Source organism: Escherichia sp. Lx600-2 (assembly GCF_036662595.1).
Classification (GTDB): domain Bacteria; phylum Pseudomonadota; class Gammaproteobacteria; order Enterobacterales; family Enterobacteriaceae; genus Escherichia; species Escherichia coli.
In genome coordinates this window covers 1-42,843 of the sequence record NZ_JAYQWM010000038.1, presented here as the reverse complement: position 1 = coordinate 42,843, position 42,843 = coordinate 1, and the positions used below count along the sequence as shown (strand labels likewise).

The following is a 42,843-nucleotide window of genomic DNA, read 5'->3' as shown; positions in this document are numbered from 1 at the left end:
GACAACGACCGCGAAGACTGGAAGCGTATCTCGGCATCAATGCGCAAACAGCCTGATGCCCTTCGCTACGACCGCCAAACTATTTTTGGCCTTGTCCGTGAGCGTCCGATCGACATTCACAAAGATCCCGTAGCACTGAACAAATATATCTGCGAATACCTGACGACAAAGGGCGTGTTTGAGAATGAAGAAACAGACCTGGGCACTGTTGATGTTCTCCAGTCATCAGAAACACAAACTGATGCAGTGGAAACTGAGGTATCTGATATCCCAAAAAATGAAACCGCGCCGGAAGCTGAACCATCTGTAGAGCGTGAGGGGCCGTTCTATTTCCTCTTCGCAGATAAGGACGGAGAAAAATACGGTCGCGCAAACAAACTTTCTGGTCTGGATAAGGCACTGGCTGCTGGCGCCACTGAAATCACAAAAGAAGAATATTTTGCCCGAAAAAATGGCACATACACGGGCTTACCGCAAAATGTAGATACCGCTGAAGATTCAGAACAACCAGAGCCGATAAAAGTTACCGCTGACGAAGTAAACAAAATTATGCAGGCAGCCAATATCAGCCAGCCTGACGCCGATAAGTTGCTTGCTGCATCACGTGGTGAATTTGTTGAAGGGATTAGTGACCCGAATGATCCGAAATGGGTTAAGGGGATCCAGACCCGCGATTCTGTGAACCAGAACCAGCATGAATCGGAACGGAACTACCAAAAAGCGGAACAAAACAGCCCAAATGCGTTACAAAACGAGCCAGAAACGAAACAGCCTGAACCAGTGGCGCAACAGGAAGTGGAAAAAGTCTGCACCGCCTGCGGTCAGACCGGCGGCGGCAACTGCCCTGATTGTGGCGCGGTGATGGGCGACGCAACATACCAGGAAACATTCGATGAGGAGTATCAGGTTGAAGTTCAGGAAGATGATCCGGAGGAAATGGAAGGCGCTGAACATCCACACAAGGAGAACACTGGCGGCAATCAGCATCACAATAGCGATAATGAAACTGGCGAGACGGCAGATCACTCAATTAAGGTGAACGGTCATCACGAAATCACATCCACCAGCAGGACGTGTGACCATCTAATGATCGACCTTGAAACCATGGGAAAAAATCCTGATGCCCCGATCATCTCAATAAGTGCAATATTTTTCGATCCGCAAACCGGAGATATGGGACCGGAATTTAGTAAGACTATCGATCTGGAAACTGCTGGCGGAGTCATTGATCGGGACACCATTAAATGGTGGCTTAAGCAATCACGCGAAGCGCAATCTGCCATTATGACCGATGAAATCCCGTTAGATGATGCACTGTTACAATTGCGGGAATTTATCGACGAAAACTCCGGTGAATTTTTTGTTCAGGTCTGGGGAAATGGAGCCAACTTCGACAACACGATTTTGCGCCGTTCATACGAACGGCAGGGGATCCCCTGCCCGTGGCGTTACTACAACGATCGCGATGTACGCACAATTGTTGAGCTGGGGAAAGCCATAGACTTCGATGCCAGAACGGCTATTCCATTCGAAGGTGAGCGCCATAATGCACTTGATGACGCCCGTTACCAGGCAAAATACGTTTCAGTTATCTGGCAAAAACTGATCCCGAGTCAGGCTGATTCTTAATGTTCAACTGTCGCCGGTTGTGACTGGTATTCTGCAACCGGCGCTCGTCTGATGTAAGAGATAAAGAAATCGATGAGCGAAGTAATCATGATTGTCTCTCCCGGCAAATGGGTATCCGAAGAGCAGTTAATTGCGCTGAAAGGAATAAAAAAAGGTACGTTAAAAAAGGCCCGGGAAAAATCGTTTATGGAAGGAAGGGAATATAAGCATGTCGCTCATGACGGTATGCCATGGGATAACAGTCCATGCTTTTACAACCTGGAAGAAATTGATCGCTGGATTGAGCGCCAGGCATCAGCAAGACCAAGACGTCATCTTACTTGACTAAAAGCCACACTAACTAATGAGAGAAGTTGAAATGAAATATCCGACAGGCGTGGAAAACCATGGAGGGAAATTACGTATCTGGTTTGTTTATAAAGGCGTAAGAGTCAGGGAAAACCTGGGGGTTCCTGACACAGCAAAAAACAGGCGCGTTGCAGGTGAGCTACGCGCCTCTGTTTGTTACGCAATAAAAACTGGTGTTTTCGACTATGCAAAACAGTTTCCCTCCTCACGCAATCTGGAAAAATTTGGTGAGACCCGACAAGATTTAACCATAAAAGAACTGGCTGAAAAATTTCTGGCACTGAAAGAAACTGAAGTCGCAAAAACATCACTCAACACATACCGTGCCGTCATCAAAAATATCCTGAGCATAATCGGTGAAAAAAATCTTGCCTCATCGATTAATAAAGAAAAATTACTGGAGGTTCGTAAAGAGCTACTGACTGGATACCAGATCCCCAAAAGTAACTATATTGTTACACAACCAGGGAGATCGGCTGTAACTGTAAATAATTACATGACAAATCTTAACGCCGTGTTCCATTTTGGTGTTGATAACGGTTACCTGGCAGATAACCCGTTTAAGGGGATCTCGCCATTAAAGGAATCAAGAACCATTCCGGATCCTCTTTCGCGGGAGGAATTCATCCGTCTTATCGATGCGTGCAGAAATCAGCAAGCCAAAAATTTATGGTGTGTTTCTGTTTATACTGGCGTTCGCCCTGGTGAGCTGTGTGCACTTGGATGGGAGGACATAGATCTGAAAAATGGAACAATGATGATCAGGAGAAATTTAGCAAAAGACCGTTTCACGGTACCAAAAACACAGGCGGGAACCAATCGGGTCATTCATCTTATTAAGCCAGCAATCGACGCTCTCCGGAGTCAGATGACATTAACGAGACTGAGCAAAGAGCATATCATTGATGTTCACCTCAGAGAGTATGGCAGAACAGAAAAACATAAATGCACCTTTGTTTTTCAACCTGAAGTGTCAGCGAGAGTAAAAAATTATGGTGACCATTTTACCGTTGACTCAATAAGGCAGATGTGGGACGCAGCGATAAAACGTGCCGGACTCCGCCATTGAAAATCATATCAGTCGAGACATACTTATGCCTGCTGGTCGCTGACAGTTGGTGCTAACCCGGCATTTATAGCAAACCAGATGGGCCATGCAGATGCGCAAATGGTATTTCAGGTATACGGAAAATGGATGTCTGAAAACAATAATGCACAGGTAGCTTTGTTAAATACACAGTTAAGCGAGTTTGCCCCAACCATGCCCCATAACGAAGCAATGAAAAATTAATTTAATATTTATCAAATAGTTGACACGTATGACTCTTGAAATCCATAAATTCAAGCGCAGTGCCCAGCCATCCCGATACTGCTGCTTTCACCAAATCCTTAGTGCTTCTTTCGTGTTTTTCTATTGTCATAATGGTTATCTCTAAAAAAGAGGTAAGATGCGTACTACTTACTCGCCGTTATTGGTATTATTCAGAAAAAGTGAGTAAGACTTTGCAGCAATGTTTTTGATCCTGTTCAAATAAACTAATGGCATCAGCAACATGCTGGAAATCAAACGTATGGGTAATTAATTTTTCTGGTTTAATTAACCCTTTACTTAACCAGTCGATAACGACCGGAAATTTATTTGCATTTAAGCGTGAAGAGAAAATAGATAGTTCTTTTCCGGTAATTCCTTGCTGAATCACTTCAGAAGGTTCACTGGAGAAGCCCATCAATACAATACGTGCCGCTGGAGAAGCCAGCGTTACGGCCTCTTTCAGGATAGAAGGATGACAAGCCGCATCAATAATTAATGTCGGCTTTATGCCTTTTTCAGCGAAAATCTCGCCAAGCGGTGTCTGGCTGTTATTAATCACCCAGTCAGCCCCGCTCTCTTTCGCTTTTTCCAGTCGTTCATCAATGCGATCGGCAACAATCACATTTTTAACGTTATAGACGCCTTTTAATACCTGAACGATCGTCAGGCCGATTGGACCGGCACCGTAAACCAGAACGGTATCATTTTCAGTCGGTTGACCATGACCGGTTACGTTAGCCGCAATGGTAAAAGGTTCGATCATCACCGCATATTGATCGGCCACTGCTTCAGGAATTTTCCACGCATTTTTTGCCGGAACCACAGCATATTCACTGAAACCACCGTCAGCGTGCACACCTAATACAGCGAGTGTCGTACAAACGTTCGGCTTACCTATAGAGCACGGATAGCAATGACCACAGCTGACCACCGGATCGACAGCAACACGTTCACCGACTCTGGCGCTTTCCACACCTTCACCCACCACATCAATGACGCCAAAGAATTCATGTCCAATGACGCGCGGATATTTCGCAAAAGGATTATGCCCACGATAAATATGGCTATCTGAACCACAAATTCCGGCAAGTTTCACTTTTACTCGTACTTCACCCGCTGACGGGGTGGGTATTTCACGTTCGACAATCGCCAGTTGATTCGGTTTTTCAATTAATATGCTTTTCATTATCTTACTCCTTACCAGTTCCACAGCGTGCCATCTTCCAGACGTGCGACTGGTAGATAAGCAGGTTCATAGGGATATTTCGCCGCCAGCTTTTCATCGAATTCGATGCCAAGACCCGGTTTGTCTCCCGGATGCATATAGCCGTTATCGAAAGTCCAGTTGTGCGGGAAGACTTCGAGCATTTGTTCGGAATAACCCATGTATTCCTGGACACCGAAATTGGGGACCCACAGATCAAAGTGCAGCGCTGCAGCCATGCAGACTGGTGACAAATCGGAAGGACCGTGTGAGCCAGTACGTACCTGATACAGCGAAGCAAAATCGGCAATCCGGCGCATACCGGTAATTCCGCCTGCATGGGTCAGCGTGGTGCGGATATAATCGATGAGTTGCTCTTCAATCAGTTGTTTGCAGTCCCAGATGCTGTTGAAGACTTCACCCACTGCGATGGGTGTGACGGTATGTTGGCGAATGAGACGGAAGCATTCCTGGTTTTCCGCAGGCGTCGGGTCTTCCATCCAGAACATGCGATAATCTTCAATGCTTTTACCAAAGCGCGCCGCTTCAATAGGCGTTAAGCGATGGTGCATGTCATGCAGCAAATGTTCATTAAAACCAAACTTGTTACGTACCGCGTCAAACAATTTCGGCATGAAATCGAGGTATTTCTCCGTCGACCACAGCTGCTCTTCCGGCCACTGTCCTTTGGTTGCGGGTTCATAAGCCAGACCTTTACCTTTCGACATGCCGTAGGTGGTTTTCATACCAGGGATTCCGCACTGCACGCGGATGGCTTTGAATCCCAGCTCCTGATGACGGGCATAATCATCCAGAGCTTCATCAATACTGTGACCGGTGGTATGGCAATAAACCATCACCCCTTCACGAGACGCGCCGCCGAGTAACTGGTAAAGCGGCATGTTGGCAGCTTTGGCTTTAATATCCCACAGCGCCATATCAACCGCTGAAATAGCCGACATCGTAACCGGACCGCGACGCCAGTAAGCACCTTTATAGAAAAACTGCCAGATATCTTCGATACGGTGCGCATCGCGACCAATAAGCTGCGGACAAAGGTGATCCTGCAAATAAGAGGCCACGGAAAGCTCACGTCCATTGAGGGTGGCATCCCCAAGGCCCGTAATACCGTCCTCAGTGGTGATTTTTAATGTGACGAAATTACGCCCCGGACAGGTAACAAAAACTTCAGCCTTTACGATCTTCATGTTCGATTCCTTGCATCGCTTGTCGTGATGCATGAAATCTACGCAACTGAGCTACTACCATACAAGTATGAGGATCAAAAAAAGCCGGAGTGATCACAAAAAAAGGCGTATATTTTCGCCATGAATGGTTGACAAAAGATGAAATAGAGTACCTTTTATCAGCTGACGCTTCCTCGTATCTTATTGATAAAATAGATTTATGTCCTTACGTGCGCCCCCAGCCGGCAACAATGATCAACATGCCGCAAAGCGCAATCAACGCCCCCGTCCAGTCATAAAGACTCAGTTTCACGCCATCCACAACGCGCAGCCACATCAACGCCGTGCAGACATAAACGCCACCATAAGCCGCGTAAACACGCCCACTCGCCGCAGGATGCAACGTTAACAACCAGACAAACAGCGCCAGTGAAATCCCCGCCGGAAGCAACAGCCAGATACTGGCGTTTCGTTTTAACCACAACCAGGGCAGAAAGCATCCAATAATTTCACACAGCGCAGTAGCAAAAAATAGTAACGTTGTTTTAATCATCTTTGTCTCTTATTGACATCATGTATAGTTATAGGGCGACATAATATCATCAATATAAACACCCTCCTGGTACGTTTTGCGTCCGCAGTGGATGGTGTAGAATCACCTTTAATCATTCATACAGGGAATGAATTATGAAAATCACTCTCAGCAAACGAATCGGCCTGCTCGCTTTTCTGCTGCCTTGCGCACTGGCATTGAGCACAACTGTTCATGCCGAAACTAACAAACTGGTGATTGAGTCTGGCGACAGTGCACAAAGCCGCCAGCACGCCGCTATGGAAAAAGAGCAATGGAATGACACGCGCAATCTGCGCCAGAAAGTGAATAAACGCACTGAAAAAGAGTGGGATAAAGCCGACGCCGCTTTTGATAACCGCGATAAATGTGAGCAAAGCGCCAACATCAATGCCTACTGGGAGCCAAATACTTTGCGCTGCCTGGACCGTCGAACTGGCCGCGTTATTACCCCCTAACCTGTTATTGATTTAAGGAATGTAAGGACACGTTATGCCAAGCGCCCACAGTGTTAAGCTACGCCCGCTGGAGCGTGAAGATTTACGCTATGTACATCAACTCGACAATAACGCCAGTGTGATGCGTTACTGGTTTGAGGAACCCTACGAAGCCTTTGTTGAACTCTCTGATCTGTATGATAAGCATATTCACGATCAGAGCGAACGACGCTTTGTGGTGGAATGTGACGGCGAAAAAGCCGGTCTGGTGGAGTTGGTGGAAATTAACCATGTACATCGCCGCGCAGAATTTCAGATAATTATCTCCCCGGAGTATCAGGGGAAAGGTCTGGCAACCCGTGCCGCCAAATTAGCAATGGACTATGGCTTCACCGTTCTCAATCTCTATAAGCTGTATCTGATCGTCGATAAAGAGAATGAAAAAGCGATTCACATTTACCGCAAGCTTGGCTTTACGGTTGAAGGTGAATTGATGCATGAGTTCTTTATTAATGGTCAATATCGTAATGCTATTCGCATGTGTATATTCCAGCATCAGTATCTGGCAGAGCACAAAACACCGGGTCAGACTCTCCTGAAGCCGACCGCACAATAGCATTAATAATAATCGATCGTATTTTTGATGGTGTAAACCCGTTCGACGGCGGGTTTTACTCCTTCATCAACAATGATCAGCTGACAGTCCACTGGATTGGCGTGACTGTCATATTCACAGCTCTGTTTTACATTACCAACCCGTTGATTGTTCAGTAAAGTAACCGCTGTGTAATCTAATTTTTTGATCGGATCCGTTGATGGCGTGGCGCTGACAGATAATGTTTTGTCGTTACTTTTCGTGGTTTTACCCAGCGGATACCCCTGATCATCATAGCGATATTCCATCTGCATCTGTTTGCTGCTGGCTTTAATCACGAAGCCATTATCATCGGTTTCCCAACTCACCCCGGCAGAAGGTAATTCTGCTAGCTGGCATTTTCCCTGTAAACGTACTCTCTTCTCCAGCGTCTCGGCATCACGGTAATAATTGGCGTCCAGTACCAGAGCGACCACGGTATTATTTTCCAGATCCAGTAATTCGAGTGAATCAAAACAGCCTTCTTCCGACAAAGTCCCCGAAACACGTTTCGTCACTTCACCTTGCTCATCCATTAATGTCTGAGTGAAATCTTTTACCGGACCACGCAGCGGATCAAAATCGAATTCATTAGAGAAACTGGCCATCTCAGGAGTAAATGAAAGTGTTACCTCTGTGCGGTCACATCCTGTGAGTAATATCGCGAGTAAGCATGGCAGTAATTTGTATTTCACATCAGTCACCAGAGAGTAGAGATGATTCTCAATCATAGTAGCAAATACAGTACTTTACACGTTAAATGCTATGCTTAAAGAAGTTATCTTCGCGTAAGGAGCTTATGATGAAACTCTCAACCTGCTGTGCCGCGCTTCTGCTCGCCCTCGCCTCACCCGCGGTACTCGCCGCGCCGGGATCCTGTGAGCGCATACAGAGCGATATATCACAGCGCATTATCAATAATGGCGTACCCGAAAGCAGCTTCACGTTAAGTATTGCACCCAATGACCAGGTTGATCAGCCTGATTCCCAGGTCGTCGGGCATTGTGCTAATGATACGCATAAAATTCTCTACACCCGCACCACCAGCGGTAACGTCTCTGCTCCCGCGCAGTCTACCCAGGATGGCGCGCCTGCCGAACTGCAGTAATACATTATCGACTGAACGCCGGATACGACGCATCCGGCGATTTGAACATATAACATAACCCACCTTATTACTCATACCCTTCTATTGATATGGATTAATAATTCTTAACCCAAAATGGGTAGACCCCTCTATTGTTAGCGCGCTAAATATTCAATATATAAACTTTTATATAACGATAAAGAACAGGGAGTGAGTTATGTCCAAAAATGAACAAATGGTGGGCATCAGCCGCAGAACACTCGTTAAATCTACCGCGATAGGTTCTCTGGCGCTGGCTGCAGGCGGTTTTTCTTTACCGTTTACCCTGCACAGTGCAGCAGCAGCGGTACAACAGGCCCGCGAAAAAGTGGTCTGGGGTGCCTGTTCTGTCAACTGTGGTAGCCGCTGTGCACTTCGTCTACATGTTAAAGATAATGAAGTGACCTGGGTGGAAACTGACAATACCGGCAGCGATGAGTACGGCAACCATCAGGTACGCGCCTGTTTGCGCGGTCGCTCCATCCGCCGGCGTATTAATCATCCCGATCGCTTGAATTACCCAATGAAACGCGTGGGCAAACGCGGCGAAGGCAAATTCGAACGGATTAGCTGGGATGAAGCCCTGGATACTATCGCCAGTAGCCTGAAGAAAACCGTCGAACAATATGGCAATGAGGCTGTATATATTCAGTACTCTTCGGGGATCGTTGGCGGCAATATGACCCGCTCTTCGCCATCAGCCTCGGCGGTCAAACGCCTGATGAACTGCTACGGCGGTTCACTCAACCAGTATGGCTCCTACAGCACTGCGCAAATTTCCTGTGCCATGCCCTACACCTACGGCAGTAATGATGGCAACAGCACCACGGATATTGAAAACAGCAAGCTGGTCGTGATGTTTGGTAACAACCCGGCAGAAACCCGCATGAGCGGCGGTGGCATCACTTATCTTCTTGAAAAAGCCCGCGAAAAATCGAACGCAAAAATGATTGTTATCGATCCGCGATATACCGATACGGCTGCCGGTCGTGAAGACGAATGGCTTCCTATTCGCCCGGGCACCGATGCCGCGCTGGTTGCGGGTATTGCCTGGGTATTGATTAACGAAAATCTCGTTGATCAACCTTTTCTCGATAAATACTGCGTCGGCTATGACGAAAAAACCTTACCCGCAGATGCACCCAAAAATGGTCACTATAAAGCCTATATTCTTGGTGAAGGTGACGATAAAACAGCGAAAACGCCGCAGTGGGCTTCGCAAATTACCGGTATCCCGGTGGACCGTATCATCAAACTGGCGCGTGAAATTGGCACAGCAAAACCCGCTTATATCTGCCAGGGCTGGGGGCCGCAACGCCAGGCAAACGGCGAGCTGACCGCACGCGCTATTGCTATGTTGCCTATTCTGACGGGCAATGTCGGCATCAGCGGCGGAAATAGTGGCGCGCGTGAATCGACCTATACCATTACCATAGAGCGCCTGCCGGTGCTGGATAATCCGGTCAAAACGTCAATTTCCTGCTTCAGCTGGACAGATGCTATCGATCATGGCCCACAAATGACGGCAATCCGCGACGGTGTCCGGGGCAAAGATAAACTGGATGTGCCCATTAAGTTCATCTGGAACTACGCGGGAAATACCCTGGTTAATCAGCATTCTGACATCAACAAAACGCATGAAATTCTGCAGGACGAATCGAAATGCGAAATGATTGTGGTCATCGAAAACTTTATGACCTCATCGGCAAAATATGCCGACATTCTGCTGCCAGACCTGATGACCGTTGAGCAGGAAGATATTATTCCTAACGACTACGCCGGTAACATGGGATATCTCATTTTCCTCCAGCCAGTCACCAGCGAAAAATTCGAACGTAAACCGATTTACTGGATCCTGAGTGAGGTCGCGAAACGTCTTGGACCTGACGTCTATCAAAAGTTCACTGAAGGTCGCACGCAGGAACAATGGTTACAACATCTGTACGCCAAAATGCTTGCCAAAGATCCGGCGTTACCGTCTTACGACGAACTGAAAAAATGGGTATCTATAAGCGTAAAGATCCCAATGGTCATTTTGTCGCCTACAAAGCATTTCGTGACGACCCCGAGGCAAATCCACTTAAAACACCTTCCGGTAAGATTGAAATTTATTCCAGCAAGCTGGCGGAAATTGCCCGTACCTGGGAACTGGAAAAAGATGAAGTGATAAGCCCACTGCCAGTTTATGCCTCAACCTTTGAAGGCTGGGACTCCCCTGAACGTAGTACCTTTCCACTGCAACTGTTTGGTTTCCATTACAAATCCCGTACTCACTCGACCTACGGCAATATTGATCTCCTGAAGGCTGCCTGCCGTCAGGAGGTGTGGATCAACCCTATAGATGCGCAGAAACGTGGGATTGCCAACGGCGATATGGTGCGGGTGTTTAACCATCGTGGCGAAGTTCGGCTACCAGCCAAAGTGACACCACGTATTCTCCCTGGAGTTAGCGCTATGGGCCAGGGAGCCTGGCACGAGGCCAATATGTCTGGCGATAAAATCGACCATGGAGGCTGTGTGAATACGCTAACCACTCTGCGCCCTTCACCACTGGCGAAGGGAAACCCGCAGCATACGAATCTGGTCGAGATCGAAAAAATATAACCCACTACAACCATAAATTCTGGCATGACATTTTGTTTGAAAAGCAATAAGTGAGTAATGATGAAAATCCATACCACAGAGGCGCTCATGAAGGCTGAAATCAGCCGTAGAAGTCTGATGAAAACCTCCGCACTTGGCAGTCTTGCGCTGGCAAGCAGTGCTTTCACTCTGCCATTTTCCCAAATGGTCCGGGCGGCAGAGGCTCCGGTAGAAGAGAAAGCGGTCTGGAGTTCCTGTACCGTTAACTGCGGGAGCCGCTGTCTGTTACGTTTGCATGTGAAAGATGACACCGTGTACTGGGTGGAGTCTGATACGACAGGTGACGACGTCTACGGTAATCATCAGGTTCGAGCGTGTTTACGCGGGCGCTCTATCCGCCGACGGATGAATCATCCTGATAGGTTGAAATATCCCATGAAGCGCGTCGGCAAGCGCGGTGAAGGTAAATTTGAACGGATAAGTTGGGACGAAGCCCTGGATACCATCAGTGATAATCTTCGGCGGATCCTAAAAGATTACGGCAATGAGGCTGTACATGTCCTGTACGGAACAGGTGTAGATGGCGGAAACATCACCAACTCAAACGTCCCGTACCGTCTGATGAACTCTTGCGGTGGTTTTCTCAGTCGCTATGGCAGCTACAGTACCGCACAGATCAGTGCCGCAATGAGTTATATGTTCGGTGCCAATGATGGCAACAGCCCGGATGATATCGCCAATACGAAACTGGTCGTTATGTTCGGAAATAACCCGGCAGAAACGCGGATGAGCGGTGGTGGTGTCACTTACTACGTCGAGCAAGCCCGCGAACGTTCAAACGCACGCATAATCGTCATCGATCCACGTTATAACGACACAGCTGCCGGGCGTGAAGATGAATGGCTGCCCATTCGCCCTGGCACCGATGGCGCACTGGCCTGTGCGATTGCCTGGGTACTGATTACTGAAAACATGGTCGATCAGCCATTTCTCGACAAATATTGTGTTGGTTACGATGAAAAAACGCTGCCCGCCAACGCACCACGTAACGCGCATTATAAAGCCTATATTCTGGGCGAAGGGCCTGACGGCATAGCTAAAACGCCGGAATGGGCAGCAAAAATCACCTGCATCCCGGCAGAAAAAATTATCCAGTTGGCACGAGAGATCGGTTCAGCAAAACCTGCTTATATTTGTCAGGGTTGGGGGCCACAACGACATTCCAACGGCGAGCAAACATCCCGCGCTATTGCCATGCTTTCCGTTCTCACCGGTAACGTCGGCATAAACGGCGGCAACTCAGGCGTACGCGAAGGTAGCTGGGATCTGGGGGTAGAATGGTTCCCGATGCTCGAGAATCCTGTTAAAACGCAGATTTCCGTCTTTACATGGACAGATGCCATCGATCATGGTACGGAAATGACCGCGACCCGTGATGGTGTTCGTGGAAAAGAAAAACTGGATGTCCCCATCAAGTTTTTATGGTGCTACGCCAGTAACACATTGATCAATCAACATGGCGACATCAATCACACCCATGAGGTGCTTCAGGATGACAGCAAGTGCGAGATGATTGTTGGCATTGACCACTTCATGACGGCCTCGGCTAAGTATTGCGATATCCTGTTGCCCGACCTGATGCCAACAGAGCAAGAAGACCTTATCTCTCATGAATCTGCAGGGAATATGGGCTATGTGATCCTCGCCCAACCCGCAACCTCAGCAAAATTTGAACGCAAACCCATCTACTGGATGCTGAGTGAAGTCGCCAAACGCTTAGGACCGGACGTTTATCAAACCTTTACTGAAGGTCGCAGTCAGCATGAATGGATCAAATATCTCCATGCGAAAACGAAGGAACGTAACCCTGAGATGCCCGACTACGAGGAGATGAAAACGACCGGGATCTTTAAGAAAAAATGCCCGGAAGAACACTACGTCGCTTTCCGCGCATTCCGTGAAGATCCACAGGCAAACCCGTTGAAAACACCTTCGGGGAAAATCGAAATTTATTCTGAACGACTGGCGAAGATTGCAGATACCTGGGAATTGAAAAAAGATGAAGTTATTCATCCCCTTCCAGCTTATACGCCAGGTTTTGATGGCTGGGACGATCCCCTGCGGAAAACCTATCCACTGCAGTTAACGGGCTTCCACTACAAAGCGCGTACCCACTCCAGCTACGGCAATATTGATGTGTTACAGCAGGCCTGCCCACAAGAGGTGTGGATCAACCCCATTGATGCTCAGGCACGCGGTATCCGTCATGGCGATACCGTGCGGGTATTTAACAATAATGGAGAAATGCTGATTGCCGCAAAAGTGACTCCGCGTATTCTGCCTGGCGTTACCGCCATCGGGCAAGGTGCGTGGCTTAAAGCGGATATGTTTGGTGACCGGGTCGATCACGGCGGCAGTATTAATATTCTGACCTCTCACCGCCCTTCACCGCTGGCAAAGGGAAACCCGTCGCACAGCAATCTTGTCCAGATCGAAAAGGTTTAAGGAGTAGCCCATGACCACACAATATGGATTTTTTATCGATTCCAGCCGCTGTACTGGCTGTAAAACCTGCGAACTGGCGTGCAAAGATTTTAAAGATCTTGGCCCGGAAGTCAGTTTCCGCCGTATTTATGAATATGCTGGCGGCGACTGGCAGGAAGATAATGGCGTCTGGCACCAGAACGTGTTCGCTTATTATCTCTCCATCTCCTGTAACCATTGCGATGACCCCGCATGTACAAAAGTCTGCCCCAGCGGCGCAATGCATAAGCGTGAAGATGGCTTTGTGGTGGTTGATGAAGATGTTTGTATCGGCTGCCGCTACTGCCACATGGCTTGTCCGTACGGCGCGCCACAGTACAATGCTGAAAAAGGGCACATGACGAAGTGCGATGGTTGTTATTCGCGCGTCGCCGAGGGGAAACAACCCATATGTGTCGAATCCTGCCCGCTGCGTGCACTTGAGTTCGGTCCAATTGAAGAGCTGCGCCAGAAGCACGGCACTCTGGCTGCCGTCGCGCCACTGCCGCGCGCGCATTTCACAAAACCCAATATCGTTATCAAACCTAACGCCAACAGCCGCCCGACCGGCGATACCACTGGTTATCTGGCTAATCCGGAGGAAGTTTAAAATGGGAAATGGATGGCATGAATGGCCACTGGTTATCTTTACCGTATTGGGTCAATGCATAGTAGGCGCGCTGATTGTTAGCGGAATTGGCTGGTTCGCCGCCAAAAATGACGCAGACCGTCAGCACATTGTTCGTGGCATGTTTTTCCTCTGGCTGTTGATGGGCATCGGGTTTATTGCCTCTGTCATGCACCTGGGATCGCCACTGCGGGCGTTTAACTCGCTGAATCGAATCGGAGCTTCTGGTCTGAGTAACGAGATTGCTGCCGGTTCCATATTTTTTGCCGTTGGCGGACTATGGTGGCTGGTGGCGGTCATCGGTAAAATGCCGCAAGCGTTGGGGAAACTCTGGTTACTTGTCAGCATGGCGCTCGGCGTCATTTTCGTCTGGATGATGACCTGCGTGTATCAAATCGACACTGTGCCCACCTGGCATAACGGTTACACTACGCTGGCTTTCTTCCTGACGGTATTGTTGAGTGGTCCAATACTTGCTGCCGCAATTCTGCGGGCAGCCCGCGTTACATTTAATACCACACCATTTGCCATCATTAGCGTTCTAGCGCTGATCGCTTGTGCCGGGGTGATTGTGCTGCAAGGTTTGTCTCTGTCGTCTATTCACTCATCCGTGCAACAAGCCAGCGCACTGGTACCAGATTACGCCTCCTTACAGGTCTGGCGTGTGGTATTGTTATGCGCAGGTCTAGGATGCTGGCTTTGTCCGCTCATACGTCGCCGTGAACCTCACGTTGCCGGACTTATTCTGGGGTTAATCCTCATTCTTGGCGGTGAGATGATCGGGCGTGTGCTCTTTTATGGCCTGCACATGACGGTAGGAATGGCTATTGCAGGTTAACAAATTGGTGCGGGGCAACCCGCACATTTCAGGATGTTAGGAATGACCCATTTTTCACAGCAAGATAATTTTTCTGTCGCGGCGCGCGTGTTGGGCGCGCTGTTTTATTACGCTCCAGAGAGTGCTGAAGCCGCACCTCTGGTTGCGGTACTCACCAGTGACGGCTGGGAAACTCAGTGGCCTCTACCAGAAGCGTCATTAGCGCCGCTGGTGACGGCTTTTCAGACACAGTGTGAAGAGACTCACGCCCAGGCCTGGCAGCGTTTGTTTGTCGGCCCGTGGGCACTGCCGTCTCCGCCGTGGGGGTCGGTCTGGCTGGATCGCGAATCTGTGCTGTTTGGCGATTCAACATTGGCACTTCGTCAGTGGATGCGCGAGAAAGGCATTCAGTTTGAAATGAAGCAAAACGAACCGGAAGATCATTTTGGTTCACTGCTGTTGATGGCTGCGTGGTTGGCGGAGAATGGTCGCCAGACAGAATGCGAAGAATTGCTGGCATGGCACCTTTTTCCGTGGTCAACACGTTTTCTTGACGTTTTTATCGAAAAAGCAGAACACCCTTTCTACCGCGCACTGGGTGAACTGGCTCGCTTAACGCTGGCGCAATGGCAATCACAACTGTTAATTCCTGTCGCGGTTAAACCGCTGTTTCGATAGGATCACCGTAATATTGCCGGATGGTGACGATTACGCGCAATCCGGCAATAATAGGTTACAGTGTCACGTTTTTTATCTCTTAAAGCATGCACTGCTTTTGCGGCTGGCCTCTTTTGCCGCAAAATAGTCGCCCGTGTTTCATTGCCCATTTCTGCTCATGCATCATCTACACATCTATCCGGATCTGCGCACTATGTTCCGCCGTCTGCTTATCGCAACAGTCGTCGGTATTCTCGCGGCCTTTGCCGTTGCCGGGTTTCGTCATGCGATGCTGCTACTGGAGTGGTTGTTCCTCAATAATGACTCGGGCAGTCTGGTCAATGCAGCGACAAATCTTTCCCCCTGGCGACGGCTGCTAACTCCGGCGCTCGGCGGACTGGCGGCGGGTTTGTTGTTGATGGGCTGGCAGAAATTTACCCAGCAACGCCCTCATGCGCCGACCGATTACATGGAAGCGTTGCAAACCGATGGTCAGTTTGATTACGCAGCAAGCCTGGTTAAATCGCTTGCCTCTCTGCTGGTAGTAACCAGCGGCAGCGCAATTGGTCGCGAAGGTGCGATGATTCTTTTAGCTGCCCTTGCCGCCTCCTGTTTTGCCCAACGTTTTACGCCACGCCAGGAGTGGAAATTATGGATCGCCTGTGGGGCCGCGGCGGGAATGGCTGCGGCCTATCGTGCCCCGCTTGCTGGCAGTTTATTTATAGCCGAAGTGCTGTTTGGCACTATGATGTTGGCCTCTCTCGGCCCGGTGATTATTTCCGCCGTCGTGGCATTGCTGGTTAGCAATCTGATTAATCATAGCGACGCGTTACTCTACAGCGTACAACTCTCAGTGACGGTTCAGGCTCGTGACTATGCGCTGATTATCAGTACAGGTGTGCTGGCAGGTCGGTGCGGACCACTGTTGTTAACGTTAATGAACGCCTGTCATCGTGGATTTGTGAGTCTCAAACTTGCGCCGCCCTGGCAACTGGCACTAGGCGGGTTGATCGTGGGTCTGCTTTCCCTGTTCACACCTGCAGTGTGGGGCAACGGCTATAGCACCGTACAATCCTTTTTAACCGCCCCGCCACTGTTAATGATCATTGCCGGGATCTTCCTTTGTAAACTGTGTGCCGTGCTGGCGAGTAGCGGTTCCGGCGCACCCGGTGGTGTCTTTACACCGACGCTATTTATCGGTCTTGCCATTGGCATGTTGTATGGTCGTAGCCTGGGATTATGGTTCCCTGATGGCGAAGAAATTACGCTTTTACTCGGATTGACCGGGATGGCGACACTGTTGGCGGCAACCACGCACGCGCCGATTATGTCGACGTTGATGATATGTGAAATGACCGGGGAGTATCAGCTACTCCCCGGTTTATTGATTGCCTGCGTAATTGCGTCGGTAATCTCGCGGACGTTACACCGTGACTCTATCTACCGCCAGCACACTGCGCAGCATAGCTAAGCGGATGTATTGCCCCAGTTCACGCTGTTCGGCGCGCGGCAGATAAGGCAGTTCACCAATGAGCGGTGCCGGAAGTTTTTTACCGAGCACATCAATGATTTCCGCATAATGCGCCAGTCCTGGGTTGATTCGGTTAGCCACCCAGCCAATGAGCGGCAGCCCGTCGTTGGCAATCGCCTGAGCTGTTAGCAGTGCATGGTTAATGCAACCTTCCTGAATACCGACAACCATCAACACCGGCAGTTGTTCCTGCACCACCCATTCAGAGAGTGGACGCAAATCATTCATCAGACTACGCCAGCCGCCAGTCCCTTCTACCACGACATGATCGACTTTTTCGGTCAGGTTTGCCAGGCCGTTTGAAATGAGGGTGTAATTGATTGGGCAACTGTGCGCCACGCTACTTTCTTCTTCGCTTAACGCGATAGGATTAACTGCTTCATAAGGCAGTTCGATGGTTGAAACACTCTGCAACACCAGGGCATCTTTATTACGCAGCCCTTCGGGTGTCTCTTTGCTCCCCTTCGCTACGGGTTTATATCCCGCAACCGTTTTTCCCTGGGAGGCTAACGCTTGTAGCAATGCGCGGGAAACCACCGTTTTCCCTACAGAAGTGTCTGTACCGGTAATAAAGAAACGCTTCAGCATCACTAACTCCACCGTTATGCTTCACAAATATAAACCAGGAAAATAATTAACCTTGAAAGTCTAAGTTATGCTTTCCTGGCCCAAATTGAGATAGCGCAAATTTTGGTAGAACAGTTAAAAAATGTTAACCCTGCAACAGACGAATCAACAAAGAACCGTTATACATCGCGTCTTTTACCAGCGCAGCCCCTGCCATCGTGCCCTGGTTAGAAAACTGAGTACTCTCAACGCTAATGTGCTGACTATACGCAGGAAGGGCCTGCTGACGGATGCTATCTGAGATGACCGGGAAGAGGATATCTGCCGCTTTACTTAACGGTGAGCCAATCAGTATTTTTTGTGGGTTAAATAAATTCACCATGATGGCAAGAATGCGCCCTACATGCGCGCCCACCCCGGTAATGATGTCTTTTGCCAGCAGATCGCCGCGCAATGCCGCCTGACACAATGAGTCCACGGTTAACGGTTGCCCATGTAACATCGAGCTCATGGATTGATTGAGACGCAGCTGTGCCAGCTCAAGAATACTGTCCACACTGGCGATGGTTTCGAGGCAGCCGTGGTTCCCGCAATAACAGCGTTTACCATATGGGTCTACCTGTGTGTGACCTATTTCCACGAGGCTACTGCTGCCTGCGTGTAGCAGATGACCATCGGTAATGACGCCCGCCCCCACGTTGTGATCGATAACCACCTGGATCACATCGCGCGCCCCGCGTGAGGCACCAAACAAGGCCTCTGCCATCGTCCATGCGCTGATATCATGCTGAATATAAACCGGAACGCCGGTATGCTGCTCCAGAGCCTCGCCGAGCGGCATCTCTTTTACATCCTCGTAGAACGGCATGCGATGTACAATGCCATTTTCCGTATCAATAATTCCCGGCAGGGTTATGGCAATCGAAGTTAGACGCTCAAGTTTTTTCTGGTGGCGGATAAAAAACTGATCGATATGGGAAATGATACGATCCAGCAATGGCGAGTCATCTTTTAACGCCAGTTCCTGCGACTCTTCCACCACCAGTTTGCTGCTCAGATCGCGCAGAGCAAGGAAAATCTCCCCGCGACTAATGCGCAGAGAAAGATAGTGCCAGGCTTCAGTTTCAACCACCAGCCCCACCGCCGGACGGCCACGGTTCCCCGCTTCTTTGATTTCCAGCTCTTGTACCAAGTGTGCTTCGAGCATCTCACGGACAATTTTAGTGATACTGGCAGGAGCCAGCTGCGCCAGACGGGAAAGATCGATACGCGAGACTGGACCAAGCTGATCAATCAGGCGATAAACCGCGCCCGCGTTGGTCTGCTTTATTTGATCAATGTGCCCAGGCTGGTTTTCAGCAACCACCGCATACTCCCTATATTTTCGCGCTCCGAAATAATCTGTAGGCTATGGTGAAGCACTTCAATACGTGTCGTCAAATTTTTACTTAGGCATGTGATTAACAGCACATTTTTCGGGCTTTTTCGCTGAAATTTCCCTCACCTGAGAGCATTCAGCAGATGAATACGAAAGTTACGCGCAGCTGGACTTTGTTCATGATGTTTCGGCCAGACCAACCACATTTCAGAAACCGCATCCTCTTCAGCAATCGGCACCCAGCGCATTTCGTTGAGCTGAACACGTTTAAATGACGCAGGCAAAATTGAAACACCCAGACCGGCGGAAACCAGACCGATGATGGTCATTGCCTCGCCCACCTCCTGAGTGATGACGGGCGTCAAATGGTAACGTCGCATCAGCCCGAGAATATCGTCATACAGCCCTGTCCCGACGTGCGGATCAAAAAAGACAAAGGGTTCTTTCGCCAGTTCAGCCAGTTTTACACTCGAATTATTTGCCAGGGGATGATCGTGCGGGATCATCGCCATAAGCGGTTCATGGACGATGACTGCGTGTTCAAGCGTCTCCGGTAACGCTGTGTTACGCAGTAATCCCATATCCAGCGTTCCTTCAATGAGCGGAGCGATTTGCTCGCGAGTGTTCATTTCGCGGGTTTGTAAATGGACATCGGGATAATCTCGGCGAAACAGCGATAACGTATCGGACACCGCCCGAATAAAAGGAGCCGACGAAGTAAAACCAATGCGCAACTCCCCCGCTTCACCCTGATGCAGTCTTTCAGCGCGAGCGGCAGCGTCATCCACCATAGACAGGATTTGCCGACTATCTGCAAGAAACTGTTTTCCTGCTGCCGTCAGCAATACACTGCGATTGGTTCGTGCCAGCAGTCGGGCACCAATTTGTTGCTCCAGCGCCTGAATCTGCTGACTTAGCGGCGGTTGCGAAATATTCAGGCGGGCAGCGGCGCGCCCGAAATGCAGCTCTTCCGCAACAGCAACAAAGTAACGCAGATGACGAAGTTCAATATTCATATTTAAAACATCTTATTTGAGATTATTAATATATTAGACAGAACAATTCGATTTTCCTACCCTATGTATAAGCCTGATCCACAGGCATATTTAGCAAGGATTTCAAGTGAGCCGTACTACAACTGTTGATGGCGCTCCGGCAAGCGACACTGACAAGCAAAGCATTTCTCAGCCAAATCAATTTATTAAACGCGGTACGCCGCAATTTATGCGCGTCACCCTGGCGCTGTTCTCTGCCGGACTGGCAACATTTGCACTTCTCTATTGTGTGCAGCCTATCCTTCCGGTGCTTTCGCAGGAGTTTGGCTTAACGCCCGCGAACAGTAGTATTTCACTGTCCATTTCCACGGCGATGTTGGCTATTGGTTTGCTGTTTACTGGCCCCCTATCCGATGCCATTGGTCGCAAACCAGTGATGGTCACGGCGCTACTGTTGGCCTCCATTTGTACGTTACTTTCGACAATGATGACCAGCTGGCACGGCATTTTGATTATGCGCGCCTTGATTGGGCTTTCGTTAAGTGGCGTGGCAGCTGTTGGCATGACTTATCTTAGCGAGGAAATCCACCCCAGTTTCGTGGCCTTTTCGATGGGGTTGTATATCAGCGGCAACTCAATTGGCGGCATGAGCGGACGCTTAATTAGTGGTGTCTTCACGGACTTTTTCAACTGGCGAATTGCTCTGGCGGCTATCGGTTGTTTCGCGCTAGCCTCGGCGTTGATGTTCTGGAAAATCCTCCCGGAATCACGCCATTTTCGCCCGACTTCGCTGCGACCTAAGTCGTTGTTTATCAACTTTCGTCTGCACTGGCGTGACCGGGGATTACCGTTATTGTTCGCAGAAGGCTTTTTGCTGATGGGGTCGTTCGTCACGCTGTTTAATTACATCGGCTATCGGTTGATGCTCTCCCCCTGGCATGTCAGTCAGGCCGTGGTTGGCTTATTATCGCTGGCTTATTTGACCGGTACATGGAGCTCACCCAAAGCCGGAACCATGACCACCCGCTATGGGCGTGGTCCAGTGATGTTGTTTTCGACGGGGGTTATGCTGTTTGGTTTACTGATGACCTTATTCAGCTCGCTGTGGCTGATCTTTGCCGGAATGTTACTCTTCTCAGCCGGATTCTTCGCAGCCCACTCAGTAGCCAGCAGCTGGATCGGCCCCCGCGCAAAACGCGCTAAAGGCCAGGCCTCCTCGCTGTATCTGTTCAGTTACTATCTGGGGTCGAGTATTGCCGGGACGCTGGGTGGTTTTTTCTGGCATAACTATGGCTGGAACGGCGTCGGCGCATTTATTGCTCTGATGCTGGTCATTGCTCTGCTGGTCGGGACGCGTTTGCATCGTCGTCTGCACGCCTGAAAAATAAGTCCGGACTGCGGTAAATACCCGTCCGGACTTATTGCCTGCTCAAACCAACGTTAATAGCCATCCTAAAATAGACGAAGCGCCAGCCAATTCCCGCAGCGCGTCTAGCGTCATCAGGATTATAAGTACCCAAATAAACGGATTCATTTTGCTGTGTGTCATTTATTACTGATGCGCAGTTATTCTACCGCTTTGTAAGTAGTAAAATAGTTAACCCGATCAAGACTACTATTATTGGTAGCTAAATTTCCCTTAAGTCACAATATGTTATTATCAATGCTGTAATTTATTCAGCGTTTGTACATATCGTTACACGCTGAAACCAACCACTCACGGAAGTCTGCCATTCCCAGGGATATAGTTATTTCAACGGCCCCGCAGTGGGGTTAAATGAAAAAACAAATTGAGGGTATGACAATGAAAAAAGTATTAGCTCTGGTTGTTGCCGCTGCTATGGGTCTGTCTTCTGCCGCCTTTGCTGCAGAGACTGCGACCACACCTGCTCCGACTGCGACGACCACCAAAGCAGCGCCGGCGAAAACTACACATCATAAAAAACAGCATAAAGCAGCACCTGCCCAGAAAGCGCAGGCGGCTAAAAAGCATCATAAAAATACGAAAGCTGAACAGAAAGCCCCTGAACAAAAAGCGCAGGCAGCGAAGAAACACGCCGGGAAACACAGCCATCAGCAACCGGCAAAACCTGCTGCACAACCCGCAGCGTAAGTTTTCAACAGTAATGCTGGCGCGCCCCCTCGCGCCTGAAAATTACGGTGCTAAGCGGGTAACGTTTAGCACCGTCTTTAGCGGAGGGTAGTATGGTGGGCCGTTATCGCTTTGAGTTCATTCTTATCATCCTTATTTTATGCGCACTGATTGCCGCTCGTTTTTATCTTTCCTGACTGTAGTTATCTGATTTTACTCCCACTTTCATCCCGTCCCGTCTATAGTATTTATGAGGGTTTGCTTTTAATAATCATAATTACCCACCAGAGTGTGATATGCGTACAACCATTGCTGTAGTGTTGGGTGCAATTAGTTTGACGTCTGCTTTTGTGTTTGCAGATAAACCAGACGTTGCCAAATCGGCAAACGATGAGGTCAGCACCCTGTTTTTTGGTCATGATGATCGTGTGCCAGTGAATGACACGACCCAATCACCGTGGGATGCGGTTGGGCAACTGGAAACGGCCAGCGGCAATTTATGTACGGCGACGCTGATTGCACCCAATCTGGCATTAACGGCAGGACACTGTTTATTGACACCTCCAAAGGGTAAAGCCGATAAAGCAGTGGCGCTGCGTTTTGTGTCAAATAAAGGTCTTTGGCGCTATGACATCCACGACATAGAAGGCCGCGTTGATCCGACACTGGGAAAGCGGTTAAAAGCAGATGGGGATGGTTGGATTGTACCTCCCGCAGCCGCGCCGTGGGACTTCGGATTGATTGTGCTACGTAATCCCCCTTCTGGCATTACGCCGTTGCCGTTATTTGAGGGAGATAAAGCCGCGCTTACCGCCGCATTAAAAGCGGCAGGTCGTAAAGTGACTCAGGCAGGATACCCTGAAGATCATCTCGATACGTTGTACAGTCATCAAAACTGTGAAGTGACTGGCTGGGCGCAAACGTCGGTGATGTCACATCAGTGCGATACCTTGCCGGGTGACAGCGGTTCGCCTCTGATGTTGCATACCGATGACGGCTGGCAATTAATTGGGGTGCAAAGTTCGGCTCCTGCCGCGAAAGATCGCTGGCGCGCCGATAACCGGGCCATTTCTGTTACCGGTTTTCGCGACAAGCTGGATCAACTGTCGCAAAAATAATGTTCAAACGCTGCCCGACAGCGCGGGCAGCGTCTTCATCAGGCAAGTTTCACCATGATCATTCCAGCCAACAGCAAGACCAGGCCAATCCAGCCTTTACGATTTAACCGTTGACCAAACAAGATCCAACCTGCGGCTAACGTGGCGGCAATACCAAACCCGCCCCACAATGCATAAGCGACAGACAAGTCGATCCCTTTAACGGCCTGAGAAAGCGCACTAAAGGCAGCCAGCACCGCCGCAAGGGAGAGCAAGCCAAATATTTTGCGACGAAAGCCGTCAGAAAATTTCAAAAAGACGTTAGCAACGATTTCCAGCACGATTGCCAATGCCAGCCAGGCGGCGTGAACCCATTCAAACTGCGCCATGGTTCACCTCCAGTTCAGGTTTACGCGCTTTACGGGTACCTGATTTTATCAACACAATCCCGGCGACCAGGGTGGTTAACCCGGCAATTTTCATCAGCGATAAACTTTCGTCGAATAACAAAACGCTAAACAAGGTAATAAATAAAATACCGATACCTTCCCACAGCGCATAAGCTACGCCTAAGGCGATTTTTTTAACGGCGAAAGAGAGAAATATATACGACAGAGAAATCATCACCAGCATTAAAATAAAGCCGCCATTTCCCTCACTGACGCTCGCCCATTTCATGGACAGCGTACCGGTAATTTCTGTAGCAATAGCCAGACCTAATAAAATCCAATAAATATACACTGTCCTTCTCCTGCAAGAGAATTATTTTAATTTTCGCTTAATTCAGCGAAACCAAAGTAAAGTGGTCAAGCCCCGCGCTTAGCGCAAGCTTTGGCAGAAGAAAGGACTAAAGCGCGTTGCGCCAGTGCTGCTCACCTACGAGCAAGATAGTGGATGAGGTACGAAGATGGGTAAATGTAGAAAATAACGTCCTGAACAAATTGTCCATAATATTACAATTATCCGCAGTGTTGCTTCTCGTCATCGCGGATGATAATTGTCCTCGGTAGTTGAACACGCCTGATTTGTATCATAGCTTAAGAATTAACTCAAAATATTTTCACTTCTTTACCTGAGCGGTTTGATTTTCGTTATGATGACGGAGCGAAAAAGACATTATTATTAGCAAAGGAAGAAAAAACGGGGACAAGCATGGCAAAGCCGATCATCACGCTCAATGGCCTAAAAATCGTCATTATGTTGGGAATGCTGGTCATTATTCTCTGCGGTATCCGTTTTGCCGCCGAGATCATCGTGCCGTTTATTCTCGCATTATTTATTGCTGTTATTCTTAACCCGCTGGTGCAACACATGGTCCGCTGGCGAGTGCCGCGTGTACTGGCGGTGTCGATTTTGATGACCATCATCGTGATGGCGATGGTGTTGCTGTTAGCTTATCTGGGTTCCGCGCTCAACGAGTTGACGCGGACGTTACCGCAATATCGCAACTCTATTATGACGCCGCTGCAAGCTCTTGAACCGTTGTTGCAACGCGTAGGGATTGACGTCTCAGTTGACCAACTGGCGCATTACATTGATCCGAACGCGGCGATGACGTTGCTCACCAACTTATTGACGCAGTTATCTAATGCCATGTCATCAATATTTTTATTGCTGCTGACGGTGCTGTTTATGCTGCTCGAAGTGCCACAATTGCCCGGAAAATTTCAGCAAATGATGGCGCGTCCGGTTGAAGGGATGGCGGCGATTCAGCGTGCGATTGACAGTGTGTCTCATTATCTGGTGCTGAAAACAGCCATCAGCATCATCACCGGCCTGGTCGCATGGGCGATGCTCGCCGCCCTCGATGTTCGCTTCGCTTTTGTCTGGGGATTGCTGGCCTTTGCGCTTAATTACATCCCTAATATTGGTTCAGTTCTCGCAGCAATTCCCCCTATCGCTCAGGTACTGGTGTTTAATGGCTTCTACGAAGCGTTGTTGGTGCTGGCGGGATATCTGCTGATTAATCTGGTCTTCGGCAATATTCTGGAGCCACGCATCATGGGGCGTGGGCTGGGACTTTCCACATTGGTGGTATTTTTGTCGTTGATTTTTTGGGGATGGTTGTTAGGACCGGTGGGTATGCTGCTTTCCGTGCCGTTAACAATTATTGTCAAAATTGCGCTTGAACAAACAGCGGGAGGTCAAAGCATCGCCGTTCTGTTAAGCGATCTCAATAAAGAGTGACGGCCTCCGCAGAGGCCGTCAGGGTTACAGAGCTTTCAGGATTGCATCCACGCTGGCTTTGGCGTCACCAAACAGCATGTGGGTGTTTTCCTTGAAGAACAGCGGGTTTTGCACACCAGCATAGCCAGTGTTCATCGAACGTTTAAAGACAATCACGTTCTGCGCTTTCCACACTTCCAGCACAGGCATACCAGCAATCGGACTCTTCGGATCATCCTGCGCCGCCGGGTTAACCGTATCGTTAGCACCAATCACCAGTACGGTATCGGTATCAGCAAAGTCATCGTTGATCTCGTCCATTTCCAGCACGATGTCATACGGTACTTTTGCTTCAGCCAGCAATACGTTCATATGTCCAGGCAAACGCCCCGCAACCGGGTGGATACCGAAACGCACGTTGATACCACGAGCGCGCAGTTTCTCGGTAATTTCAGCGACAGGATATTGCGCCTGCGCGACTGCCATGCCGTACCCCGGAGTAATGATCACTGAATGGGAGTTTTTCAGCAGTTCCGCTGTCTCTTCTGCGGTGATTTCGCGGTGCTCGCCCACTTCCTGATCATCGCCAGTAGAAGAGCCGTCGGTGCCGAAACCACCCGCAATAACGCTGATAAAGGAACGGTTCATCGCCTTACACATAATGTAAGAAAGGATAGCCCCCGAAGAACCGACCAGCGCACCGGTCACAATCAGCAGGTCGTTGCTGAGCATAAAGCCCGCAGCCGCTGCCGCCCAGCCGGAGTACGAGTTCAGCATTGACACCACCACTGGCATATCAGCACCACCGATGGAGGCGACTAAATGCCAGCCGAATACCAGCGCAATGGCGGTCATTATCAGCAATGCCAGCACTTGCAGGCCGACGCTGTCCGTGCGCACAAATACAATCAGCAGCAGGAAGGAAACGACCAGAGCCGCCAGGTTCATTTTATGACGGTTTGGCAGCATCAACGGTTTAGACGAAATCTTGCCACACAGTTTGCCGAACGCCACCACCGAACCCGTGAACGTTACCGCCCCGATGAAGATACCGAGGAACACTTCCGTCAGGTGAATATTGACCAGAATCGGTGCCATTCCCGCGTCATGATGCAGATAGCTGTTAAAGCCAACCAGCACTGCCGCCAGACCCACGAAGCTGTGCAGGATCGCCACCAGTTCTGGCATTTCGGTCATTTCAACTTTCTTCGCCAGACGGATACCAATTGCCCCACCAATGACCATCGCCAGCAAGATCCAGCCAACATTACCCGTATCCGGTCCAAAAATGGTTGCGATTAACGCAATCGCCATCCCAGCGATACCGAAGTTGTTACCCTGGCGAGACGTTTCATGTTTCGAAAGCCCGGCCAGACTGAAGATAAACAGGATCGCGGCAACAATGTATGCAGCTGTAACTAATCCTCCAGACATATGTTACCCCTTAATTTTTGCGGAACATTTTCAGCATGCGCTGAGTCACGGTGAAGCCACCGAAAATATTAATGCTGGCTATAAGCACCGCGATAAAACTAAGGAAGCTAACCCAGCCGCCCTGGCCAATCTGCAACAGTGCTCCGACAACAATAATCCCTGAAATCGCGTTGGTGACCGACATCAACGGTGTATGCAGCGCGTGCGATACATTCCACACCACGTAATAACCGACAACGCAGGCCAGCGCGAAAACGGTGAAGTGCCCAAGAAACTCTTTCGGCGCAACGCTTGCCAGCCAACCGAAAAGGATGATTGCCAGCGCCATCAACGCGTATTTACGCCACGGTGAGCAGGTACATTTTTCCTCAGTTTTCACTTCCGGTGCCGCTTTTTGTGCCGCCTGCGGCTGAGCTGATACCTGAATCGGCGGTGCCGGCCAGGTAATTTCGCCCGCACGGATCACGGTCACGCCGCGAATCACCACATCATCAAAATCAACAGTGATATTGCCGTCTTTCTCTTTGCACAACAGTTTCAGCAGATTAACGAGGTTAGTACCGTAAAGCTGTGAGGATTGCGTCGGCAGACGGCCCGGAAGATCGGTATAGCCAATCACTTTGACACCATTTTCCGTAGTGAAGATTTCACCCGGCACGGTGTATTCACAGTTGCCGCCGTTTTGGGCTGCCAGGTCGACAATCACACTGCCCGCCTTCATGGAGTCAACCATTTCACGGGTAATTAGCTTCGGCGCTGGTTTGCCTGGAATAAGCGCGGTGGTGACAATGATATCGACCTCTTTTGCCTGGGCGGCAAAGAGTTCCATTTCCGCTTTGATGAACGCGTCCGACATCACTTTGGCATAGCCATCGCCGCTACCCGCTTCCTCTTTAAAATCCAGCTCGAGGAATTCCGCGCCCATACTTTGAACTTGTTCTTTCACTTCCGGGCGGGTGTCGAATGCACGCACAATCGCGCCGAGACTGTTTGCTGCGCCAATGGCGGCCAGACCTGCAACACCCGCACCAATCACCATCACTTTTGCCGGTGGCACTTTCCCGGCCGCAGTGATTTGCCCGGTAAAGAAGCGCCCAAATTCATGTGCCGCTTCAACAATGGCGCGATAACCGGCGATGTTCGCCATCGAGCTTAATGCGTCCAGCGATTGTGCGCGTGAGATACGCGGCACAGAGTCCATCGCCATCACGGTCACGTTACGTTCCGCAAGTTTTTGCATTAATTCCGGATTCTGCGCAGGCCAGATAAAACTCACCAGCGTTGTCCCAGGATTCAGTAACGCAATTTCATCATCTAACGGCGCATTGACCTTCAGAATGATCTCTGACTGCCAGACGCTATTCCCTTCTACAATTTCAGCGCCCGCTTGCACAAACGCTTTATCGTCAAAACTTGCCAGTTGACCCGCGCCGCTCTCTACCGCGACGGTAAAACCCAGTTTCAGCAGCTGTTCCACTGTTTTTGGCGTTGCTGCAACACGGGTTTCATTGGTTAACCGTTCTCTTGGTATGCCAATTCGCATGATATTCCCTTCCATCGGTTTTATTGATGATGGTTTGCCTGTGTCAGGAGCCACACAAGCCGCTCATGTACGAGCTAAATGTTACTCCGTTAAAATAAATTAGTAACAAACGCCCTATAACGTACTGAAAATTATGCCTGTGATCTAGCGCCAAAAATCAGTATTTCGGCGTGAACTCGCAAAATATTAACGATTCAGCCGTGATAGTGGGATAAACACCTTAGAACGCCGGATAAAGACTGATAATTGTCTTCGACGGTCGGGTAAAACGAGACAACGCCCCGGCACGAATCACTACTTAACATTAAATTAACTTATACAATTCAGTTGCTTCAGTAGTATTGATGCTGATACGGCTGTTTTTTAAGCATAGACGGTCATTTGAGCAGGATTAAAATTGGTTTAAGGAATGTGATATGAAAAATGACGCAGACAGTTACACCGTTTAAATGCAATAATCAGCCACGTTTCTCGTTAATAACAATACCAGTACCTGGTTTGCGCAAGGCGAAGGATTATTTTTATGAAGCTTAAGAACACCCTCCTGGCGTCGGCACTGCTTTCTGCTACGGCATTCTCCGTTAACGCAGCAACAGAACTGACACCGGAGCAAGCGGCAGCGGTTAAACCTTTTGACCGTGTAGTGGTTACCGGTCGTTTTAATGCTATTGGCGAAGCGGTGAAAGCCGTTTCTCGTCGCGCAGATAAAGAAGGTGCCGCCTCTTTTTATGTTGTCGACACTTCTGATTTTGGTAACAGCGGTAACTGGCGTGTGGTCGCTGACCTCTATAAAGCCGATGCTGAAAAAGCAGAAGAAACAAGTAATCGCGTAATTAACGGTGTTGTCGAACTGCCGAAAGATCAGGCTGTTCTGATTGAACCGTTTGACACGGTCACCGTCCAGGGCTTCTATCGTAGCCAGCCAGAAGTCAATGATGCCATCACCAAAGCGGCAAAAGCGAAAGGTGCCTACTCTTTCTACATTGTTCGTCAAATCGATGCCAACCAGGGCGGCAACCAGCGTATTACTGCATTCATCTATAAAAAAGATGCTAAGAAACGTATCGTCCAGAGCCCGGATGTGATCCCGGCAGATTCCGAAGCAGGACGTGCAGCTCTGGCTGCCGGTGGCGAAGCCGCGAAGAAAGTTGAGATCCCGGGTGTTGCGACTACCGCATCACCAAGTTCTGAAGTCGGTCGCTTCTTTGAAACCCAGTCATCAAAAGGCGGGCGTTACACCGTCACGCTCCCGGATGGCACTAAAGTCGAAGAACTGAACAAAGCGACCGCAGCGATGATGGTCCCGTTCGACAGCATCAAATTCTCTGGCAACTACGGCAACATGACCGAAGTCTCCTATCAGGTTGCGAAACGTGCCGCGAAGAAAGGTGCTAAGTATTACCACATCACCCGCCAGTGGCAGGAACGTGGTAATAACCTGACCGTCAGCGCAGATCTGTATAAATAACTATTCAGTTACTCCTATAAGGCGGCTTGATGCCGCCTTTCGCATTTTTAGTCACAAATTTCCCCGCGACCATTGCATGCAGACACATCTCTTCGTAAAATCCCGCGCTTCAGTGGCAAACTCCATTTTTATGCGTTTTGCCCTAATATTTATTCTTCTTATCACGTTTTAATCACTGGATATCGATGGAAAAGAAACTGGGACTGAGCGCACTCACCGCGCTGGTATTAAGCTCAATGCTGGGCGCGGGTGTTTTCAGTCTGCCGCAAAATATGGCGGCAGTTGCCAGCCCGGCAGCACTGCTCATCGGCTGGGGTATTACTGGCGCTGGCATTTTATTGCTGGCCTTTGCCATGCTGATCCTCACGCGCATTCGTCCCGAACTTGACGGCGGTATCTTTACCTACGCCCGCGAAGGGTTTGGCGAGCTAATCGGCTTTTGTTCCGCATGGGGATACTGGCTGTGCGCAGTCATCGCCAACGTCTCCTATCTGGTGATCGTTTTTTCCGCGTTAAGCTTTTTTACGGACACGCCGGAATTGCGCCTGTTTGGCGATGGTAATACCTGGCAATCGATAGTCGGTGCATCGGCTTTATTGTGGATTGTTCACTTTTTGATCCTGCGCGGGGTGCAAACCGCTGCCAGCATTAACCTGGTGGCGACACTGGCAAAATTGTTGCCGCTGGGTCTGTTTGTTGTGCTGGCGATGATGATGTTCAAACTGGATACCTTCAAGCTCGACTTCACCGGACTTGCACTTGGCGTACCTGTTTGGGAACAGGTGAAAAACACCATGCTGATCACCCTGTGGGTTTTCATTGGTGTGGAAGGTGCCGTGGTTGTTTCTGCGCGTGCGCGTAATAAACGTGATGTTGGCAAAGCGACACTGCTGGCGGTTCTCTCCGCTCTGGGCGTTTACTTGCTGGTAACGCTGCTTTCGCTGGGTGTGGTGGCACGTCCTGAACTGGCTGAAATTCGTAACCCATCAATGGCCGGTCTGATGGTGGAAATGATGGGACCATGGGGCGAAATCATCATCGCTGCCGGTTTGATCGTTTCCGTTTGCGGCGCGTACTTAAGCTGGACCATCATGGCGGCAGAAGTTCCGTTCCTGGCTGCCACTCATAAAGCATTCCCACGCATTTTTGCGCGCCAGAACGCACAAGCTGCGCCATCCGCCTCACTGTGGTTGACCAACATCTGCGTGCAAATTTGTCTGGTACTCATCTGGCTGACCGGTTCCGATTACAACACGTTGCTGACCATCGCCTCAGAAATGATTCTGGTGCCCTATTTCCTGGTCGGCGCGTTCTTGCTGAAAATCGCAACCCGTCCACTGCATAAAGCGGTAGGTGTCGGTGCCTGCATTTATGGCTTATGGTTATTGTACGCCTCTGGTCCAATGCACTTGCTGTTATCCGTTGTTCTGTATGCACCGGGGCTGCTGGTTTTCCTGTATGCGCGCAAAACGCATACACATGATAATGTACTGAACCGTCAGGAAATGGTGCTGATTGGCATGCTGTTAATTGCCTCAGTTCCGGCGACCTGGATGCTGGTGGGATAACGTTCATCCCATCGTTGGATAGTAAAGGAGATAACGATGGGTAAAACCCAGCCCTTGCCAATATTAATTACTGGCGGAGGTCGTCGCATCGGCCTCGCCCTTGCATGGCATTTCATTAATCAAAAGCAACCGGTGATTGTCAGCTATCGGACACACTATCCAGCCATTGATGGACTGATTAATGCAGGTGCGCAGTGTATTCAGGCTGATTTTTCGACCAACGACGGTGTGATGGCGTTTGCCGATGAAGTACTAAAAAGCACCCATGGTCTGCGTGCTATTTTGCATAACGCCAGTGCGTGGATGGCGGAAAAACCGGGTGCGCCACTGGCCGACGTACTGGCTTGCATGATGCAGATCCACGTTAATACCCCATACCTGCTCAACCATGCGCTGGAAAGATTACTGCGTGGGCACGGACACGCCGCCAGCGATATCATTCACTTTACCGATTATGTGGTGGAGCGCGGTAGCGACAAGCATATTGCGTATGCTGCAAGCAAAGCGGCACTGGATAATATGACCCGCTCGTTTGCCCGCAAGCTGGCACCGGAAGTGAAAGTGAATTCTATTGCGCCATCGCTGATCCTGTTTAATGAACATGATGATGCCGAATATCGACAACAGGCGCTGAATAAATCACTGATGAAAACCGCGCCTGGCGAGAAAGAAGTGATCGACCTGGTCGATTACTTACTTACCAGTTGCTTTGTCACCGGACGCAGTTTCCCACTTGATGGCGGTCGTCATCTGCGTTAATGCAGCTTTATCCAGCATATAATCAACACCCATGCGCTTATCCCCCAACACGCAACAGAACCAACAAAAGCAGCGGGTAAGCGCATCATTCCGGTGAAATACCACAGTGACACCAGGTAAACAAAATAGGGAATAATCGACCACATGCTAAAAATGATGGTTGCACGCAAGGCTTCGATGCCACGTTCGCTGGCAACAATATAATGCGCGATGAGCGCAAAGGTCGGGAAAAGTGGAATCAGCCCGGCGATATAATAATTTTTCGTTTTTGCTAAAACACCAATCAACAGCACTACCAGCGCACCGAGCGCGGCTTTGATTACCAGCCCCATCTTTTTACCTTAACACTTCCATAACAAGTCATCAGTAGAATACCTGATGAAAACTTGTTTAGAAACGATTGATAGTAAGTAAAAACAGCGCGGTGTATTGTGACGTTTTTATATCTACCGTGAATGTTATGAACACTATCGTATTTGTGGAAGATGATGCGGAAGTCGGTTCACTGATTGCCGCGTACCTGGCAAAACATGATATGCAGGTTACCGTAGAGCCGCGCGGCGACCAGGCCGAAGAAACCATTTTGCGAGAAAATCCGGATTTGGTGTTACTCGACATCATGCTACCAGGCAAGGACGGCATGACCATTTGTCGTGATTTACGCGCAAAGTGGTCCGGACCGATTGTTCTTCTAACCTCTCTCGATAGCGATATGAACCACATCCTGGCACTGGAAATGGGTGCCTGCGACTATATTCTCAAAACGACGCCCCCTGCTGTTTTGTTAGCGCGTTTACGTTTGCATTTGCGTCAGAATGAGCAAGCCACACTGACCAAAGGTCTTCAGGAAACGTCTCTGACTCCCTACAAAGCCCTGCATTTCGGCACGTTGACCATCGATCCCATCAACCGCGTAGTCACCCTGGCTAACACTGAAATCTCGCTCTCGACAGCTGATTTCGAATTATTGTGGGAATTAGCTACCCATGCCGGGCAAATCATGGACCGCGATGCATTGCTGAAAAATTTACGCGGCGTCAGTTATGACGGACTGGATCGTAGCGTGGACGTGGCTATTTCGCGGTTAAGAAAAAAACTGCTCGATAACGCCGCAGAACCTTATCGCATTAAAACTGTGCGTAACAAAGGCTATCTTTTTGCGCCTCATGCATGGGAATAAGCGATGAAAAAACTGTTTATCCAGTTTTACCTGTTATTGTTTGTCTGCTTCCTTGTGATGTCTCTGCTGGTTGGGCTGGTGTACAAATTTACCGCCGAACGCGCGGGCAAACAGTCGCTGGATGATTTGATGAACAGTTCGCTGTATCTGATGCGCAGCGAATTGCGTGAGATCCCCCCACACGACTGGGGTAAGACGCTGAAAGAGATGGATTTAAATCTCTCTTTCGATCTGCGTGTCGAGCCACTGAGTAAATACCATCTTGATGATATTTCCATGCACCGACTGCGTGGCGGCGAAATTGTCGCCCTGGACGATCAGTACACGTTTTTGCAGCGTATCCCGCGCAGCCACTACGTGCTGGCAGTTGGTCCTGTTCCTTATCTTTATTATCTCCATCAGATGCGATTGCTGGATATCGCCCTGATCGCTTTTATTGCTATTTCCCTCGCCTTTCCGGTGTTTATCTGGATGCGTCCGCACTGGCAGGATATGTTAAAACTGGAAGCAGCGGCGCAACGATTTGGCGATGGGCATCTCAATGAACGTATCCACTTTGATGAGGGTTCGAGCTTTGAACGACTTGGTATCGCATTTAACCAGATGGCGGACAATATCAACGCCTTGATTGCCAGCAAAAAACAGCTTATTGACGGTATCGCTCACGAACTGCGAACACCGTTAGTGCGCCTGCGTTATCGACTGGAGATGAGCGATAACCTGAGCGCCGCCGAATCCCAGGCGTTGAATCGTGATATCAGTCAACTTGAAGCTTTAATTGAAGAGCTGCTGACTTATGCCCGACTCGATCGCCCACAAAACGAGCTTCATCTTAGCGAACCAGACCTGCCGTTGTGGCTATCAACGCATCTGGCAGATATTCAGGCAGTAACGCCCGATAAAACGGTACGGATAAAAACGCTCATGCAAGGCCATTATGCGGCGTTGGATATGCGCTTAATGGAGCGCGTGCTGGATAATTTGCTCAATAACGCCCTGCGCTACTGCCATTCAACGGTTGAAACCAGCCTGCTACTGTCGGGGAATAGAGCGACATTAATTGTTGAGGATGATGGCCCAGGGATTGCCCCAGAAAACCGCGAACATATCTTTGAACCTTTTGTTCGCCTCGATCCCAGCCGGGATCGCTCAACCGGCGGCTGCGGGCTGGGGCTGGCAATTGTCCACTCTATAGCACTGGCAATGGGCGGTACGGTTAATTGTGACACCAGCGAACTGGGTGGTGCCCGCTTCTCGTTTAGCTGGCCGTTATGGCATAACATCCCGCAATTTACCTCTGCTTGACACTACGCGCACGGTGGTCAAGTCACCACCACTGTGCTATAAAAGAAGGATGTTGTAACTAAAGTGGTTAATATTATGGCGCGTTACGATCTCGTAGACCGACTCAACACTACTTTTCGCCAGATGGAACAAGAGCTGGCTGCATTTGCCGCTCATCTTGAGCAACACAAGCTATTGGTTGCCCGCGTGTTCTCTTTGCCGGAGGTAAAAAAAGAGGATGAGCATAATCCGCTTAATCGTATTGAGGTGAAACAACATCTCGGCAACGACGCGCAGTCGCTGGCGTTGCGTCATTTCCGTCATTTATTTATTCAACAACAGTCCGAAAATCGCAGCAGCAAAGCCGCTGTCCGTCTGCCTGGCGTGTTGTGTTACCAGGTCGATAACCTTTCGCAAGCAGCGTTGGTCAGTCATATTCAGCACATCAATAAACTCAAGACCACGTTCGAGCATATCGTCACGGTTGAATCAGAACTCCCCACCGCGGCACGTTTTGAATGGGTGCATCGTCATTTGCCGGGGCTGATCACCCTTAATGCTTACCGCACGCTCACCGTTCTGCACGACCCCGCCACTTTACGTTTTGGCTGGGCTAATAAACATATCATTAAAAATTTGCATCGTGATGAAGTCCTGGCACAGCTGGAAAAAAGCCTGAAATCACCACGCAGTGTCGCACCGTGGACGCGCGAGGAGTGGCAAAGAAAACTGGAGCGAGAGTATCAGGATATCGCTGCCCTGCCACAGAACGCGAAGTTAAAAATCAAACGTCCGGTGAAGGTGCAGCCGATTGCCCGCGTCTGGTACAAAGGAGATCAAAAACAAGTCCAACACGCCTGCCCTACACCGCTGATTGCACTGATTAATCGGGATAATGGCGCGGGCGTGCCGGACGTTGGTGAGTTGTTAAATTACGATGCCGACAATGTGCAGCACCGTTATAAACCACAGGCGCAGCCGCTTCGTTTGATCATTCCACGGCTGCACCTGTATGTTGCAGATTAACGCCCGGCTTTCATACTGCCGACCATCTGTTCTGGCCGTACCCAGCGGTCAAACTCGGCTTCGCTAAGATACCCCAGCGCAAGGGCCGCCGCTTTTAAGGTCAGCCCTTCTTTATGCGCTTTTTTGGCGATCTCGGCGGCTTTGTCATAACCAATGTGGGTGTTAAGCGCAGTCACCAGCATCAGCGATTCATTGAGTAATTGATTGATTCGCTCACGATTCGGTTCAATACCCACTGCGCAGTGTTTGTTAAAACTTTCCATGCCATCTGCCAGCAAGCGCACCGATTGCAGGAAATTGTGGATCACCATTGGACGGAAGACGTTCAGTTCAAAGTTACCGGAAGCGCCCCCCATGTTGATCGCCACGTCGTTCCCCATCACCTGACAGCAGAGCATGGTTAATGCCTCACACTGTGTTGGGTTCACTTTCCCCGGCATGATTGAGCTGCCCGGCTCATTTTCCGGGATTGAGATTTCACCAATTCCGCAGCGCGGGCCAGAGGCCAGCCAGCGGACATCATTGGCGATTTTCATCAGTGACGCAGCCAACCCTTTCAACGCGCCGTGCGCCTGAACCAGGGCATCACAGGTCGCCAGCGCTTCAAATTTGTTCGGCGCGGTAACAAACGGTGCACAGGTAATGACTGCCAGTTCATCTGCTACGCGACGCGCATACTCCGGATGGGTATTTAGTCCAGTACCCACCGCTGTACCGCCAAGAGCCAGTTCCGCTACGTGAGGCAGGCTGTATTCGATATGTTTAAGATTATGCTCGAGCATCGCTACCCAGCCGGAAATCTCCTGCCCCAGTGTTAGCGGGGTGGCGTCCTGCAAGTGGGTTCGACCGATTTTTACGATATCGGCAAATGCACGCGATTTTTCACTCAGCGTCTGTGTCAGGGTTTTAAGCTGCGGAATGAGTTGCTTGCGCAGCGCCAGCAGCGCAGCAACGTGCATCGCCGTCGGAAAGACATCGTTGGAACTTTGGCTTTTGTTCACGTCGTCGTTAGGGTGAACTTTACGTTCCATCCCGCGCACGCCGCCGAGCAGTTCACTCGCCCGATTGGCCAGCACTTCGTTCATGTTCATGTTACTTTGTGTGCCAGAACCGGTCTGCCAGATTGCCAGCGGGAATTCATCATCATGCTGCCCCGCCAGCACTTCATCCGCAGCCTGACGAATGGCGCTCGCTTTCTCTTCGGACAACAAGCCTAAATCTTCATTAACTTTTGCCGCTGCGCGCTTGGTTAGCGCCAGCGCATGAATCAGTGAGGTGGGCATTTTCTCCGTCGAAATGCGGAAATGCTCCAGCGAGCGTTGAGTTTGTGCGCCCCACAGCTTATCTCCCGGGACATCAATCGCCCCCATCGAATCTTTTTCGCTGCGAACTGTATTCATGGCCTGCTCCTCACCTGATTAATTTTTTCTTTCTGCTTTGCTTTCGTTAAGCAACTTTTAGCTCACTCATTATTTACCATTTGATAACAAATGTTTGGTCTTTCGTGCCATATAAAAAAAACGCCCCGAAGGGCGGCTCTGTTTATTTCACACAGCGGGTGCATTGTGTGAGTTGTATCTGCTGGAAGAAGTCATTTCCTTTATCATCCACAAGGATAAACGCCGGGAAATCTTCCACTTCAATTTTCCAGATGGCTTCCATTCCCAGTTCCGGATATTCAACACATTCCAGGCTCTTAATACTTCCCTGCGCCAATACAGCGGCCGGACCACCGATACTGCCAAGGTAGAAGCCGCCGTGTTTTTTACAGGCATCCGTCACCTGCTGGCTGCGGTTGCCTTTCGCCAGCATGATCATACTTCCGCCCTGCGCTTGCAGTTGATCGACATAAGAATCCATCCGTCCGGCGGTCGTTGGGCCAAGAGAACCGGAGGCATAACCTTCCGGCGTTTTGGCCGGACCCGCGTAGTAAATCGGATGATCTTTAATGTACTGCGGCAGCCCTTCACCGTTATCCATCCGCTCTTTCAGTTTGGCGTGAGCAATATCACGACCGACGATAATCGTGCCGTTAAGCGATAAGCGTGTAGAAACGGGATACTGCGACAACTGTGCGAGGATCTCTTTCATCGGACGGTTAAGGTCAACGCGCACCGCTTCGCCTTCTCCCGCTTTGCGCAGCTCTTCCGGGATATATTTGCCTGGATTATGTTCCAGTTTTTCGATCCAGATCCCCTGACGGTTGATCTTCGCTTTGATATTACGGTCAGCAGAGCAGGAGACGCCCATACCGACCGGGCAGGATGCGCCGTGACGTGGCAGGCGAATCACGCGGATGTCGTGAGCGAAGTATTTACCACCAAACTGCGCACCCAGACCAAGATTTTGCGCTTCGATCAGCAATTCTTTTTCCAGTTCCACATCGCGGAACGCCTGACCGTGCTCATTCCCTTCCGTTGGCAGTTCATCATAGTATTTCGCGGAAGCCAGTTTCACCGTTTTAAGGTTCGTTTCTGCAGAAGTTCCACCAATAACGAACGCAATATGATACGGAGGACAGGCCGCCGTACCCAGCGTGCGCATCTTCTCAACCAGGTAATTTTTCAGTTTCCCCGGCGTCAGTAACGCTTTGGTTTCCTGATAGAGATACGTCTTGTTTGCCGAACCACCACCTTTGGCGATACAGAGGAATTTGTATTCGTCGCCATCAACGGCATAAAGATCGATCTGCGCTGGCAGATTGGTGCCGGTATTCACTTCTTTATACATATCCAGCGGCGCGTTTTGCGAGTAGCGCAGATTATCTTCGATATAAGTGTTATAGACACCGCGCGCCAGCGCCGCTTCATCACCACCACCGGTCCATACACGCTGCCCTTTTTTACCAACAATAATCGCGGTGCCGGTATCCTGACAGGTTGGCAGAACGCCTTTCGCCGCGATGTCGGAGTTACGCAGGAATTGCAGCGCCACATATTTATCATTTTCGCTGGCCTCCGGGTCACGCAGAATGTCGGCCACCTGTTGTTGGTGAGCCGGACGCAGCATAAACGACGCATCATGAAACGCCTGACGCGCCAACAGAGTTAACGCTTCGGGTGCGACTTTCAAAATCTCCTGCCCTTCAAATTCAGATACGCTAACGTGTTCGCTGGTTAGCAGGTAATACTCAGTATCATCTTTTTTGAGTGGAAAAGGAGCCTGATAATGAAAGGGTTTGTTTGACATTGTTCTCTCACTTACTGCCTGGTTTGGTTATGCTCTGGGCGGGTGTTCCGTTGCCCTGTTAAAAGCGAGTAACAATATCCTACACACTTTTTTAACAAAAACTGAGACTAGTACGACTTTTTGCGGCTCCAGGTTACTTCCCGTAGGATTCTTGCTTTAATAGCGGGATTAATTTCCACATTAAAACAGGGATTGATCATGCAAAAACTCATTAACTCAGTGCAAAACTATGCCTGGGGCAGCAAAACGGCGTTGACTGAACTTTATGGTATGGATAATCCGTCCAGCCAGCCGATGGCCGAGCTGTGGATGGGCGCACATCCGAAAAGCAGTTCACGAGTGCAGAATGCCGCCGGAGATATCGTTTCACTGCGTGATGTGATTGAGAGTGATAAATCGACTCTGCTCGGAGAGGCCGTTGCCAAACGCTTTGGCGAACTGCCTTTCCTGTTCAAAGTATTATGCGCAGCACAGCCACTCTCCATTCAGGTTCATCCAAACAAACACAATTCTGAAATCGGTTTTGCCAAAGAAAATGCCGCAGGTATCCCGATGGATGCCGCCGAGCGTAACTATAAAGATCCTAACCACAAGCCGGAGCTGGTTTTTGCGCTGACGCCTTTCCTTGCGATGAACGCGTTTCGTGAATTTTCCGAGATTGTCTCCCTACTCCAGCCAGTCGCAGGTGCACATCCGGCAATTGCTCACTTTTTACAACAGCCACATGCCGAACGTTTAAGCGAACTGTTCGCCAGCCTGTTGAATATGCAGGGTGAAGAAAAATCCCGCGCGCTGGCGATTTTAAAATCGGCGCTCGACAGTCAGCAGGGTGAACCGTGGCAAACGATTCGTTTAATTTCTGAATTTTACCCGGATGACAGCGGCCTGTTCTCTCCGCTGTTGCTGAATGTGGTGAAATTGAATCCTGGCGAAGCGATGTTCCTGTTCGCTGAAACACCGCACGCTTACCTGCAAGGCGTGGCGCTGGAAGTGATGGCAAACTCCGATAACGTGCTGCGTGCGGGTCTGACGCCTAAATACATTGATATTCCGGAACTGGTTGCCAATGTGAAGTTCGAAGCCAAACCGGCTAACCAGTTGTTGACCCAGCCGGTGAAACAAGGTGCAGAACTGGACTTCCCGATTCCTGTTGATGATTTTGCCTTCTCGCTGCATGACCTTAGTGATAAAGAAACCACCATTAGCCAGCAGAGTGCCGCCATTTTGTTCTGTGTCGAAGGCGATGCAACGCTGTGTAAAGGTTCTCAGCAGTTACAGCTTAAACCGGGTGAATCAGCGTTTATTGCCGCCAACGAATCACCGGTGACTGTTAAAGGCCACGGCCGTTTAGCGCGTGTTTACAACAAGCTGTAAGAGCTTACTGAAAAAATTAACATCTCTTGCTAAGCTTATTAAAGGCTTATAACACCTTCAGGCGGCCAGTCCGCCTGATTTCATTTTATGGATAATCATTATGAATAAATCGCTGGTAGCGGTAGGCGTCATTGTTGCGCTAGGCGTAGTCTGGACAGGCGGCGCATGGTATACAGGCAAGAAGATTGAAACCCATCTCGAAGACATGGTCGCGCAGGCGAACGCGCAACTCAAACTGACCGCTCCTGAATCCAACCTGGAAGTGAGTTATCAAAACTATCATCGCGGCGTATTCAGCAGTCAGCTGCAACTGTTGGTGAAACCCATTGCCGGGAAAGAAAATCCGTGGATTAAAAGCGGTCAGAGCGTCATCTTCAACGAATCGGTTGATCATGGTCCCTTCCCCCTTGCCCAGCTTAAAAAACTGAACCTGATCCCATCGATGGCATCAATTCAAACCACGCTGGTCAATAACGAAGTAAGCAAACCACTGTTTGATATGGCAAAAGGTGAAACGCCTTTTGAGATTAACTCCCGCATTGGTTACAGCGGTGATTCCAGTTCCGATATTTCGCTCAATCCGCTGAATTACGAGCAAAAGGATGAAAAAGTCGCCTTTAGCGGCGGCGAGTTCCAGTTAAATGCGGACAGAGACGGCAAAGCTATCTCCCTTTCCGGGGAGGCGCAAAGTGGTCGGATAGACGCAGTTAACGAATACAACCAGAAAGTGCAGTTGACCTTTAATAATCTGAAAACTGACGGTTCCAGCACGCTGGCAAGTTTTGGTGAGCGCGTAGGAAACCAAAAACTGTCACTGGAAAAAATGACCATTTCAGTGGAAGGCAAAGAACTGGCACTGCTGGAAGGCATGGAGATCAGCGGTAAATCGGATCTGGTCAATGACGGTAAAACGATCAATAGCCAACTGGATTACTCGCTAAACAGCCTGAAGGTACAGAATCAGGATCTGGGCAGCGGCAAGCTGACTTTAAAAGTCGGCCAAATTGATGGCGAAGCCTGGCATCAGTTTAGCCAGCAATATAACGCGCAAACTCAGGCGCTGCTGGCACAGCCAGAAATTGCCAACAATCCCGAACTTTATCAGGAGAAAGTGACGGAAGCCTTCTTTAGCGCCCTGCCGCTGATGTTGAAAGGCGATCCGGTGATTACTATCGCGCCACTAAGCTGGAAAAACAGTCAGGGTGAAAGTGCACTGAATCTGTCGCTGTTCCTGAAAGATCCGGCAACGACTAAAGAAGCGCCGCAAACGCTGGCGCAGGAAGTAGATCGTTCGGTTAAATCTCTGGATGCGAAACTGACCATTCCGGTGGATATGGCAACTGAGTTGATGACTCAGGTAGCGAAGCTGGAAGGTTATCAGGAAGATCAAGCGAAAAAACTGGCGAAACAGCAAGTTGAAGGTGCATCAGCAATGGGGCAGATGTTCCGTCTGACCACCTTGCAGGACAATACCATCACCACCAGCCTGCAATATGCTAACGGTCAGATAACGTTAAATGGGCAGAAAATGCCACTGGAAGATTTCGTTGGTATGTTTGCAATGCCGGCATTAAACGTTCCGGTCGTACCCGCTATTCCGCAGCAGTAATTCACAGCCAAAACGCCGGAGGTTTTTCTCTCCGGCGTTATTTCTTACTTCAGCATAAAGTCATACTGAATACTCATTTTCACATCCCAGTAATTCAGGCGATCGCCCAGCACACTGCCATCGCGCTTTTCCCCCCCTTTATCGGCAGCAAGAAAGAAATTCATCCCTTGTAACGGCCCTTCGCTGACCCGATAGTTCATACCACCTAAGATACCCGCGCCTTCAATCCGCACATCTCGTTTACTGGATTCATAGCCGCGAGTCACAATCGGTGCAAATGTCAGTGTAAATTGCGGCGTTAAACGATAGTTGACGCCCAATTGCCAGGACTGCATTCCTTCACGGTTACGATCAAGACTTAATGAAAAGGGATAGCCAATGTCGGTATCCACCACGGCACCATTCATTGCATGGCGCAAATAACCACCACTGCCAAATACGCTTCCCCACGGCGCATTCCAGGTCAATTGTCCACTAACCAACGCCGTTTCATTGGGCTGACTGGTATTACGACTTAAACCTTCGAGCTGCGCGTAAAAGCCGAGCAACTCCCCTTTCAACGTATAATTCGGGTCGAGCGGTATGCTTTTCTCGAGAATACTTTGTATCTGATTGGAAACATCTTTCTGTACCGATGCCCCCAGAGAATAGCGACTGGTATCATCATGCCAACTGGCGGCTAAAAAAGAACGTGCGCGATGTTTATCGTATTTTCCCGTCTGGCTGTTATAAACCCCTTCATCACGAATACCGGTTGTTGAATCGGTCCATAAAAATACTCGTGAACGCCACATTCCCCACAGATCAATATTTGGCGTTAACGCCCAATAACCTAATGCTCCTTCAGAAACTGGGTAATGACTCCAACTTATTGATAGTGTTTTATGTTCAGATAATGCCCGATGACTTTGTCATGCAGCTCCACCG

Annotated in this window: 40 protein-coding genes and 3 pseudogenes; 25 read left to right on the top strand and 18 right to left on the bottom strand. The window is 49.6% G+C overall.

The genetic code is table 11. The features are described 5' to 3' along the window. From OQV04_RS14820 to OQV04_RS14810, 3 genes and pseudogenes are all read left to right on the top strand, one after another. On the top strand, positions 1–1,629 hold a 1,629-nt coding region (locus OQV04_RS14820; protein WP_196613742.1), incomplete at its 5' end, for an exonuclease. A gap of 72 nt (positions 1,630–1,701) precedes the next feature. After that, positions 1,702–1,953: an excisionase family protein gene (locus tag OQV04_RS14815; RefSeq protein WP_000005552.1), complete on the top strand. Its 252-nt coding sequence runs from the start codon at positions 1,702–1,704 to the stop codon at positions 1,951–1,953. 34 nt (positions 1,954–1,987) lie between these two features. Continuing rightward, positions 1,988–3,268 (top strand): annotated as a pseudogene (locus tag OQV04_RS14810) (tyrosine-type recombinase/integrase). A 187-nt stretch (positions 3,269–3,455) separates the two neighbouring features. Here OQV04_RS14810 and OQV04_RS14805 read toward each other — a convergent pair. The 3 genes from OQV04_RS14805 to OQV04_RS14795 all read right to left on the bottom strand — a co-directional run bounded on the left by OQV04_RS14805 (position 3,456) and on the right by OQV04_RS14795 (position 6,233). Beyond that, the gene (locus OQV04_RS14805) at positions 3,456–4,475 is read right to left on the bottom strand and encodes a Zn-dependent oxidoreductase (RefSeq protein WP_032282061.1); all 1,020 of its coding nucleotides are present in this window, start codon (positions 4,473–4,475) and stop codon (positions 3,456–3,458) included. A gap of 11 nt (positions 4,476–4,486) precedes the next feature. Next, the gene (gene rspA / locus OQV04_RS14800) at positions 4,487–5,701 is read right to left on the bottom strand and encodes a starvation-sensing protein RspA (RefSeq protein ID WP_001295394.1); all 1,215 of its coding nucleotides are present in this window, start codon (positions 5,699–5,701) and stop codon (positions 4,487–4,489) included. Positions 5,702–5,906: 205 nt separating this feature from the next. After that, positions 5,907–6,233, bottom strand: coding sequence for a YnfA family protein (locus OQV04_RS14795; RefSeq protein WP_001295395.1), 327 nt, complete (start codon positions 6,231–6,233; stop codon positions 5,907–5,909). A 134-nt stretch (positions 6,234–6,367) separates the two neighbouring features. Between OQV04_RS14795 and OQV04_RS14790 the strand changes: the two genes are divergently transcribed. Together OQV04_RS14790 and speG are read left to right on the top strand one after the other, a co-directional pair. Then, a complete protein-coding gene (locus tag OQV04_RS14790) occupies positions 6,368–6,709 on the top strand; it encodes a DUF1283 family protein (protein WP_000705197.1) in 342 nt (113 codons plus the stop codon). A gap of 34 nt (positions 6,710–6,743) precedes the next feature. Then, positions 6,744–7,304, top strand: a complete 561-nt coding sequence (speG, locus tag OQV04_RS14785; protein ID WP_001138584.1) for a spermidine N1-acetyltransferase — start codon at positions 6,744–6,746, stop codon at positions 7,302–7,304. A 2-nt stretch (positions 7,305–7,306) separates the two neighbouring features. On the opposite strand, the gene OQV04_RS14780 is transcribed toward speG, so the two are convergent. After that, the gene (locus OQV04_RS14780) at positions 7,307–8,017 is read right to left on the bottom strand and encodes a YnfC family lipoprotein (protein ID WP_072129879.1); all 711 of its coding nucleotides are present in this window, start codon (positions 8,015–8,017) and stop codon (positions 7,307–7,309) included. A 107-nt stretch (positions 8,018–8,124) separates the two neighbouring features. On the opposite strand from OQV04_RS14780, the gene OQV04_RS14775 reads away from it, so the two are divergent. The 7 genes and pseudogenes from OQV04_RS14775 to clcB all read left to right on the top strand — a co-directional run bounded on the left by OQV04_RS14775 (position 8,125) and on the right by clcB (position 17,127). Next, entirely contained in the window at positions 8,125–8,430 is a 306-nt protein-coding gene (locus OQV04_RS14775) for a DUF1161 domain-containing protein (RefSeq protein ID WP_032282063.1), read from the top strand. Between the two features lie 196 nt (positions 8,431–8,626). Next, positions 8,627–11,052 (top strand): annotated as a pseudogene (gene ynfE, locus OQV04_RS14770) (selenate/tellurate reductase subunit YnfE). A 60-nt stretch (positions 11,053–11,112) separates the two neighbouring features. Continuing rightward, positions 11,113–13,536: a selenate/tellurate reductase subunit YnfF gene (gene ynfF / locus OQV04_RS14765; RefSeq protein ID WP_247806741.1), complete on the top strand. Its 2,424-nt coding sequence runs from the start codon at positions 11,113–11,115 to the stop codon at positions 13,534–13,536. 10 nt (positions 13,537–13,546) lie between these two features. Further along, on the top strand, positions 13,547–14,164 hold the full coding sequence (gene ynfG, locus OQV04_RS14760; RefSeq protein WP_000213028.1) for a DMSO reductase like molybdoenzyme iron-sulfur subunit YnfG: 618 nt from the start codon (positions 13,547–13,549) through the stop codon (positions 14,162–14,164). A 1-nt stretch (position 14,165) separates the two neighbouring features. Further along, complete coding sequence (gene ynfH, locus OQV04_RS14755) at positions 14,166–15,020, top strand: selenate reductase membrane anchor subunit YnfH (protein ID WP_032282066.1); 855 nt, start codon at positions 14,166–14,168, stop codon at positions 15,018–15,020. A 42-nt stretch (positions 15,021–15,062) separates the two neighbouring features. After that, positions 15,063–15,677 carry a Tat proofreading chaperone DmsD gene (gene dmsD, locus OQV04_RS14750; protein ID WP_000148710.1) on the top strand — a complete coding sequence of 205 codons (615 nt, stop codon included), beginning with the start codon at positions 15,063–15,065 and terminating at the stop codon, positions 15,675–15,677. Between the two features lie 157 nt (positions 15,678–15,834). Further along, the gene (gene clcB, locus OQV04_RS14745; RefSeq protein ID WP_071999239.1) at positions 15,835–17,127 is read left to right on the top strand and encodes a voltage-gated ClC-type chloride channel ClcB; all 1,293 of its coding nucleotides are present in this window, start codon (positions 15,835–15,837) and stop codon (positions 17,125–17,127) included. Here the strand turns inward: clcB and bioD are convergent. The 3 genes from bioD to OQV04_RS14730 form a co-directional block, all read right to left on the bottom strand. Further along, positions 17,080–17,775 carry a dethiobiotin synthase gene (gene bioD, locus OQV04_RS14740; RefSeq protein ID WP_000919231.1) on the bottom strand — a complete coding sequence of 232 codons (696 nt, stop codon included), beginning with the start codon at positions 17,773–17,775 and terminating at the stop codon, positions 17,080–17,082. The genes clcB and bioD overlap by 48 nt on opposite strands. A 124-nt stretch (positions 17,776–17,899) precedes the next feature. Next, positions 17,900–19,120: a sugar metabolism global transcriptional regulator Mlc gene (gene mlc / locus OQV04_RS14735; protein WP_000225276.1), complete on the bottom strand. Its 1,221-nt coding sequence runs from the start codon at positions 19,118–19,120 to the stop codon at positions 17,900–17,902. Between the two features lie 134 nt (positions 19,121–19,254). Beyond that, entirely contained in the window at positions 19,255–20,148 is an 894-nt protein-coding gene (locus tag OQV04_RS14730; RefSeq protein WP_032282068.1) for a LysR family transcriptional regulator, read from the bottom strand. A gap of 106 nt (positions 20,149–20,254) precedes the next feature. On the opposite strand from OQV04_RS14730, the gene OQV04_RS14725 reads away from it, so the two are divergent. Beyond that, a complete protein-coding gene (locus tag OQV04_RS14725; RefSeq protein ID WP_032282069.1) occupies positions 20,255–21,508 on the top strand; it encodes an MFS transporter in 1,254 nt (417 codons plus the stop codon). Positions 21,509–21,556: 48 nt separating this feature from the next. Here the strand turns inward: OQV04_RS14725 and OQV04_RS25095 are convergent, their stop codons facing one another. Beyond that, the gene (locus OQV04_RS25095) at positions 21,557–21,661 is read right to left on the bottom strand and encodes a KPN_01571 family protein (protein WP_001351109.1); all 105 of its coding nucleotides are present in this window, start codon (positions 21,659–21,661) and stop codon (positions 21,557–21,559) included. A 270-nt stretch (positions 21,662–21,931) separates the two neighbouring features. On the opposite strand from OQV04_RS25095, the gene asr reads away from it, so the two are divergent. The 3 genes from asr to OQV04_RS14710 all read left to right on the top strand — a co-directional run bounded on the left by asr (position 21,932) and on the right by OQV04_RS14710 (position 23,337). Continuing rightward, positions 21,932–22,240, top strand: a complete 309-nt coding sequence (asr, locus tag OQV04_RS14720) for an acid resistance repetitive basic protein Asr (RefSeq protein WP_001342195.1) — start codon at positions 21,932–21,934, stop codon at positions 22,238–22,240. Positions 22,241–22,332: 92 nt separating this feature from the next. Beyond that, positions 22,333–22,416 (top strand): hypothetical protein, encoded by an 84-nt coding sequence (locus tag OQV04_RS14715; protein WP_000233090.1) that lies wholly within the window; start codon positions 22,333–22,335, stop codon positions 22,414–22,416. Positions 22,417–22,515: 99 nt separating this feature from the next. After that, a complete protein-coding gene (locus OQV04_RS14710) occupies positions 22,516–23,337 on the top strand; it encodes a trypsin-like serine peptidase (protein ID WP_001260835.1) in 822 nt (273 codons plus the stop codon). A 38-nt stretch (positions 23,338–23,375) separates the two neighbouring features. Here the strand turns inward: OQV04_RS14710 and mdtI are convergent, their stop codons facing one another. The 3 genes from mdtI to OQV04_RS25090 all read right to left on the bottom strand — a co-directional run bounded on the left by mdtI (position 23,376) and on the right by OQV04_RS25090 (position 24,334). Next, entirely contained in the window at positions 23,376–23,705 is a 330-nt protein-coding gene (mdtI, locus tag OQV04_RS14705; protein WP_000046661.1) for a multidrug/spermidine efflux SMR transporter subunit MdtI, read from the bottom strand. Further along, entirely contained in the window at positions 23,692–24,057 is a 366-nt protein-coding gene (mdtJ, locus tag OQV04_RS14700) for a multidrug/spermidine efflux SMR transporter subunit MdtJ (protein ID WP_000276149.1), read from the bottom strand. Before mdtJ ends, mdtI begins: the two co-directional genes overlap by 14 nt. A 106-nt stretch (positions 24,058–24,163) precedes the next feature. Further along, positions 24,164–24,334 (bottom strand): protein YdgV, encoded by a 171-nt coding sequence (locus tag OQV04_RS25090; protein WP_001303517.1) that lies wholly within the window; start codon positions 24,332–24,334, stop codon positions 24,164–24,166. A 134-nt stretch (positions 24,335–24,468) separates the two neighbouring features. On the opposite strand from OQV04_RS25090, the gene tqsA reads away from it, so the two are divergent. Beyond that, positions 24,469–25,503 carry an AI-2 transporter TqsA gene (tqsA, locus tag OQV04_RS14695; protein WP_001118241.1) on the top strand — a complete coding sequence of 345 codons (1,035 nt, stop codon included), beginning with the start codon at positions 24,469–24,471 and terminating at the stop codon, positions 25,501–25,503. Positions 25,504–25,527: 24 nt separating this feature from the next. Here tqsA and pntB read toward each other — a convergent pair whose 3' ends face one another. Beyond that, positions 25,528–26,916, bottom strand: coding sequence for a Re/Si-specific NAD(P)(+) transhydrogenase subunit beta (gene pntB, locus OQV04_RS14690; protein ID WP_000014036.1), 1,389 nt, complete (start codon positions 26,914–26,916; stop codon positions 25,528–25,530). A 10-nt stretch (positions 26,917–26,926) separates the two neighbouring features. Next, entirely contained in the window at positions 26,927–28,459 is a 1,533-nt protein-coding gene (gene pntA / locus OQV04_RS14685) for a Re/Si-specific NAD(P)(+) transhydrogenase subunit alpha (RefSeq protein ID WP_032280921.1), read from the bottom strand. Between the two features lie 523 nt (positions 28,460–28,982). Between pntA and ydgH the strand changes: the two genes are divergently transcribed. From ydgH to folM, 3 genes are all read left to right on the top strand, one after another. Further along, positions 28,983–29,927: a DUF1471 family protein YdgH gene (gene ydgH, locus OQV04_RS14680; RefSeq protein ID WP_000769322.1), complete on the top strand. Its 945-nt coding sequence runs from the start codon at positions 28,983–28,985 to the stop codon at positions 29,925–29,927. A gap of 185 nt (positions 29,928–30,112) precedes the next feature. After that, positions 30,113–31,495 carry an amino acid permease gene (locus tag OQV04_RS14675; RefSeq protein ID WP_000412379.1) on the top strand — a complete coding sequence of 461 codons (1,383 nt, stop codon included), beginning with the start codon at positions 30,113–30,115 and terminating at the stop codon, positions 31,493–31,495. A gap of 36 nt (positions 31,496–31,531) precedes the next feature. Continuing rightward, positions 31,532–32,254 carry a dihydromonapterin reductase gene (folM, locus tag OQV04_RS14670; RefSeq protein ID WP_000520804.1) on the top strand — a complete coding sequence of 241 codons (723 nt, stop codon included), beginning with the start codon at positions 31,532–31,534 and terminating at the stop codon, positions 32,252–32,254. On the opposite strand, the gene OQV04_RS14665 is transcribed toward folM, so the two are convergent. Continuing rightward, positions 32,251–32,586 (bottom strand): GlpM family protein, encoded by a 336-nt coding sequence (locus tag OQV04_RS14665; RefSeq protein WP_000524868.1) that lies wholly within the window; start codon positions 32,584–32,586, stop codon positions 32,251–32,253. The genes folM and OQV04_RS14665 overlap by 4 nt on opposite strands. A 128-nt stretch (positions 32,587–32,714) precedes the next feature. Between OQV04_RS14665 and rstA the strand changes: the two genes are divergently transcribed. From rstA to tus, 3 genes are all read left to right on the top strand, one after another. Continuing rightward, on the top strand, positions 32,715–33,434 hold the full coding sequence (gene rstA, locus OQV04_RS14660; protein ID WP_001092508.1) for a two-component system response regulator RstA: 720 nt from the start codon (positions 32,715–32,717) through the stop codon (positions 33,432–33,434). A 3-nt stretch (positions 33,435–33,437) separates the two neighbouring features. Beyond that, positions 33,438–34,739: a two-component system sensor histidine kinase RstB gene (gene rstB, locus OQV04_RS14655; protein WP_000732491.1), complete on the top strand. Its 1,302-nt coding sequence runs from the start codon at positions 33,438–33,440 to the stop codon at positions 34,737–34,739. Positions 34,740–34,814: 75 nt separating this feature from the next. Then, entirely contained in the window at positions 34,815–35,744 is a 930-nt protein-coding gene (gene tus / locus OQV04_RS14650) for a DNA replication terminus site-binding protein (RefSeq protein WP_001295399.1), read from the top strand. Here the strand turns inward: tus and fumC are convergent. Then, complete coding sequence (gene fumC, locus OQV04_RS14645) at positions 35,741–37,144, bottom strand: class II fumarate hydratase (RefSeq protein ID WP_032280924.1); 1,404 nt, start codon at positions 37,142–37,144, stop codon at positions 35,741–35,743. The two genes, tus and fumC, sit on opposite strands and share 4 nt — an antisense overlap. A gap of 142 nt (positions 37,145–37,286) precedes the next feature. Further along, the gene (fumB, locus tag OQV04_RS14640; RefSeq protein WP_000066639.1) at positions 37,287–38,933 is read right to left on the bottom strand and encodes a class I fumarate hydratase; all 1,647 of its coding nucleotides are present in this window, start codon (positions 38,931–38,933) and stop codon (positions 37,287–37,289) included. A gap of 198 nt (positions 38,934–39,131) precedes the next feature. Between fumB and manA the strand changes: the two genes are divergently transcribed. Continuing rightward, a complete protein-coding gene (gene manA / locus OQV04_RS14635; RefSeq protein ID WP_032280926.1) occupies positions 39,132–40,307 on the top strand; it encodes a mannose-6-phosphate isomerase in 1,176 nt (391 codons plus the stop codon). A 100-nt stretch (positions 40,308–40,407) separates the two neighbouring features. Beyond that, the gene (locus OQV04_RS14630) at positions 40,408–41,916 is read left to right on the top strand and encodes a YdgA family protein (RefSeq protein WP_001043362.1); all 1,509 of its coding nucleotides are present in this window, start codon (positions 40,408–40,410) and stop codon (positions 41,914–41,916) included. Between the two features lie 44 nt (positions 41,917–41,960). On the opposite strand, the pseudogene uidC reads toward OQV04_RS14630, so the two are convergent. Both uidC and OQV04_RS25085 read right to left on the bottom strand, forming a co-directional pair. After that, positions 41,961–42,767 (bottom strand): annotated as a pseudogene (uidC, locus tag OQV04_RS14625) (glucuronide uptake porin UidC); the annotation flags it as partial. Positions 42,768–42,784: 17 nt separating this feature from the next. Continuing rightward, on the bottom strand, positions 42,785–42,841 hold the full coding sequence (locus OQV04_RS25085; RefSeq protein ID WP_003032489.1) for an IS1 family transposase: 57 nt from the start codon (positions 42,839–42,841) through the stop codon (positions 42,785–42,787). Positions 42,842–42,843: the final 2 nt, after the last annotated feature.

Coding starts and splice junctions, on each gene's coding strand:
- OQV04_RS14730 (WP_032282068.1), bottom strand. CDS start 20,148: ATGAATATTGAACTTCGTCATCTGCGTTACTTTGTTGCTGTTGCGGAA.
- fumC (WP_032280924.1), bottom strand. CDS start 37,144: ATGAATACAGTTCGCAGCGAAAAAGATTCGATGGGGGCGATTGATGTC.
- OQV04_RS25095 (WP_001351109.1), bottom strand. CDS start 21,661: ATGAATCCGTTTATTTGGGTACTTATAATCCTGATGACGCTAGACGCG.
- ynfF (WP_247806741.1), top strand. CDS start 11,113: ATGAAAATCCATACCACAGAGGCGCTCATGAAGGCTGAAATCAGCCGT.
- OQV04_RS14790 (WP_000705197.1), top strand. CDS start 6,368: ATGAAAATCACTCTCAGCAAACGAATCGGCCTGCTCGCTTTTCTGCTG.
- ynfH (WP_032282066.1), top strand. CDS start 14,166: ATGGGAAATGGATGGCATGAATGGCCACTGGTTATCTTTACCGTATTG.
- pntA (WP_032280921.1), bottom strand. CDS start 28,459: ATGCGAATTGGCATACCAAGAGAACGGTTAACCAATGAAACCCGTGTT.
- OQV04_RS14805 (WP_032282061.1), bottom strand. CDS start 4,475: ATGAAAAGCATATTAATTGAAAAACCGAATCAACTGGCGATTGTCGAA.
- ynfG (WP_000213028.1), top strand. CDS start 13,547: ATGACCACACAATATGGATTTTTTATCGATTCCAGCCGCTGTACTGGC.
- asr (WP_001342195.1), top strand. CDS start 21,932: ATGAAAAAAGTATTAGCTCTGGTTGTTGCCGCTGCTATGGGTCTGTCT.
- pntB (WP_000014036.1), bottom strand. CDS start 26,916: ATGTCTGGAGGATTAGTTACAGCTGCATACATTGTTGCCGCGATCCTG.
- ydgH (WP_000769322.1), top strand. CDS start 28,983: ATGAAGCTTAAGAACACCCTCCTGGCGTCGGCACTGCTTTCTGCTACG.
- rspA (WP_001295394.1), bottom strand. CDS start 5,701: ATGAAGATCGTAAAGGCTGAAGTTTTTGTTACCTGTCCGGGGCGTAAT.
- manA (WP_032280926.1), top strand. CDS start 39,132: ATGCAAAAACTCATTAACTCAGTGCAAAACTATGCCTGGGGCAGCAAA.
- tus (WP_001295399.1), top strand. CDS start 34,815: ATGGCGCGTTACGATCTCGTAGACCGACTCAACACTACTTTTCGCCAG.
- tqsA (WP_001118241.1), top strand. CDS start 24,469: ATGGCAAAGCCGATCATCACGCTCAATGGCCTAAAAATCGTCATTATG.
- OQV04_RS14665 (WP_000524868.1), bottom strand. CDS start 32,586: ATGGGGCTGGTAATCAAAGCCGCGCTCGGTGCGCTGGTAGTGCTGTTG.
- clcB (WP_071999239.1), top strand. CDS start 15,835: ATGCATCATCTACACATCTATCCGGATCTGCGCACTATGTTCCGCCGT.
- OQV04_RS14795 (WP_001295395.1), bottom strand. CDS start 6,233: ATGATTAAAACAACGTTACTATTTTTTGCTACTGCGCTGTGTGAAATT.
- OQV04_RS14775 (WP_032282063.1), top strand. CDS start 8,125: ATGAAACTCTCAACCTGCTGTGCCGCGCTTCTGCTCGCCCTCGCCTCA.
- fumB (WP_000066639.1), bottom strand. CDS start 38,933: ATGTCAAACAAACCCTTTCATTATCAGGCTCCTTTTCCACTCAAAAAA.
- rstB (WP_000732491.1), top strand. CDS start 33,438: ATGAAAAAACTGTTTATCCAGTTTTACCTGTTATTGTTTGTCTGCTTC.
- mdtI (WP_000046661.1), bottom strand. CDS start 23,705: ATGGCGCAGTTTGAATGGGTTCACGCCGCCTGGCTGGCATTGGCAATC.
- OQV04_RS14630 (WP_001043362.1), top strand. CDS start 40,408: ATGAATAAATCGCTGGTAGCGGTAGGCGTCATTGTTGCGCTAGGCGTA.
- folM (WP_000520804.1), top strand. CDS start 31,532: ATGGGTAAAACCCAGCCCTTGCCAATATTAATTACTGGCGGAGGTCGT.
- bioD (WP_000919231.1), bottom strand. CDS start 17,775: ATGCTGAAGCGTTTCTTTATTACCGGTACAGACACTTCTGTAGGGAAA.
- OQV04_RS14710 (WP_001260835.1), top strand. CDS start 22,516: ATGCGTACAACCATTGCTGTAGTGTTGGGTGCAATTAGTTTGACGTCT.
- rstA (WP_001092508.1), top strand. CDS start 32,715: ATGAACACTATCGTATTTGTGGAAGATGATGCGGAAGTCGGTTCACTG.
- OQV04_RS14715 (WP_000233090.1), top strand. CDS start 22,333: ATGGTGGGCCGTTATCGCTTTGAGTTCATTCTTATCATCCTTATTTTA.
- OQV04_RS14675 (WP_000412379.1), top strand. CDS start 30,113: ATGGAAAAGAAACTGGGACTGAGCGCACTCACCGCGCTGGTATTAAGC.
- OQV04_RS14815 (WP_000005552.1), top strand. CDS start 1,702: ATGAGCGAAGTAATCATGATTGTCTCTCCCGGCAAATGGGTATCCGAA.
- speG (WP_001138584.1), top strand. CDS start 6,744: ATGCCAAGCGCCCACAGTGTTAAGCTACGCCCGCTGGAGCGTGAAGAT.
- dmsD (WP_000148710.1), top strand. CDS start 15,063: ATGACCCATTTTTCACAGCAAGATAATTTTTCTGTCGCGGCGCGCGTG.